A 57,671-nucleotide genomic window follows, 5' to 3' on the forward strand; every position below is an offset into this window, starting at 1 on the left:
AATGTCGGTSCGCCGATGGGTTACGAGCCGTTTGCAGCACCGAACGTGGGAGCGCCAATGGAATACCAGCAGCTCGGTGCGAACGTTGGGGCGCCGAATGTAGGAGCGTCCATGGAGAACCAGCAGCTTGGTGCAGCCAATATCGGTGCCCCAATGGGTTACGAGCCGTATGCAGCAGCGAACATGGGAGCGCCAATGGAATATCAGCAGCTCGGTGCGAACGTCGGTGCGCCGAATGTAGGAGCGTCCATGGAGAACCAGCAGCTTGGTGCGGCCAATGTCGGTGCGCCGATGGGTTACGAGCCGTTCGCAGCACCGAACATGGGAGCGCCAATGGAGTATCAGCAGCTCGGTGCAGCTAACGTGGGAGCACCGAACGTAGGCGCACCCATGGAGTACCAACAGCTTGGTGCGGAGAATGTCGGTGCGCCGATGGGTTACGCGCCGTTTGCAGCGCCGAACATGGGAGCGCCAATGCAGTATCAGCAGCTCGGCGCGGCTAACGTGGGAGCACCGAACGCAGGCGCACCCATGGAGTACCAACAGTTTGGTGCGGAGAATGTCGGTGTGCCGATGGGTTACGAGCCGTATGCAGCACCGAACATGGGAGCGCCAATGGAGTATCAGCATTACGGAGCACCAAACGTAGGAGCTCCCATCGGCTACCATCAGCCCGAGGGCGCATACCCCGGCTTGCCGATGGATTACCAACAGCCCGCAACCATGTACCCCGGGTTATCTGCTGAAAACATCTCGCCTGACGTGATGACAGCTGCTGCGGATAACGTTGCGAGTCTCGCACAGGTGAACGCGAGCAACGTTGGAGCTTACGAGCCGTTCTCGCATCTGTTCGAGCAGTATCCAACCCCCAGCTATGAAGTGTTTTCGGCTGAAAACGAGGCATGGAAAGGGCCGGAACTGCCACCGTTACCGCTAATGCCGAGTGAAAATCAGGCGGCATACAATGTGTACGCGACACCCCAGCCAGCGTATCCTTTTTACCAGCACAAGTCATGCGGCTGCGGCTGCGGTGGACCGACTCACGCGGACTACCAGCCGTATGTAGAGCACTACCCTTACGCGGTGAAGCCCTCTGATCCGATCGCAGCAGCCCCATGTTACCCGCAAGAGTATGACAAAGGTGCGGCAATGAACGCGTACCCGGGGCCGTTGTTCCCAGCGCACAGTTACGCGGTTTATCCTCCAGTGCCTGCTTATCCGCCTGTTGTGCTGCCGGCCTTAGACGTTCAGAAGGATTGCGGGTGCGATGACAAAAAAAGATCCGTTGAGCCGCAGCCGGATAAGATACAGGAAGAACCGACAGCCACGATTGCGGTTGAACAGCAGAAACCGGACAAACCGGAGAAAGTGAAAACCAAAGGCAGTAAAGCACGTTCAAACCCGGTTCAACAGGCAATTTTGAGATTGTCTAACAAACGCCGCCGCAGATCATCTCACACCGGCACGGTCTCCCCGCAGATTCCATGGATCAACGTATAAAAAGTGAATATGAACGGTGTTCAGGCTGGAAGCGATCGCTTCCGGCATTTTCTTTGTGACAAATTTCTTGCCGCATTGCAGCGGTGGATCCAGGTAGAGACAAAGCACACTAGCTTTCCAGTATAAACATTCTTACCCATGTCAAAAATAGTAAGGACTATCTAGAGACAGAAGGGGATAAGGATGATTCTTCTCAGCTTACTGAGCAAATTGAAACGGAAGCTGCGGTGGAAACGCCGATGGTTAATGTTGGGTGCCCTCTTACTGCTGACGGGAATGGGCTCAATAGCTGCCGCACTTATGCAGGCGGATCATGGCGGCACCGATGGCTCGGACTTCACGGGAAGGGATCAGCCGGTGTTCAAAGTACATGCCAATACGGGCTTGCAGCCGGAGGAAGAAGTGCGCGCTATGATACAACAGATCGACGGACAGCGTGAAGCGTTTGCCCAAAAAACATACGTATGTGGCGAAGAGCTGCAGCAGCTGGGGCCAATGACAGCCAATCAAATTTTGGAATACCACAGAGCACATCCTCATCTCACAGTCAAAATCGGAGATAGCGGGCAGGTACTGTTCGTAGAACGGATCGACGATTTATCGCCGCAGTGCAAGCAGAATGCTTATTTCGGCTTGGACGGCACTGGCCACTTGTCGCTGTTTGAAGGGTCACCTCAGGAGCAGCAGGTGATCCGTACCTTTTTTCAGCTGAACGTTGAGTATTTGGAGAGCAGTCTTCCTCATGAGACGGTAAAACAGCTGTACAGGGGCATACCGGTACACAATCTTGATGAGTTCAACAGTGTGCTGTCAACGTTCGCCGATTTTGCGGTGGAGGACACTGAGAAACTCGCTAAATAAACAATGGCGGCATGGAAAACATTTTTCCGATTCACCTCAGACAACTCGCTTGCATGGGCGGGCTTGTCTTTTTTTGTGCCTTTTTGCGTGTTCAGGGGGGGCGATTTCTGTTATAATGGGCTGGTGAACACATATGTTCGCTTTTTAATGAATGATAGGAGTTGGACCAGCTTTGCGTATTATGGGCATAGACCCCGGGATCGCGATCGTCGGTTTCGGGTTGATTGATAAACAGGGAAGCCGGTTAGTGCCTGTGCAATACGGCTGCATACAAACGGAGGCTCACACAGACAGTGCGAAGCGGTTACAAATGGTCTACGACGCCACCGTACAGCTCATCGACACTTACAAACCTGACGCTGTGGCGATCGAGAAACTGTTTTTTAATCGTAATGTGACTACTGCGATGACCGTCAGTCAAGCGAGGGGTATTCTGCTGCTAGCCGCTGTGCAAAAGGGACTTGAAATCGGAGAATACACTCCTTTACAAGTCAAACAGGCCATTGTGGGTTATGGCAAAGCGGAAAAAAAACAGGTGCAGGAGATGGCGCGAATGTTCTTACACTTATCGGCGGTGCCCAAGCCCGATGACGTAGCCGACGCCCTGGCAGTAGCGATATGCCATGCTCATTCCAGTACCATACAGCAAAAGATAAACGAGGTACATAAACGATGATAGATTTTCTTAGAGGCGTTATTGCGCACAGAGATATAGAGTTCGTAGTGCTGGATGTGCGTGGGGTCGGCTACCGGGTGTTTTGTGCGAATCCGTTCGGATTACAGCCGTCGGACGGCGAGGAGACCACACTCTTTATACATTATCATGTGCGGGAAGACGCGCACCTGCTGTTTGGCTTTGCAAGCCGGGAGGAGCAATCCTTGTTCCGTTTGCTGCTTGAAGTCAGCGGTATCGGTCCGAAAGTGGCGATCGGTGTTTTGGCCGGGGGTAGGCCTGAGGTGATTGCTGCCGCCATCCAGCAGGAAAACATTAATTTTCTGGTCAAGCTGCCCGGCATTGGGCGAAAGACGGCGCAGCGGATGATACTTGATTTGAAGGACAAGCTGGGCGGGATTGCGTCGGAAACGGCTGCTTTATTCGTCGTGCCTGGAGGCATGGCAGATACGGCCGCAGGCGGAGGAGCGGGTACGTGGAGTGAAGCCAAGGCCGCACTGCTGTCGCTAGGCTACACAGAGGCGGAGACAGACGCCGCTCGCCATGCGATAGAGCCCAAGTTAAACGGAGGCGAAACTGTTGAAGCTGTGATGAAATTGGCTCTGCAGGCGCTGTACCAGCAATCGATGCGATAGGAGGGGAGACCAGACAACATGGAAGACCGCATCATTTCGGCCCATCTCATGATGGAGGAGCAAACGATGGAGTTGAGTCTCCGACCGCGTTATTTTGCTGAGTACATTGGACAGTCGCTGGCGAAGGAAAACCTCAAGGTATACATAGAAGCAGCCAAAATGCGCAATGAGGCGCTGGATCACGTGCTGCTCTACGGTCCGCCAGGATTGGGCAAAACAACGCTATGCAACATCATCGCCAACGAATTAGGTGTGAATATGCGAACCACCTCGGGACCGGCGATAGAACGCCCCGGAGACCTCGCTGCGATTCTGACCAATTTGCAGGAAGGCGATGTGCTGTTTATCGACGAAATTCACCGGCTGCACCGCACGGTAGAGGAAGTTCTGTATCCGGCGATGGAAGATTTTGTGTTGGATATTATTATCGGCAAGGGCCCCAGCGCCCGCTCTGTCAGGCTGGATCTGCCCAAATTTACGCTGGTGGGCGCGACCACTCGCGTCGGCCTCCTGTCTGCGCCTCTGCGTGACCGGTTCGGTGTGATCAGCCGCTTGGAATACTACACGATCGATGAGCTGACGTATATCGTGAGCCGCACCGCAGATATTTTACAGGTACAGATTGTTGGGGAGGCCGCAACAGAGGTCGGCATGCGTTCCCGGGGAACTCCGCGAATTGCCAACCGCCTGTTGAAACGTGTTCGAGACTTCGCTCAGGTGAAGGGCGACGGCATCATTACACTCGACATCGCCAAAGCAGCGCTGGCCAGTATTCAGGTGGACCATCTGGGGCTCGATGAGATTGACCACAAGATGCTTCGTGCCATCATATTAAGCTTTCAGGGGGGGCCTGTCGGCTTGGACACGATCGCCGCCACCATCGGTGAAGAAAGCCAGACGATCGAAGACGTGTACGAACCATACCTGCTCCAAATCGGCTTTTTGCAGCGGACACCTAGGGGACGGATGGCGACGCCTGCAGCATACCAGCATTTGGGACTGCCGCTGCCCGCGAGCAAGTAGGTGTCAAGTGAGAGACCGAGGCTGCGCACTCACTGCAATCTCTAGGAGAGGGGAATCTGCAATGTGGAAACTCAGTGTTAGAAGAAATACGTTAAACTGTTGTCTACATAAGAAGCAAGAAAAAAACAAGAGTACGCGCTGCCGCAGCAAGATGCTGCTACTTGCTTGTCTTACCGCGGTGGGCATGAGTCTGCCGCTGGCGGCGACGGGACCCGCACATACCGCAACAGCAGCTGCCGTCGTGCCCAAGCTGGATGCTATCAGGGTGGCATTGTTTGTCGACTCCGGTAAGTACAAGGCACCGGCACCGGCGGTAACGCTGTCCTCGGAGCAAGGTTTACAGGTCAGCTTTCGCGGCCACGGCAGCTCCGGTACGGTCTTGTCTTTAGGCTCAAATCAAGCGCTAAAGTCATCCCTTGACAGCTATCGAATACGGCTGTGGGAACACACTGACGCTGGGCGGGTCAAAGATCTCGCACAAAAATTAAAAGCCGCCAAGTTAGATATCGTACTCACTCAGCGGACGAAACAGGGCGGAGTGAGTTACGAGGTCAGCGCAGGTCCTTACGCTGCGAAGCAGGCGGCGGCCGCCGCCTTGTCAGAGCTGTCCGCACTGCCCGCGGTGGCCGACGTAGCAAAGGACTACCGTTCTTCCGTGACAGGACCGCTCCATTGGCGGGCAGGAGCCTACGCAAGTGTGGAAGAAGCGGCAGCACAAGCCGCAATCATTGAGCGAGCAGGCTTCGAGGCCGATGTTGCCGCATTTGAAGCAGCGGGGGCGCCGGAATATGGGGTATTGGTAGCATCAGCCGCCGACCAAGCAGAGCTGGACGCTGTTAAGCAGCAGCTTACCGCAGCCATCCCCGGTCTAGCGCTGCAGCCGGTTCCGCGAGAACAGTCATATGCTCTGTTCCTGACAGAGCTGGTACAAGCTCAGGAAGGCGCTCCATCCAATGGAGGGGACGACACGAGACAACGGCTGATGCTTGGAGGTACCAATGCCAAGCTGCAAATGTCACCCGCATCATCCGGCACGATTAAGGTATTGGAGCGCTACGAGCGCAGTTACCGTGGGACATTGGAATTGTCGCAGCTCAATGGCGAAATGGCATTGATCAATGAACTCCCCCTGGAGGAGTATCTGGTGTCTGTAGTAAGTGCTGAGTTAAACGAGAACTGGCCGTTAGAGGCGCTGAAAGCACAGGCGGTAGCAGCCAGGACATACGCGCTCAAGCAGGGGCTGAAATACCAAATAGCCCATGTGACCGATACGACCCTGGATCAAGTGTATAAAGGCGTGGAGTTGGAATTTCCGTCTGCCGTGACCGCCGTGACTGCTACGCAGGGTGAGGTCTTGGCAGATCAAGCGGGCCTGATCACACCGCTGTTTTACTCGAATGCGGGCGGCATGACCGCAGAATCGACTGAAGTATGGGGTAACCGGGTCAGCTACTTTAAGAGCGCTGAGTCTCCGGACGAAGGAGCTCAGCAAGGCAAGGCCGTGTGGTACCGAATTGTACTGCCCAACGGAAGCACGGGCTACATCCATTCGACCTACGCCAAAGACACAGGCGACAAAAATAATGCGGGCTTCAGCGTGTACGAAGCCACAGATACCGGCGTAGCTGTCCGCTCCGCTCCGTATGTGGACAACGCAGCTAATCCGGCCTTGTTCAAAGTGAACATCGGTGACAGATTCGTTGTTTTTGATCAAGCCGTAGAATCCAATGCTTATTCATGGCTGCGCGGACCATACGAGGGAGATCAGCTTAAGGACAAGATCAATGCGGTGCTCGAACAACCGATTACAGGCAGCCTAGAGAGGTTGGAAGTATCGGCGAAAGGTGTGTCGGGGCGGGTGACAGAAGTGCAGGCAAACGGGCAGGTTTTAAAACCCGCCAGTCCGGACGCACTCCGCACGGTATTCAACAGCTTGCCGAGTACCCGGTTTGAAATTGAAGAAACAGGAAGTTATACTGTATTAGGAGCGGATGGCGTTGTCCGAAGTCAGACGCCTGCCTCGCCGAGAATTTCCATCGTCGATGGAAGCGGCCAAGCCAAGGATGCGGCTGGCGAGCAGCTTTTTATCATGGATGGCAATAGCAAGGTGAAGATGAAGGACGGAACCACACGGTTTATTTTCAAAGGAAGCGGCTTCGGTCATGGCTTGGGGATGTCCCAGTGGGGAGCCAGAGGCTTAGCCGAGCGTGGATACGACTATAAAAAAATATTGGAGACTTACTATCATGGAGTCTCGATAATCAAGGAATGACATACGTATGCAAGTAGATGAGTTTGATTATGAATTACCGGAGTCTCTTATCGCACAAACTCCGTTGAAGGACCGAACAGCCTCGAGGCTGTTGACCTTGAACAAAACAGACGGCACTGTGAAGCACCAATCGTTTTCAGAGTTAATCGATTATTTGCAAGCCGGGGATGTACTTGTGTTGAACGACACGCGGGTGCTGCCAGCCCGGCTTTTTGGCGTCAAACCCGACACGGGAGCAAAGGCAGAGGTTCTGCTGCTCAAGCAGCTCGAAGGGGACCGTTGGGAGGCCCTGGTGCGGCCGGGCAAACGGATGAAGACAGGCGCCGTGATTGTGTTTGGCGGTACAGGTGACACAGGCGCGGAGACACCTCTCCTAACAGCCACGGTGGAAGAGGAGGGCGAGCTAGGCGGACGTGTGCTTCGCTTCGAGTATAACGGCATTTTTCAGGAACTGTTGGACCGGCTCGGGCACATGCCCCTCCCTCCTTATATTAAGGAACAGCTGCCTGAGCGGGAACGTTATCAGACGGTGTATGCCAAGCACGAAGGTTCGGCCGCAGCGCCTACCGCCGGGCTCCATTTCACTAAGGAATATTTGGAAGAGATTGAACGCAAGGGGATCCGGCTTGCTTATGTCACGCTGCACGTTGGGCTAGGCACCTTCCGACCGGTGTCCGTAGATGAGGTGGAATCACATCATATGCACGAGGAGTACTACGAAGTGGGCGAGGAAGCCGCCAAGCTCATCAACGATGCTAAAGCCGGCGGTCATCGGGTGGTCGCAGTGGGGACGACTTCCGCAAGAACTCTCGAGACGGCGGCGCGGGAGTCGGAGGTGCCGGGCACGATTCAGCCGTGCAGCGGCTGGACGGGCATTTTCATTTACCCGGGGTACAGCTTTTTGATCGTTGACGCTCTCTTGACCAATTTCCATCTACCGAAGTCGACACTGCTTATGCTAATCAGCGCGCTGGCGGGCAAAGATCGCGTGTTGGCGGCATACCGGGAAGCGGTCGAGAGGAAATACAGATTTTTCAGCTTTGGAGACGCAATGTTTATATACTAGCCTATGCAGGAAAGAAGTGATATAACTTTGGCAGCAGCAGTAACATATGAGCACATAAAAACTTGCAAGCAGTCCGGTGCGCGCCTGGGTCGTGTGTATACACCTCACGGTGTGATTGAAACCCCTGCATTCATGCCGGTCGGCACGCAAGCAACCGTGAAAACCATGAGTCCGGAAGAATTGAAACAGATGGACGCACATATCATTTTAAGCAACACGTACCATTTGTTTCTCAGACCCGGACACGATATCGTGCGTCGGGCAGGCGGCCTGCACAAGTTTATGAACTGGGATCGTCCAATCTTGACTGACAGTGGTGGCTTTCAAGTCTTTTCCTTAAGCGAAATGCGTAAAATCACTGAAGAGGGCGTGGCCTTCCACTCCCATCTGAACGGGGACAAGCTGTTCATCTCGCCGGAGAAATCAATTGAGATTCAGAATGCGCTGGGCGCCGATATTATCATGGCGTTTGACGAGTGCCCGCCTTTTCCGGCTGAGCACAGCTATGCCAAACAATCGCTGGAGCGCACATCCCGGTGGGCTGAGCGATGTCTGCAAAGCCATGCCCGACCGGCGGAACAGGGCCTGTTCGGAATTATCCAAGGCGGGATGTATGAAGATTTGCGCAAACAGAGTATTGCGGAGTTGACTTCCCTGGATTTTCCGGGGTATGCTATTGGTGGACTGAGCGTAGGTGAACCTAAACCTTTGATGTATGAGGTGCTCGACTACACGGTACCGCTGATGCCGGCGAATAAACCTCGTTATCTGATGGGGGTCGGTTCTCCTGACGCGTTGGTGGAAGGTTCCATTCGCGGTGTCGATATGTTTGACTGCGTGCTTCCAACCCGCATTGCCCGCAATGGCACAGTAATGACCAGCACAGGCCGGCTTGTAGTCCGGAACGCCAAGTATGCCGAAGATTTCGGGCCGCTGGATCCGGAATGTTCCTGTTATACATGCCAGAATTATTCCCGTGCATACATCCGCCATCTAATTAAAGCCGACGAAACATTCGGTATTCGTCTGACCACGTATCATAACCTCCACTTCTTGCTGGAGCTGATGCGCTTGGTCCGCCAGGCCATCCAAGAGGACAGGCTTCTGGATTTCCGGGATGAGTTTTTTGAAAAATATGGTTTAAGTGAAGCCGGAAAAGGTTTCTGAACGTATAGTTTAGTGAAAGGGGGGATTTCCATGTGGTTGGTAGCAGGAGAAGCTGCGGCAGGCCCTGAAAGCTTTTTGTATACATACGGCCCGCTTGTTTTGATGTTTGTGGTCCTGTATTTCTTGTTGATTCGCCCACAGCAAAAGCGTCAAAAGACGCGCAATATGATGCTGGCTAATCTAAAAAAAGGGGACAAGGTTGTCACGATCGGCGGACTGCACGGCACGATTATGGAATTAGGTGACGACACGGTAGTATTACGCGTGAACGACGTATCCAAGCTCACGTTCGAACGTTCCGCGATAAACTCCGTGACTGCCGCTGCGGCAGCAGACGGCACGAAGTGAGATCAGGCATGCAGTTCTTGTATGGCCTCGGCCGTTGTAGACCGAACCGCGTTCGCTCACAGAGCGGACGCGCATACCTCAGTACGGTGCAACGTTGACGTGTATACAATAAGAAAAATGCGGGCCTCCACGAGGAGACTCGCATTTTTTCTTGCCGGATAACGGTGCGGCGACTAGATTTACTTTTTCAAGTTGACTCCAATCATACCTCCGAGTGCTCCCGCAACGAATGAGAGGCCGACCAAAAATACGGTGTCCGACGAAAATCCCGTATCATAAGAGAGAAAACCTACCATCCAGACGATCATCGAATACACCACACCCAACAGGCCTCCGTGATACCATCCTTTGCTGCCGGCTCTTTTGCCGGATATCATCCCTCCAACGAACATTGCGACGCCATGCACACTTAGCGTGTAACTGTGCAATGCATTTTCTTCCAAGTTGGTCGCCATCATGAGCATGGATGTCATCACAGTGCCAAGCAGCATGAAAATCACAGCATACAATAAGCCGGAAAATAAAGGGGATTGCCTCATGTCCGTAGTTCCTCCGATCATTATATTTTTGCAGTGGTTCTGCGGTGGACGTGCAGGTTCTTTTATCCCCATTGTATGGGCACGTACCACAAATTAGTACAGGTTGGTCGGTATGCGCCATGAATTTTTGCAGCCCTTCTGCTGCGCTCTGGTAACAATTTTTAGAAGGAGCTGCTGTATGAGTTCAACGCGCGAGGGTGACAATACCCCTGAACTACCAGTTTGAAGGAGGCCGGCCGCGGGTATGATTTCCCTATTTTTAAGGACCGTACTTGTGTATTTCGTGGCATTTTTAGCTATGCGGGTGATGGGCAAAAGGGAAATCGGCAAGCTGTCCGTGTTCGATCTCGTTATTTCCATCATGATCGCAGAGATTGCTGTTTTCGTTCTTGAGGACGTAGGTAAGCCGATTGCCGAGGGACTTTTGCCATTAATCACACTGGTTGCTATCCAACTTCTAATTTCCTATATTTCATTAAAGAATGAGAGACTGCGCCGGTGGTTTGAAGGGAAGCCCTCTTTTATCATAGAAAACGCCAAAATAAATCAGCAAGAGATGAAACGGCACCGGTACAATTTAGATGACTTATTACTTCAGCTCCGGCAAAACGATGTGACGGACGTGTCTAAAGTCGAGTTTGCCATCCTCGAACCTTCAGGCAAACTCACCGTGGTGGAAAAGCAGAGCAGCAACTCGCAGCCTGCCGGCGGCGAGCCGGCAATTCGCTATGAGGGTCTGCCGCTGCCTCTTATTATGGATGGCAAGGTCCAGGAGGACAGTCTTCAAAAGCTGGGGAAAACGAGGTTCTGGCTGAAAACTGAGCTGAACAAAAAAGGCGTTAGCGACTTCAAACAGGTGTTCTTTTGCTCATATGACGGCCGCGGGCATTGGTTTATTGACCGTAAAAGTAAAAGGTGACATTATTTCACAATTTTTCGTCCTAACCACATGATTCTCAGTAAATCGTTTCTATCAATTAACCCTAACAGCACGCAGAAGCAAAGATACAGCACGATGCCCGAACCACATGACACCACGAACCGTACAAAAGTGTTGAACAGCCACTCGTTATGCATGATCAAATAGCTGGCCCAGCCCGACACGCACATAGCCAGACCGACTTTGGCGAAGTCGCTGATTTGCATGCGGAAATGAAGCAGTTTGACCACACTGTGCCAATGGAGAACGGTAACTAGCACGATGTTGATATTAATCGCCATAATCGCACCGAGTATGCCGAACTCCGGTTTCCGGGCCAGCCAATAGATTAACGCCAGCTTGGCGATGGAGCCGATCAACGTGTTAAACAAGGCGCTTCCCGGCCGGTCGAGCGCCTGCAGCGTAGCCTGCAGCGGCGCTTGGAAATAAATAAACAGTGCGATAGGCGCCATCATTTTGAGCATGGAAGCGACTTGAGCTTGACCGTATAAGTAATGGCACAGCGGCTCCGCTAAAATCAGCATGATCATTGCAAAAGGCGCACCGGTAACCAGTGCGAGCTTAAGCGATTGATGCAGTCGGGTATGGATTGTTAGCATATCATTACGAGCCGCGGCCTCGGACAACGATGGTATCAGCGATACGGATAGCGAATAAGTCAGTGCGCTGGGAAGCAGCAGGACCGGGATCACCATGCCCTGCAGCGCCCCGTACTGCGCTGTGGCCAAAGCAGTTGCAATCCCGGCGGCGGCCAGACTTTGCACGATTAGAATCGACTCAAGGAAGTACGAGCAGGAGCCGACCAGCTTGCTTCCGGTGATGGGCAGAGCCAATCCCAGCAGTTCTTTTAAATTCGACCAGCGAAACCCGATTATTGGAGGCGAGGTTGCTTCAGTATTTTTTGGCCTTTTCTTTCGGTCATTTCGGTAATTCAGGTATAACACAAGCAGTGCGCCGGTCTCTCCCAACATAACACCGACCATCGCCCCTGCGGCCGCATATTCAATGCCGTAGGGCAGCATCAAGTAGGCCAGGACGAGCATCGTTACGATGCGTATCATCGTCTCTATCACCTGGGAGAGCGCCGTCGGAATCATATTTTGCCGGCCTTGGAAGTACCCCCGAAATACAGAGCCGACGCCGACCAGCAGTATGATTGGCGTCATACAAATAAACGTATAATAAACCCTTGAGTCGGTAAGCAGATGCGATGATATCCAGTTGGCCGCCAGCAAGCTGACCACGGTAAAAACGGTGCTCAATATAAAGCTGAACAGCATCGCCAAACGAAAAATTTTGCGTATTCTATCTTCATCGCCCTCTGCTTCCGCCGCCGCGACCAGCTTGGCCACCGCAATGGGAATGCCGCCGGTAATTATGGTCAAAATGACGATCATAAAAGGGTAGCCCATCTGATACAGTCCCACTCCTTCGGCGCCAATCACCCGAGGAAGTGTCATTCTGGGAATGAAGCCGAGAATACGGTTAATGATGCCAGCGGCGAGCAGGATGAGCGTGCCTTTAATAAACGATTGTTTCGTCACGTGGTTTCCTTCTTCCTCCCATTGTTTATTAAATGCATATGCGAGACATGTCCACGGACATGCACAATTTTTGTGTGTTCGTTTTTTAGCCGGAGGAGGAAATAGCTCACGTGCATCGAATATGTGTAACAGTAAAAGCTGCACGGCAGGAGGTTGACAGCAGATGGTAAACGAGGAAAGTCAGGAGCATAGTTCAGGCCCGAGCGATGCGGCTGAAACTGCCGAACACGTGGAAAAACAAGCCGGTGAAACGATGACTGATGCGGTGGCGGAGACGGGAGCCGCCTCGGAAGCGGCTATCGGTGAGTTATTGCCGGCTCCTGCAATGGATGCGGGTGATCAAGATGAGCTGAGCAGCGAGCCGAACTCAGAAGCCGCGGAGCACGACGAGCTGTCGGAGATGGAACTGAATGAGGTGATAGAGAACATCTGCAACAGCAAGGCTGACGAGTTTCGCATGTTGGGCTACGAGCACGTGACAGGCCGGGAAGTGTGGGAATGTGTCAGCGATAAATATATTAAGCAGGGAACACCGCCGCTCCACAGAATCGTCAACGACATATTATCGTTGAAGGTAACTCAGTTTATGAATTGGATGACGATGAGCATATATAAGAGCAACCCCTTCGAATAGCGGAGGGTTTTTTTGCGTGAATTGGCCGTGCCCACCATGCCATGCCATTAATCATCAAATTGACTGATTTTTCGCAGGTAGGTATAATAGGAACATTGAGTATGGAGGGAGACCGTCATGGACATCAAAAGGATCATTGCGCTCATTGTGATTGTGGCAGTAGTTTTCACAGGCATCGGCTTGACGAGTCCTGCACTGTTGTCAAACATAAAACTGGGCTTGGATTTAAAAGGCGGCTTTGAGATACTTTATGTGGCCGAGCCTCTTGAGCCGGGACAACCGATTACTAAGGAAGCATTATTAGAAACTGCGAGAAGTGTGGAAAACCGGGCCAATGCCGCGGGCGTGAGTGAACCGGAGGTTACTACTGAAGGCAGCGACCGCATTAGAGTTCGGATCGCGGGGGTACACAACGAAACGGAACTGCGGAACATTCTGAAGAAACCTGCAGAGCTGACATTCCGCGGTCCTGATGGTACGAAGGAAATGGTCGGCAGCGATTTCGTCCCGGGCGGAGCGGAAGTTGGTTTTAACGAAACCAACCAGCCGATCATCCATATTAAGGTTAAGGATGCCGAAAAATTCAAACGGGTAACGGAGAAGCTGTTGAAGCAACCTCTCGCCATCTATCTGGATGAAACTGAGCTGTCCGCTCCGGAAGTGCAGCAGGTGCTGACCGACGGTCAGGCGACAATCTCCGGCAGTTACACGTACGATGAAGCAGTCAAGCTGCGCGACACGATCAATCTCGGCGCTCTGCCGTTGAAGTTGACGGAAAAATATACTCAGTCCGTTGGGGCCTCTCTGGGTCAACTATCTTTGGATCAAACGGTGCGCGCGAGCATTATCGCCAGCATACTGATTCTCCTGTTTATGCTTGTGATGTATAGACTGCCAGGCGTCGTAGCCAGCATTTCTATCATTACGTATGTGTGGGTTCTACTTGGAGTGATGTATTTGATGAACGCAACCTTGACGCTGCCGGGTATCGCAGCATTCGTGCTTGGCGTCGGTATGGCAGTGGACGCCAATATTATCACTTATGAGCGAATCAAGGACGAGCTGCGCAGCGGTAAAAGCGTGCTCTCCTCGCTCCGCGCAGGGTCGCGAAATTCATTTCGTACGATCATTGACGCCAATTTGACAACGATTCTCGCCGGCTTGGTCCTGTTTTACCTGGGAACCGGTGCGATTCAAGGTTTCGCATTAACGCTGATCTTTAGCATCTTGGTTAGTATTTTGACCAATGTCCTTTTCTCAAGATGGCTGCTTGTCCTTCTGATTCGCAGCAACATAGCCAAAAAGCCGGCTTACTTTGGGGTAAAGGAGTCCGAAATTAATGCGCTATAATTTTTCGTTCGATATAGTAAAGCACAGAAAGAAGTTTTTCACTCTTTCGATCGTCATCACGCTGGTCGGGATTTTGACACTGGCCTTGTTTGGTCTGAATTACGGAGTTGATTTCAAAGCCGGCACGACGCTAGATATTACTACAGGCGGACAAGCCATAGACAAAGCAAAAGTTGAACAAATTGTGGGCGAAGTGGGCTTTGAAGATATACCGATTACGGTCGGCGGGGAGTTAAATGATCGGGTAACCATCCGGTTTGATAAGGTATTGACCGCGGAGCAAGTCAACTCGATCGAGGCCGCTTTCAAAACAGCATATGGTGATAACATATCCAAGGAAGAAAACACGGTAGACACCGAGTTGGCGAAAGAGTTAGCCATAAAAGCTTTTTACGCGGTGTTGGCAGCAAGTGTAGGGATTATCATCTATGTCAGCATCCGCTTTGAATGGCGTTTCGCCATCGCTGGTATCGTAGCTCTTCTGCATGACGCATTTATCGTTATCAGTTTGTTCTCTATTCTTCGGTTAGAAGTAAATTTAACGTTTATTGCTGCACTCTTGACTATCATCGGTTACTCTATCAATGATACGATTGTCATTTTTGACCGGATACGTGAGAATTTGCGTTTCGCCAGAATCAAAACCTTCGACGATTTGGCTGATTTAGTCAACAAAAGCATCTGGCAGACGATGACTCGATCTATCAATACAATGATAACGGTGCTGATCGCGGCATTGTGCTTGTATATTCTCGGCAGCACGGCTATTCAACTGTTTTCCTTGGCTATGATTTTCGGATTGCTTAGCGGTGCATACTCTTCCATCTTTATTGCAAGTACGATTTGGCTTCTTCTTAAGAACAAATCTTTAGGTTCTAAAAAGAGACCAACTGCAGTAACAGTAAAAGAATAATAACCGGCCGCGCGAAATCAATAGTTTCCCGCGGCCTTTCTATCAACTCATTTAGGGAGTGTCTAGATGACAGAGGAAGGCATACAAAAAGCCGAACTTGCCGCGTGGATGGGCGCTATCGGACACCTGGGCCTCGCACTTTTGAATGGGGCGGTGGGTTACATATCGGGAAGTAAAGCACTCGTTGCGGACGCAGTGCGCTCGACATCCATCGCCGCGTGCTCTTTCGCCGTATTGCTCGGCGCACGTAAGGGCAAGCCGTCGTCGTATGAAACAGCTGCAGAAGGCACCGGCAAGGCGGAAACCGGAACGGCAGTTTTGCTGTCCGCGCTGCTGGTTGTTTTCGGCATTGAGTTGGGCATTTCATGCATATATTCGTTTTTTACCGGATTCATTCAGCCGCCTGAAATCGGGGCACTGATTGCCGCTGTCATTGCGTTCGTGACCAAGGAAGCCATGTTTCGGTACGGCTGCCGGCTGGGAATACAGCGTGCACATCAGGGATCGATGGAGGCCGGCTGGGACTATCGGTTGCACTTGTACGTGTCGATCGCCGTATTGCTCGGGGCATTAGGGGCTATATTGGGTGATTACCTGGGAAATAATTATTTGTACTACCTAGATCCCGTTGCCGGATTGTTCGTAGCGGCGGTGCTGCTAAAAATGGGTTGGGACATTACAGCAAAGTCCGCCCGGGGCAGGTTAGGCAGTTACTTGCAAAAGGAAGATGCGGCCGAATTGCTTGAAGCGGCGCAAAAAGTTACCGGCGTGATTACGGTCGATGCCCTTAAAGCACGTGAGCAAGGCCACTATGTGATTGTGGACGTGTCGATCAGCGTTAATCCCCGCATTAGTGTACTGGAAGGGCATGATGTGGCGAAAACGTTGAGAAACACGTTGATGCACAAGTTTAGCCATGTTTCCGATGTGCACGTCCGTGTCAATCCGTATGATCCCGGCTACCCGTATAAAAATAACGTTGACCCCCACCAAGACACGTATCCTACTATCTTGCACTGACGGTCAGAAGGTTATGAGTAAGATAGAGCGGCTACAATAGAAAACAAGAGAACAATTCGGCTGATCGGACAGCTTTAGGAGGGAACGGCATGCTGCAACCACGTGCAAATTGGAACATATACGAGACGGATGCTGATCAGGCCGAGCAATTGGCCAAGGATCTCCAAATCGAACCGCTGCTGGCACGACTTCTTATTGTCCGGGGAATTAAAAGCAAAGAGAATGCTGCGGCCTTTTTGCATGGAGGAACGGATCGAACGCATGATCCGTTCCTTTTAGATGGTATGACGCGAGCTGTATATCGTGTCCGGCAAGCGCTCGAACGCGGTGAACATATCCGAGTATACGGCGACTACGACGCTGATGGCGTAAGCAGTACGGCGTTGATGGTCTTTTTGCTTAGGCAGTTGGGTGCGTCCTTCGATTATTACATACCTCATCGGGTGCGCGAAGGCTATGGCTTGAACAAGGGCGCCATAGAAGCCGCCCACACGCAAGGCGTGACGCTGCTGATTACGGTCGATACAGGCATCAGTTCTGTGGAAGAGATCTCTTATGCTTCCGAGCTCGGTATCGATGTCATCGTCACAGATCATCATGAACCACCGGCCGTTTTGCCGCAGGCCTACGCTCTGATCAACCCCAAAAAACCCGGTTGTACGTATCCGTTTAAGCAGCTGGCGGGAGTGGGTGTGGCTCTCAAGTTGGCAGAAGCGCTTTTAGGCAGATGGCCTGAAGAGTTGCTGGAGTTCGCTGCTCTTGGCACAGTGGCAGATTTAATGCCGCTTGTTGATGAGAACCGAATCATCGTAAAGAACGGCCTGGCCAGGCTGAAGTCGACAGCTAATCCAGGTTTTCGAGCTCTGTTCGGCGTTGCCGGCATCCAGCCCAAGGATGCGAACGCAATGCATATCGGGTTTGCCCTGGCCCCTCGCATTAACGCGAGCGGGCGATTACACAACGCAGATGATGCAGTCCGGCTCTTAATCACGGAAGACATGCTGGAAGCGAAGAATTTGGCGGATGAGCTGGATGAGATGAATAAGGCGAGACAGCTGCTGGTCGAAGACATCACCAAGCAGGCGATGGCCATGAAGGAGCAGCATGCCGCTGCGGGAGTAGGAGCTGCAGTGATTGTTGTGGCACAGGACGATTGGAACATAGGAGTAGTCGGCATTGTGGCATCGAAACTGGTGGATAGATTTTACCGGCCGGCGATTGTTCTAGGCATTGATAACGAAACGGGGCTAGCGAAAGGATCGGCTCGATCCATTGCCGGCTTTGACATACATAAAGCTCTTTATCACTGCGAAGATTTGTTAGAGCACTATGGAGGGCACCAGGCGGCGGCAGGTATGACCTTGACGAGGGAGAACGTGCCCGAGCTAACGCGGCGTTTGAATGCATTAGCTGAAGAGTGGCTTCTGCCAGAACATTTTGTGCCGCAGATGGACGCAGATATGGTATGCTCATTGGAGGAAGTCGAGTTGAAAACCATTGAGCAGTTGGAGCAGCTCGGTCCATTTGGCATGGGAAATCCGACACCGAAGTTCGTGCTGTCCGATGTTCGCTGTCAGGAGCTGCGGACAATGGGCAAAGAACGGCAGCATATGAAATTGTCACTACAGTGCGCCGTTGAGCAGACAGCAGTTACGTTGGATGCTGTAGGATTCAATAAAGCTGCAATTATACCGTGGATTTCGCCGACGGCGTCAGTTGATATATTGGGCGAGCTTACCATAAATGAGTGGAATGGTCTGCGCAAACCACAATTGATGATTCAGGACATCAGGATTTCACATGTGCAGCTTTTTGATTGGCGCGGCGCGGCCAAGCTCGACGAAAAGATCAACGAGGTGGCCGCACGGTTAGCCTCACACGATGGCACACAGCAAGCACAGCTGGCACTTCTGACGTTGAACGACCGCGACGAGGAACTCCGTTCGCGATTCGGAGGACAATTTGCCATCTGGGGCATCGAGCGGCCGGGCGGGGACGGTGTGGTTCCGCGCAACGAGTTGGCCAGTCAGCAAAGCCCGACTGCCATCACCGATATCGTGTTGTATGATTTGCCTGCGGATTTAGCGACGTTGGCCGCTGCGGCAAGAGCGATGGAAGGCGCACAGCGATTTTATGCAGTGTTTCAGGGCGAACTTGTTAATGTGGGAAATTTGCCGACACGGGACATGTTCAAGACCGTGTACGCTGCCGTCCACCGGCACAACGGGGGCTTGTCTTCCGGAGCGTTCACCGCGGCTTTGTCCAAGCGTTCCGGGCTGTCGGCCGACCTAATTCAGTTTATGTTAGACGTATTCATTGAGCTGGGTTTGATTCGCCGGACCAATTCGGGCTATGAGACCGAGCCTGTTAAGAGCACTGGCAAGAAGGAACTCAGTTCATCTGCCCTGTATCAGCAGCGCCAGAGTATGTTGGAAGTGGAGCAAGCGCTGCTTTATTCAACCACGGATCAATTGCACCAATGGATATTGAATTGTCGACAACCAATTAAACCGTTAATGGAGGATATTGTATGAGTTCAAGTTTCAAAGAATACATCCGGGTGATTGAGGACTTTCCTCAGCCAGGGATAAGCTTCAAAGATATTACCACTCTGCTGCAGAACGGTCCGGTGTACAAAGAGGTGATCCTTGAGCTGGCCCGGCAGTTTCGGGATCATGAGATAGATTGTATCGCAGGCCCAGAGGCAAGAGGCTTTGTGATCGGCGCCCCCTTGGCTGTCGAGCTTGGCGTCGGTTTCATTCCGATCCGCAAGAGCGGTAAACTCCCTGGCGAAACAATCGAGGCGGATTACGATCTGGAGTACGGCAATGATAAGCTGTCAATGCACAAGGATGCGATTAAGCCAGGTCAAAAAGTATTGATCGCCGATGATCTGTTGGCAACCGGTGGAACCATTGCTACCTCCATTAACCTGGTTGAGCAGTTGGGAGGCATCGTCGTTGGTGCGGCGTTCCTGATTGAACTCGTTGATTTAAAGGGACGGGAAAAACTTGGTACGATCGATATTGTTTCCCTTGTTAAATATGACTAGTAATTGGAAAGCTCTGGTGCCGCATGGTACCGGAGCTTTTTAGGTTTTTTCTGCTGTGCTTAAACCCTCCCGGTCACGGCGATACTTCATATCAACTGGCTGATGACCAACGACGCGTGCCGGGACCGCCGCGGGAGCCGGCTGGGAGTTTATCGGCTTTCCGATAGCCATCCGTTATACGCTGCAACTTGGGGCAGACAGGCCGACCTACCGGTCGGACTTTGGAATCAAGCGCGTTCATGGGGTTGCCCCGACAAAAATGTCGAAATAGAGCAAATAAGTTGACGTCAGGCCTATTTCAAAGGCATAATGGATAAAAATCGAATTAAGGGAATGGATAAACGAATGGGGATAGATCAGCTTCTTGACAAGGCGTCAAGCTTTATAAAAGAAAATGATCTGAAGCGTATAAGAGAAGCGTATGAGTTCGCCGAACAGGCACATGCAGGCCAGGTTCGCAAATCCGGCGAACCTTATATATTGCATCCGTTGGCAGTGGCTGAGATTCTGGTGAACATGCAGATGGATACGACTTCGATCATTGCTGCACTGCTGCACGATGTTGTCGAGGATACAACGGTTTCCCTGGAAACCGTGCATGAGAAATTTGGAAAAACCTGTGCCATGCTGGTAGATGGTTTGACCAAACTGGAAAAAATCAAGTTTAAAAGCAAAGTAGAGCACCAGAACGAAAACTACCGTAAAATGTTCGTTGCGATGGCCCAGGATATTCGTGTCATTTTAATCAAGCTGGCCGATCGTTTGCATAATATGCGCACTTTGAAGCATCAATCGGAAGATGCTCAACGGCGTATCGCGGATGAGACGCTGGAAATCTTCTGCCCTATCGCACACCGCTTGGGTATGTCCGCAATCAAGTGGGAGATGGAAGACATCGCTCTTAGGTATTTAAACCCACAGCAGTACTATCGGATCGTTAACTTGATGCAGAAGAAACGCACGGAGCGGGAGAAATACATCCAGGACGTGATCACGCATGTTCGCGAAAAGCTGGCGGAGATGGGGACGGAAGCAGATATCTCTGGACGGCCGAAGCATATATACAGCATTTATAAGAAAATGACCGCACGGAACAAGCAGTTCAACGAGATTTACGATCTGTTGGCGCTTCGCATCATCGTCGAGAACATCAAGGATTGCTATGCGACTTTGGGCATCATTCACACGCTGTGGAAGCCTATGCCGGGCCGGTTCAAGGACTACATCGCTATGCCGAAGCCGAACATGTATCAGTCTCTGCACACGACAGTCATTGGGCCTAAAGGAGAGCCGTTGGAGGTGCAAATCCGCACCTATGAGATGCACAAAACGTCCGAGTATGGTATAGCGGCGCACTGGGCTTACAAAGAGGGCAGCGCCGTGCCATCCGGCAATTTTGACGAGAAAATGAGCTGGTTCCGCGAGATTCTCGAGCTGCAGGAGGATGCGGAGAATGCCTCGGAGTTCGTGGAATCGTTGAAAATGGACTTTTTCTCCGATCTGGTATTTGTGTTCACACCAAAGGGTGAAGTGATTGAGCTGCCAGCAGGGTCGGTGCCGCTTGACTTCGCGTATCGAATCCATACGGAAGTCGGCAACCGTACCATTGGTGCGAAGGTGAATGGCAGAATCGTGCCGCTGGATCACCGCCTCAAAACGGGAGACATCGTAGAGATTCTCACGTCCAAGCACTCCTACGGTCCGAGCCAGGATTGGATTAAGCTCGCCCAATCTTCGCATGCGAGAAGCAAGATCCGCCAGTGGTTCAAAAAGGAAAAACGCGAGGAAAATGTCGAAAAAGGTAAGGATGCGATCGAGCGGGAACTGAAGCGGCTGGGCATTGAGCCCCATACTCTGATGAAGGACGACGAGTTGGCTGAAGCTGCCAAGAAGTTTAACTTTCATGAGGTGGAGGATATGTTTTCCGCGGTCGGCTTCGGGGGAATCACAGCCGCTCAGATTGTCACGAAGCTAACCGAGAAGATGCGCAAGGAGGCTGAAGAAGCTCAGATCCAAGCGATGCAGCTGACATCGGACGTGAAGGATGTGAAGACTCCGGTTGAGCGGAAGGGTCGTCCCACGCACGGTGTTCGCGTGAAAGGAGTGGACAACCTGCTCGTTCGTTTCGCGCGCTGCTGCAATCCGGTGCCAGGGGATGCGATAGTAGGGTATATCACCCGGGGCAGAGGCGTATCCGTTCATCGTTCCGATTGCACGAACATTCCTACCGGAGACTCGGGGGACGAGCTGGATCGCATGATTGAGGTGGAATGGGCTGACTCCGTTGAGGCGAACTATAATGTGGAAATTGAGATCACGGGGCATGACCGCCGTGCGCTGTTGAACGAAGTGCTTCAGGCCGTCTCTGAGAGCAAGACGATCATGTCTGCTGTGTCCGGCCGCTCCGACAAAAACAAGATGGCCGTCATTCATATGACGATTCTGATACGTAATATCGAGCATCTGCATTCGGTGGTCGAAAAAATCAAGCGCGTCAAGGATGTTTATTCGGTGCAGCGCATCATGCAGTCATAAGACACGCGGATACAACAGCGTGCCGGGTTGATGAAACATCCCGAAATTACAGAAACAGAGGGTAACAATACATGCGAGTTGTGGTGCAGCGGAGCAAAGAGGCACACGTAACGGTAGAAGGTACGACGACCGGGCATATCCAGCATGGGCTGGTACTGCTGGTTGGAGTGACTCATGAAGACACTGAACAGGATGCCAAATATGTGGCGGACAAGATTGCAGGTTTGCGCATTTTCGAGGACGAAACAGGCAAAATGAACTTATCCGTCGTTGAAACCGCAGGCCAAATTCTGTCGGTGTCCCAGTTCACTCTGTACGGCGACTGCCGCAAAGGCAAGCGACCCAACTTCATGGCTGCGGCCCGTCCGGAGCAAGCGAAGCCCTTGTACGAGCGGTTCAACGAACTGCTGCGGGAGCACGGGCTCCAAGTCGAAACAGGAATGTTCGGAGCCATGATGGAAGTGGCACTGGTCAATGACGGACCGGTAACGTTGATAATTGACAGCAGATAAACGCGTTACAGCCCTATGTCAACGGCTGCCTAAGTGGTACCATTGGTTAGATCGCTGCCGAATGGGCAACAATAAGCATTATCCTGCACACCAAGATAAGGAGCTTATTTGTTATGCAGCAATCCGGCAAAGAACAACTGGCTACCCTGCCGGAGCAGCAGCTGTTATCCTGCAGTGTGGCGGAATCGGTAGGCATGATCGCTGCGTCCCTGCAAGGCAATGAGCTTTCCGCCGATCCCGCCTCTGTGAGCGAACAGTTGCGACGGCAGCCGCGCAAAACGTTGCGCTAGAGACGCCGGGCCCCGTGACGGGCTGGGCCCTCGGCGAATTAGGACCGCCAGCAATGCTACAGGGCCCAGATAAATATGGCAAGGCCAACGACCTTCGGATGGAAGCGCACGCCGTAAGGTCTTTTTCGTTTTTTCGACGTTTTCTCCGTAAGGCGGCTATGGTACACTAAATTTAGTTTCCACAGCACTGGAGGTCGTATATGAAGAGACATATTGAACACAACGGCTTGAACGCGCATATGGCGATAAGTGTCGCATATGCAGAATGCTTTTGACCAGGTTCACGCGGTGTGAGGGAAAACGCTTCACTCCATCCGCGGCGACATGAGATGGGCAGACGACAGCAACCGATCAGCTCATGCCCAGCGTTGAATCAACTGTACATACAGAGCCGCAATCCCAATGTGGGACATGCGTCGGATTTTGTTTTGCCAAAACATACTATATACTGCAGGATGGAAAAAACAAAAGTTTATGGGGTGTAGCATGGGAAGAGCAGGTTATTCGACTGGAAATAAAAAGGGATGGCTGTTGGTAACTGCAGCGCTAGTATTGATAGCTGCCGCCGGCTGGGCGGTGTATGCTTATGCCGCAGATCAAGCGCAATCCAGCGGACCGGGACAAGTGCAAACATTGATGGAAGTGAAGTCAACCAAAGAAATAAAAGATAGTTACGACGTAATCGTAGTAGGAACAGACCCGGAAGGGATTGCAGCGGCGATTTCGGCAGCACGTAACGGTATGAAGACGCTGTTCGTGGAATCCCGTGACCGCAAAGCGCTGGGCGGGCTGCTCACGGAGGGCTGGTTGAACAGCCTAGACATGAACTACGAGCCTGCGTCCGGTTTGCTGCACAATGAAATTATGAATAAAGGTATTTTCACGGAATGGTATGCGAAAATAGAAGGGGATTCTTTCGATGTAACAACTGCAGCGAATGCTTTTTACGACATGGTTGCCAAAGAAAAGAACATTGATCTTCTCATGCACGCGAAGAATATTGAACCGCAGTTGGCTGATGCAGCCTCGACCGGCGCCGGCTCGAAAAAGATCACCGGGCTTGCGATCACCAAATCCGATGGCGGCAGGCAAATCGTTCAAGCGAAGGCAGTCATTGATGCAACGCAAGACGGTGATATTGCCGCAGCCACAGGCGTCCCCTACACCAGAGGCCGTGAAGATTTGGGCGATCCCAACAGCCGCATGGCGGTAACGGCGGTGTTCCGATTAAGTAACATCACGCCAGAACGGTGGGAGAAGTTCGCTAAGATAGTGGCTGCAGAAGATAAAGGGCGGGGCAGCTATGGGGTGAACGAGCGCAGCCTGTGGGGCTTAGTGAAGATGCAGCACTATCCCGCGGTGAACAGAGAGCGAGTAAAAATGCGCGGATTGAATGGCGGCCGTCTGAACGACAACACGATGTTGGTGAACGCGCTGCAAATATTCGACGTGGACCCGTTCGATCCAAAATCCCGCGAGGAAGCAATCCAAATTGCAAAGGATGAGCTGCCGCATATTCTCGCATATTTGAAACAGCAGTACCCGGATTTTGAGGGAGTAGAACTTGCCGGCGTCGCACCGGAGCTGTATGTTCGCGAGTCTCGTCACATTATAGGTGAGTATCGGCTGTCGATTATCGATTTGTTGGAAAACCGGGACCACTGGGACCGTATTGCTTTCGGCGGATATCCGGTGGACATTCAACGCGTAACCCCCGCTGACAATGGAGTTGTCGTGATGGATCCGGACAAATACGCCATTCCTTTCCGCAGCATAGTGCCTCTCAAGGTGGACGGGCTCCTAGTCGTGGGCAGAGCAGCAAGCTATGACACACTGCCTCACGGCAGCGCGCGCGTTGTGCCGGTTGGCATGGCTGAAGGAGAAGCGGCGGGCGCTGCGGTGAAGATCGCGAGCCAGCACAACATGACGTTCCGGCAGATGGCTGCCTCCAAGGAAACGATAGCTCAGCTGCAAGAGCAGCTCAACAAGCAGGGTATGGATTTGAAGCCATATAAATTGGACCCCAAACCTTACATGCAGCACAAATCATATCAAGGGTTGAAGACAGCGGTCAGCCTAGGGTTGGCCGCAGGGGCGTACAAGAACGAGTACGCATTGGACGACGCTTCAAATCAAAAGCGATTGGCTAATCAACTGGAAATCTTGCGTAAATTCAATCCTGCAATGCTCGCCGGTAGTCCATCAGCCGTCATCGCCAAGGTGAATCAGCCGGAAAAACAGCCGGTCTCCTTGGACACTGCGGCACAAATGGTCGCGGCACTATTGAAACTAAACACAGGCCAAGCGGCAGGCGATGCTGTGAATAAGTTGAAGTCAAACGGCTACCTGACACAAGCAACGGTGGACGGTATCGCTGATCAGAAAAAGTTGACCAACGGTGATACTTACATGCTGATTCATGACCTGTTTCGTCAATTGGCACCGGCTAAATAAACATGGCTTCAATTATCCTTCCATCCATTACATAAGAAGCGGGGAAAGTGCACAGCTGGCTGATGCGGCCCGCCAGACGTCACACTTGACTTTCACAGAAATCGATAGTACAATATAATTTATTGTAATGAATTACGGATCCGTCGATGGGAACAAGTACTTCGAGCTTTTGCGTAATCAGAGAGGGAAGCCCTGGGCTGCAAGCTTCCTTATGCGAACCGAACGAACAGACCTCCCGGAGGACAGGCGGGGAACCACCGGCTAGCGGCCGGTGCAGTAGCTGCTCTGCGTGACGCGGGCGTTAACCGCTTGAGTGTGCATCTAATGCTACGCCATGAGCGGTGACAAGCGGCGCGGAGCTAAGAGGCAAAAACGTGGGTGGTACCGCGGGAGAACGTATAATAATCTCTCGTCCCTGACAGATCGTCAGGGGCGGGGGATTTTTTTGTATGATCATCCCTTTGAACTGCTTTAGCAAACAGCGAAAGGAGTCGAAATAGATGAGTATTCAGAAGCCGAAAGGAACACAGGATTTACTGCCCGGCGAGGTTGAGAAATGGCAGTACATTGAAGCGAAGGCGCGGGAGCTGTGCGAAAGGTTTAATTACCGTGAAATCCGCACCCCGATCTTCGAACATACCGAGCTCTTTCAGCGTGGTGTCGGAGAAACAACGGATATCGTGGAGAAGGAAATGTACACCTTCCTGGACAAAGGCGACCGCAGTATCTCCCTTCGGCCGGAAGGAACCGCCGGTGTCGTTCGCGCTTATGTGGAAAACAAACTGTACGGAGAGCCTGATGTAAGCAAACTGTACTACATCGGCCCTATGTTCCGCTATGAACAGCCTCAGGCGGGGCGCTACCGCCAACTGCACCAATTCGGTGTGGAAGCGTTCGGCGCAGTCGATCCTAGCATCGATGCGGAAGTCATCGCACTTGGCTATACATTTTACACGGAGCTCGGATTGAAGGACGTAACCGTAGAAATCAATTCCGTTGGCAACCCTGCTTGCCGCGAGGTATACCGGGGGAAAATACAGGAGTTTTTTGCGCCCATCAAAGAGCAGCTGTGTAAGGATTGCCAGTCCCGCTTTGACCGCAATCCAATGCGTATACTGGACTGCAAGGTGGACCAGAAGTACGGCGAGGGCGCGCCGACGATACTGGAATATTTGGATGAGGAATGCACAGTGCATTTTCAAGCGGTACAGGATTATTTGGCTGCGATGCATATTCCATTCCGTATCAATCCACGTCTGGTTCGGGGGCTCGACTACTATACTCATACCGCCTTTGAGTACAAGGCGGCAGGTATCGGCGCGATCGACACGATCGGTGGCGGGGGCCGCTACAATGGACTAGTGGGCCAAATCGGCGGGCATGACCAGCCGGGCGTGGGCCTCGGTCTAGGCTTGGAGCGTACGCTGCTGATCCTGCAGGCCCAAGGTGTGGAGCTTCCGACCACGAAACCGCTCGACGTCTACTTGATCGGACTTGGTGCAGAGGCGGAGAAGGAAGTGACCAAACAGCTGCAGCAGCTGCGTCTGGCAGGCTTCAGGGCGGAGAAGGATTACCTCGGCCGCAAAATCAAAGCGCAAATGAAGTCCGCTGACCGTTTTCACGCGGCCTATGTCGCTATTCTAGGCGATGACGAGCTCACCAAAGGGGGAATTACCGTAAAGGCGATGGCCACCGGAGAGCAGCACACGGTACGTCTGGATGAGCTTGTTTCAGCATTGGCCCGGATGAAGGAGCAAAACAAATAAATACGGTTAATCAATATATGGAGGTAGATGAAATCATGATGTTAAAAACACACCATTGCGGGTCGCTGACAAAAGAAAATGTAGGAGAAACGGTTGTACTCAACGGTTGGGTACAAAGAAGACGCGATCTGGGCGGCGTATTGTTTATCGATTTGCGCGACCGCAGCGGCCTGGTACAAACGGTGTTCAACCCCGATTTTTCGGGCGACGCACTTACTGTGGCAGATCGTGCACGCAACGAATACGTGCTGGCTGTCAGTGGAAAAGTAGTTGAACGCGATCCCGCTACGGTAAACCCAAACTTGGAAACTGGCGAGATTGAAGTCCAGGTGACTCAGATCGAAATTATGAACCCGGCGAAAAACCCGCCTTTCTTCATTGAGGACGGCATCGAGATCGACGAATCGCTCCGTTTGAAATACCGCTACCTCGACCTGCGCCGGCCGGAGATGCAGCGTACGCTTGCAGTGCGCTCTAAGGCGGCCAAAGTATTCCGTGACTTCCTTGACGCGAACGGATTCCTTGAGGTGGAAACGCCGATTTTGACCAAAAGCACACCGGAAGGCGCGCGTGACTATCTCGTACCAAGCCGTGTGCATCCGGGTGAGTTCTTCGCACTGCCCCAATCGCCGCAAATTTTTAAACAGCTGTTGATGGTTAGTGGTGTAGAGCGCTATTACCAAATCGCACGCTGCTTCCGCGACGAAGATCTGCGGGCTGACCGACAACCGGAGTTCACGCAGGTGGATATCGAGACTTCTTTCTTGTCGCAGGATCAGCTGCTTGACCTGATGGAAGAGCTGATTGTAGAACTGTTTAAAGTGACCACGGGCCGAGAAATCCCACGTCCGTTCCAACGGATCAGCTACGCTGACGCAATGGGCAAATACGGTTCAGACAAGCCGGATCTGCGATTCGGACTGGAGCTGCAGGATGTGTCGGATATCGTGGCCAACTCAGGAGTAAAAGTGTTCGCGAGCGTTATCGAAAAAGGCGGACAGGTTAAAGCGCTCAATGCAAAAGGCTGCGGCAGCTGGAGTCGTAAGGAAATCGACGAGCTGGGTGTGTTCGCAGGACGCTATGGCGCGAAAGGCTTGGCATGGGTAGTGCTGAAAGACGGCGAAATGAAAGGTCCGATCGTGAAGTTCTTCACGGAACAGGAACTCGAGGCCCTGAAGGAGCGTCTTGGCGCGGAAGAGGGCGACCTGCTGTTGTTCTCCGCTGACACGAAAAAGGTAGTGGCCGATGTGCTTGGCAACCTGCGTTTGAAAATCGGGCGTGAGTTGGGGCTGATCGACGAGAATGAGTATAAATTTGCGTGGGTCGTAGACTTCCCGCTTCTCGGATATGACGAGGAACAGAAACGATATGTTGCCGAGCACCATCCGTTCACCCGTCCTAACGAAGAGGATGTGCATTACTTTGATACTGATCCTGGTAAAATTCGCGCACAAGCGTATGACCTCGTTCTTAATGGTTATGAAGTGGGCGGCGGCTCCATGCGGATTTACAAGCGCGAGGTGCAGGAACAAATGTTTAAGGCGCTTGGTTTCTCTATGGAAGAAGCACAGGAGAAGTTCGGCTTCCTGCTGGATGCTTTCGAATATGGCACACCTCCTCACGGCGGTATCGCATTCGGTTTCGACCGTCTGGTGATGCTGATCACACAGCGCAGCAACCTGCGTGAGACTATCGCATTCCCAAAAACGGCGAGCGCTACGGATCTGCTCACCGACGCACCAAGCCCAGTCGATGAGAAACAGTTGGAACAGTTGTCTATCCGTGTGGCGATCAAGCCACAAAATACGAAGTCATAAAAGAGTTCAAGCGAAGGAGGTCAGCGCCATGCTGCACCAATTTTCGAGAACAGAGCTTGCGATCGGCCCCGAGGGGCTGGATGTGATGCGTAACAGCTGCGTCGCCGTGCTCGGTGTCGGCGGTGTAGGCTCGATCGCGTCGGAAGCTTTAGCCCGTACGGGCGTAGGCCGCCTGGTTTTGATCGATAAGGATGTCGTAGATATCACCAACGTCAACCGGCAGATACAGGCGCTGACGACCACAGTCGGGCAGCCGAAAGTGGACTTGATGCGGGATCGTATTTTACAGATCAACCCAGACTGTGATGTCGCTGCACTACGTATGTTTTACACGGAGGAAACTTATGAGCAGGTGTTTGAATACCCTCTGGATTACGTTATTGACGCATCGGATACGATCAGCTATAAAATACATTTGATCAAGCAGTGCTTGGAGCGTAAGATACCGGTAATTTCCAGTATGGGCGCTGCGAATAAAATGGATCCCACAAAGTTTCAGGTCGCGGATATCTCCAAAACGACGATGGACCCGCTCGCCCGTGTCATTCGGCACAAGCTGCGCAAGGAAGGCATCAAGAAAGGCGTGAAGGTTGTTTTTTCCACGGAGCAGCCGCTCAAGCCGCGTGAAGATGTCACCCAGCGAATCGTACCGGACAATGCTCCGGAAATCCGCAAGGCGCAGCAGCCTCCTGCCAGCAACGCCTTCGTTCCGCCGGTTGCCGGCCTAATCATGGTTAGCGTCGTGGTCAAGGACCTGCTCGAGAAAGCAGACCTGCGTTGAGCCGGTAAAGAGAGGGGAACAGCCGCTTACAGGCGATGAAGGGATCAACGGGAAGCACAGCGAACTCGGCTGTGGGTAGCGCAGGATCACTGGAGCAAACCGAATTTGGCTGTGTCCAGGCACGATCAGCTGGTGAGGCCCATGTTGCTGAGGCTGGCATGGCGTCCAAAATGTGAAACCTCCAATTAACAACGTAAGCTAATGGCAAAGCCGATTGGCAGATGTTCACTACAGCATGCCTGACGAAGCTCACCGCTTCGTCAGGCATGCTTTTTTGCTAAAGACAGTGGGCAGCGCTGTTCGCTAAGCAATGCTGAATACGGCGTGTTTCTCACGTGCGCCAGTTCCCGCGCAGCACCAGCACAGCGCTCACGTTAGTGCCCTAAACGCACGCTCGCCATGGCATGGTCAAGCTTTGTTAACGCAGTCAATGTAATTTATAATAGACATAGCATTGTAGCTTCTCATACAGATGCGCTGCATCTGAAATTATCCCTAACCCTACTAATAACAACAGAGGTTGTGAATATAAGATGGACTTATTTTCATTGGCCGCCGAACAGAGCGGGCAGGGTAAACTGCTCGCCGATCGGATGCGGCCGGCTACACTGGATGAGTATATCGGACAAGAGCATATTGTCGGGCGAGGCAGACTTCTCCGCCGGGCGATCGAGGCTGATCAAGTCAGCTCCATCCTGCTTTATGGGCCTCCGGGCACGGGAAAGACAACGTTGGCAAACATTATTTCCCGTGCTACTCAAGGGGAATACGTGAAGCTCAACGCGGTTGACGCAACCGTCAAGGATGTCCGGGAAGTGATTGAGCAAGCGAAAAATAACAAAGAGCTGTATGGCCGCAAGACAATTTTATTTCTTGACGAGGTGCACCGGTTCAACACGTCGAGGCAGGATGCGCTGCTGCCAGCTGTGGAGCAAGGGATCATCGTGTTTATAGGAGCAACGACTGAGAACCCGTTCCACCACGTGAACGGGGCGCTCCTCTCGCGCTCAACGCTCTTCGAGCTGCACGCGCTCACGCACGAGCATTCGCTCACGGCCTTGCGCCGCGCGCTCACCGACCGCGACCGCGGCCTCGGGCAGCTGCCGCTGCAGGCCGCGGACGAAGCTCTCGCGCATATCGCACGCATGGCCGGCGGAGATATCCGCCGCGCGCTCAATGCGCTCGAGCTCGCCGCGCTTACCACCCCGCCCGATGCCGACGGGGTGGTGCGCGTCACGCTGGAGGTCGCCGAAGAGTCGATCCGGCGACCTACAGTGAAAGCCGACGAGTCGACGCAGTATGACGTCTTGTCGGCCTTTCACAAAAGCATTCGCGGCTCGAGCGACGCCGCGCTGCTTTGGTTCCTTTATGCCGTCGAGAAGCTCGGCATGGATCCAATGACCTTCCTGCGGCGGCTGATTGTCGCCTGCAGCGAAGATATCGGCCTGGCGAATCCCCAAGCCATGGTCCAATCGGTGACGGCGATGGATGCGTATCATAAGATTGGCTGGCCGGAGTCCAAGTACGTCATCGCCCAGGCCATTCTGTTCGCCGTCGAAAGCCCCAAATCCAACGCCATCCCAACAGCAATCGGAAACGTGATGGGGGCGCTCGACATGCTCGGTGCCGCCGAGGTACCGTTGCATTTGCGTGATGCGCACTATAAAGGCGCGGAAAAACTCGGGCATACCGGCTATTTGTATCCTCACAATTTTCCTGGGCATTATGTGGAGCAGAATTACCTTCCGGAGCGCTTGAAGGGAAAATATTTTTATGAAGCGACGGAGCAGGGCATGGAGGAGAAAATCGCGCAAAATCAAGCGCGCAGAAGGAAGCAGGGGCGGCAGGCCAAGGCTTAACGAGTCAAGTTGGTTCATTTTTCGTCTAATTTAGGCTTTTTTCGCCGTTTATCTCGAATGGTTCATGCTTTTTTGCCCCGGCAACCGTATTTTTATGCATAGACCTCAATTTGACTGTATAACTTATTAATATATAATTCATATATAATATACTAATTAGTCTGACTTTTTACCGAAGTCAACAAAATTGGAAACCTAAGGGAGGTGTACCCTATTCACTTCTACCTGAGGCGAATAGGAAATTAATTGGATAGTGACCCGTTACCGATGCTTTTGAATTTAAGTTTAGTGTTGTTTTTGGTGTTATTGAACGGTTTTTTCGTGGCAGCCGAGTTTGCCATGGTCAAAGTCCGCAACAGCCGTATCGACATGCTGGCGCAGGAAGGAAACCGTAACGCCAAATTCGCCAAAACGATCATGGGCAACATGAATGCTTACTTGTCAGCCTGCCAGTTGGGCATTACGTTAGCATCCTTGGGACTCGGTTGGCTTGGTGAACCCGCAATTGCTGAACTGCTTAAGCCGGTGCTGCAGCCGCTACAATTGCCTGAAGCGATCATCCATACAATCTCGTTTGTGATCGCCTTTAGTCTGATAACCACCTTTCACATCACGCTTGGCGAGCAGTTTCCTAAAACATACGCGATTCGTATGTCTGAAAAAGTTACTCTGCTGTCGTCGGGACCGTTAATACTTTTTTACAAAACGATGTATCCGTTTATTTGGTTCTTGAACGGCGCCTCCAACTGGCTGCTACGAAAGGCGGGGATCGAGCCCGCTGATGAACACATCGAGGCTCACACCGAAGAGGAAATTCGCGTGCTGATGAAAGAAAGCAACAAAAGCGGACTTATTGATAATACTGAATTGACATTGATGGACAATATATTTGATTTTACTGAAACGAACGCACGAGAAATTATGATTCCGAGAACAGATATGGTGTGCCTTTATTCCAATATGTCTTACGAAGAAAATCGTGTGATCGCTGTCACCGAAATGCATACCCGTTATCCCGTTTGCGATCCGGATAAGGATAACATCATCGGTTTCGTTCATATCAAAGACCTGTTAAAATCCGACCGCGGGGTAGACGATATCAATAGCATCATTCGTCCGATCACGAAAGTGCCCGAATCGATGCAAATTAGCGCATTGCTGAAGCTCATGCAAAAGAAGAAAACGCAAATGGCGCTGCTGATCGATGAATTCGGCGGTACGTCAGGCCTGGTCACTTTCGAAGACATCATCGAAGAGATAGTCGGCGAGGTGCAGGATGAGTTCGACGAAGAGCGCCCGCAGATAGAGAAGAAGGACGAGAATACGCATTCCATTGACGGTAGGATGTTGATTGAGGAGGTCAACAGCTATTTCGGGTTCGAGATTGAGTCCGATGACTACGATACGATCGGTGGGTGGGTTTACTCGCAGGTCGAAATACCGCCGAAGAAGCACCAGCGTATCAATTATGACGGCAAGTTCGAATTCATTATCATTGAGACGGATCAGCTGCGTATATCGCGCATTCTGGTGAAGAAGCTCGGCGAAAAAGTCGAGCTGCCTATGGTTGAGTCAATCAGCGTATAGCGTTCGAGCAAACAAAAAAAACCATCCATTCGCTGCAGCGAAGGATGGTTTTTTGCGTTGCAGTTAGTATTTGGCTGTGAGCGCATTGCATTGCGCGGCAAGTGTTGGGCGTATCTGATTGGCCCTTTACTCAGCTCACCGGCAGCTATTGGCTTATCTGATAACTGTGTCGATTGTCGCACCGCCAAGACAAACCTCGCCATCGTAAAATACGACAGATTGTCCTGGAGTGATCGCTTTTTGCGGCTCATCGAATGTAACTTGACAAGTGCCACTCGCTTCGTCAAACGTGACCGTGACCCCTTGATCAGGCTGTCGGTAACGGAACTTGGCAGTGCAGTGTAATGGTTCCTTCGGTAGATTTCCGCTAATCCAATTCACATCGGTTGCGGTCAAGCCCTTCGAATAAAGACGCGGATGCTTGTCCCCCTGAACCACGTAAAGTATGTTGTTCTTTAGATCCTTGTCTGCAACGAACCATGGCTCACCGTTGCCCGCGCCGCCAATGCCGAGGCCTTGGCGCTGCCCAAGCGTGTAATACATCAGGCCGTCGTGACGGCCTTTCAGTTCGCCGTCTACAGTCCTCATCTCACCCGGCTTTGCAGGCAGGTAGCCACTTAGAAATTCCTTGAAGTTACGCTCGCCTATAAAGCAGACGCCAGTACTGTCTTTCTTCTTCGCCGTGGCCAGGCCTGCGTTCTCCGCGATGGCGCGTACCTCGGGCTTTGGCAGATGGCCGATAGGGAACATGGCCTTCGACAGCTGATATTGATTCAGTGCGTGGAGGAAGTAAGTTTGATCCTTGTTGTTATCCACGCCGCGGCGCAGCCTGAACTTCCCGTCCACTTCGTCTACTTGCGCGTAATGCCCTGTGGCAATGTAATCCGCCCCGAGCTCCAACGCTTTATTCAGAAATTCACCGAATTTAATTTCGCGATTGCACATTACATCGGGATTAGGCGTACGCCCTTTGCGGTATTCGTCCAAAAAATACTGAAAAACCTTGTCCATGTATTGTTTCTCAAAATTTACCGTATAATAAGGAATGCCGAGTTGGTCGCATACTCTGCGCACATCTTCCGCATCATCTTCCGCTGTGCAATGGCCGAACTCGTCGGTGTCATCCCAGTTTTTCATGAACACACCGATGACCTCATACCCTTGCTGCTGCAGCAAGAGTGCAGACACGGAGGAATCAACCCCGCCGGACATACCTAGTACGACGCGTTTTGGTTTGCTCATGTTGATTACCTCTTTCTTTAGTGTACATGTAGTGTACATATCTCTTTATTATACTACGGTTTCCGCAATAATAAAATATTTTGATATTATGCCACTGCTTTTCTCCCAAGATACAATGTTTTATGATAACATAGAAACAATATACAAATGTATGAAATGTAAACGAGGTGCTTTTCTTGAAAATCTCTACCAAAGGCCGCTACGGATTAACCATCATGATGGAATTGGCAACCAGATACGGAGAAGGCCCCACCTCTCTAAAAAGTATCGCTGAAAAACATCAGCTCTCGGAGCATTATCTGGAACAGCTGGTTGCTCCCCTTCGTAATGCCGGATTGGTCAAAAGTATTCGCGGCGCTTACGGAGGATATATTCTATCGCAGCTGCCGGAGCAAATATCGGCCGGTGATGTGATTCGCGTTCTGGAAGGGCCAATCAGTCCGGTCGATTTTACGGAAGAAGACGATCCTGCCAAACGCGATTTGTGGATGCGAATTCGTGACAGTATAGCGGCGGTGCTGGATTCGACCACGCTCAAAGATTTAATCAGCTTTCAGGATCAAGGTCAACAGGACAGCTACATGTTCTACATTTAAATTAATGGGAGTCACTATGACAGACATCTACTTCGATCATGCTGCTACGACACCGGTCCATCCGGAAGTTCTGCAAGCTATGCTTCCCTATTTCACCACGGTTTACGGCAATGCCTCCAGCACGCATGGTTCCGGCAGACAAGCGCGTGCGGCTACCCTCCATGCTCGGGAAACGATATCACAGTTTATTGGTTGCACACCGAATGAGCTTATTTTCACCAGTGGGGGAACCGAGAGCGACAACATGGCGCTGTTTGGCGCCGCCGCAGCTGGATCCCACAAAGGCAAACACATCATCACTTCCCAAATTGAACATCATGCGGTTCTGCACGCGTGTGAGCAACTCGAGAAACGCGGGTATGAAGTGACTTATCTGCCTGTTGATAAAACCGGGCGGATCAAGCTGGAGCACGTGCAGCAAGCTATACGTCCCGACACGATATTGATTAGCACCATGTACGCCAACAACGAAGTAGGTACCATACAGCCGATTGACGATATTGGCCTAATGGCCAGAGACAAAGGCATCCTGTTTCATGTAGACGCTGTGCAAGCGCTCGGGCATGTTCCAATAGATTTAAGCCGGCTGCCGGTGGATTTAATGAGCTTTTCCGCGCATAAGATACAGGGTCCGAAGGGAATCGGGGCGTTGTATGCCGCCAAGCACGTTAAGCTTGAACCATTGCTGTATGGCGGCAATCAAGAACGCAAACGTCGGGCTGGAACAGAAAATACCGCTGCAATAGCGGGCTTCTCAAAGGCCGTGCAAATAATAGATCGCAACACGTATGAAACACGACAAAAATTGGAAAAACTACGTAGTGAAATGGCTGCGAAGCTGCAACAAGCGTTAGGGCGTGAGCAAGTGGTAATCAACGGTCATCCGGTCGAGCGGGTTCCTCATATACTGAATGTGAGCTTCCCGGGGATTTCTACCGAAACTATGCTAATGAATTTAGATCTCGAGGGCATCGCCGCGGCTAGCGGTTCCGCCTGTACCGCCGGGTCGCTCGAAGTCTCACATGTGCTGAAAGCGATGCGACTGGAGGATGAAATCACGAGATCAGCGATACGTTTTAGCTTTGGACCCAGCAATTCCCTGCAGGAAATTGACAAGGCCGTCGAAAAAATTGCAACCGTTGTGCAACGCATACGTAATTAGTGTTAAGCGTGAATTTTACGAATTAGCGCTGCCTTGTGGAGGACATTTCCGTTGAAAAAAGCTCGTAATGTGATCGGTTTGCCGGTGATTTGTGTGGAAACGGGCAAACAGGTCGGCACGTGCAAAGATCTCTTGCTGGATGAAGAATGGCACATTGAAGCTGTACTGCTGGAGTCTAGGCATTGGTTCACTCCGACGCACTGCATATTGTGGGAAAATGTCATTGCGCTCGGCGACGATGCCATCACGATTGAAAATGAGGATGCCATCTGCTACGTCGATGACAGCCGTGAATATACGTCGCTTCTAAATGGCGACCGCAAGGTCAAAGGCATGCCCGTGCTGACCGTGAACGGACAGCAATTAGGCGTGGTGGACGATGTTTATCTAGACCACGAAATGGGTAAAAATGTAATAGGATATGAGTTGACCGAGGGTTTCATTTCTGATTTAAAGGACGGGCGTAAATGGCTGCCTCTCCCGGAGACGGTGACGGTAGGAGAAGATGCAATAATCGTACCTGTTCATTGCCACGAATCATTAGAAGAGATCTTCATACAAAAAGAAGAATAGGGTGATATAATGCTACGCTGTCCAAATTGCAACTCTAAAGATATAGGCAAAATCGGCTCCCATCAATTCTACTGCTGGGGCTGCTTCATCGAGTTAACCGTGAATGGAGAGAAAATGTCAGTTTTCCAAGTGGAAGAAGACGGCACGTTGAGCTCTCTGGACGATTTATTCTTTGAAGAGGAAATTGCTCAGGAAGTTCATGCCAACTAACTGAGTTTCCATTCACTCACACTGCCGTCGCATCGGCTCCAACTGCCTGACAACCGGGTAGGCCGGACACGATGCGGCTTTTTGCGTTTTTCCAAATGTAATACCTGTGCCTGCGAGAGGCTTATACATTAAATATATTAGAATGCCTGCTGGGATATGCCCCCTCTGCGTTAAAACCGCCCGCAGGATTAAGATGGCAAACTTGTACATATACTGTATGAGAGCTTGAGCTTGGCCGGTGAACGGAAGGTTGGGCGGGAATCGCGCATGGGCAGGTGATACGTTTGGACTCGTTTTTCAAAAACCGTCTTTTTAATGTCCTCGTCTACATTTTGTTGGGTTTACTGATCATGTTCATGCTGCTGCAGATTAGTCCGATGTTGTCCGCCATTTATGACTTTTTGGTGGAGATATTGGCGCCTTTCATCATTGCAATGATTATTTCTTACATGCTGAATCCGGTGGTATCGCTGCTCAATTCAAGAAAGGTGCCAAGGACGGTAGCGGTGCTCTTGATTTACGCTGTGTTCATCTTGTCCACCACAGTGGTGCTGATGAACATGATTCCGATGCTGATGCGCCAGTTGGATGAACTGAATGAACATCTCCCCCAGCTGGCAATGAGGGCCCAAACGCTCGTTGATAATTTGAACAGCTTGTCATTTTTGCCGGACAGTGTGCGAATGGGCATTAATCAGTCGTTAGCCAAAATGGAAAATGGCATATCCTTGGCTATTTCCAAGTACATCGACGGCATAGGTACCACAATTAACATGATATTCGTGGCGTTTATCATCCCGTTCCTCGCATTTTATATACTGAAAGATTTCCAGTTGATCGAAAAAACCGCTCTGGCTATCGTCCCAAAGGTAAAACGCAAACAGGTGATTACGCTGCTCATCGATATAGATACGGCGCTCGGCAATTACATCCGCGGGCAGCTGCTGGTATGCGTAATTATCGGACTTTTGGCATACATCGGTTATTGGCTTATCGGCATGCCCTATGCTCTGCTTTTGGCGTGTTTGGTTGCCGTATTTAATATTATTCCCTATGTTGGGCCCTTCTTCGGCGCGGTGCCAGCGCTTATTATGGCATCGACTGTGTCATTGAATATGGTGCTGTTGGTAGCACTGGTGAATACGATATGCCAAATTTTAGAGGGGAACGTGATCTCGCCTCAGGTCGTCGGACGGTCACTGAAAATGCACCCGCTGCTCATTATTTTCGCTCTGCTCGTTGGAGGCGAATTAGGCGGGATTGTCGGGCTGATTTTGGCAGTCCCCTTTTTCGCAGTGATGAAAGTGATATTGCAGCATGTTTTTATGTACTATGTACATCGCAGAACTACTTGACAGCTGAACCACGCGCCTAGCGGCAGCTTTCCGCTAGGTTTTTTTGTTGTGCGCAGCTAATGCGGCAGCGGATAGATGTCAGTTTGTATTGACAGACAGAAACGGGCATGTTAATTTAGTATCTGGAATGATAATCATTATCAAATAAGAATTCGGGAGTGGTTGAAATGCAACATCGCAAGTTCTCATCTGTTATCATAAGTGCCGTCATGGGCTTGGCTCTGCTCAGTGGATGTGCGGGCGGACAATCGGCTCAGCCGTCCAACGGGGCGGGCACTGCGGAGAAAACACCTGAGCAACCGGCAGCGGCAAACAGCCAAGTAGTTAACGTGTACACAGCAAGACATTATGCCGCAGATGAGGCGTTGTACAACCAATTTACCGAAAAAACGGGGATTAAGGTCAACGTAGTTAAAGGTAAAGCGGAGGAACTGATAGAACGGATCAAACGTGAAGGGGAAAGCACCGAGGCCGATTTGTTCATTACGGTGGACGGCGGTGTTCTGAATAACGCTAAGCAAGCGGGTATTCTGCAGCCGGCACAATCGGCAGTTATTGATCAGAATGTTCCGAAGCAATACCGTGATACTGACAATCAATGGATAGGATTGGCTACACGTGCTCGTGTGATTGTATATGCTAAAGACCGCGTGAAACCAGAACAATTGTCGACCTACGAAGATCTGGCAAGCGACAAGTGGAAAGGCAAACTATTGGTGAACTCTTCCACAGTGATGTACAACCAATCTCTATTCGCATCCTTGATCGAGCTGAACGGTGAGCAGAAAGCTGAGGAATGGGCAAAAGGAGTCGCAGCCAACATGGCGCGCGCACCGAAAGGCGGCGACCGTGACCAAGCAAAGGCGATCGTAGCGGGCGAAGGCGATGTCGGTATCATGAACACCTATTATGTCGGACTGCTGCTGAACTCCAAAGATGCGGAAGAAGTGAAGGTAGGCAACAGCATCGGCGTGCACTTCCCGAATCAATCGACAACAGGCACTCATTTGAACATTAGTGGCGCAGGGCTTATCAAAGATAGTAAAAACAAAGAAAATGCGGTAAAATTGATAGAGTACTTGACCAGCGCTGAAGCACAAACGCAATTATCCAAGGCTAATTTCGAATATCCTGTCAACCCCGCAGCGACAAAGGCAGAGCTGCTAACACAGTGGGGTGAGTTCAAGCCTCAGCAAATTGACTTTGCCAAACTGGGAACCAATAATGCTAAAGCTATAGAAATATTCAATAAAGTGGGTTGGAAATAAGCATGAACTTGCAAACTGCAGCGCGTGACATTCGTCAGCACGCCAACAGTTGGATGTTAATAAGCGTAATTGGGGCAGCGGTATTAATGCTGCCCATTTTCTATGTATTCACGGTATTATTCCAAAAACCCAATCGAAATTGGGAGCAGATCAAGCAATTTTTACTGCAGGATTACATGTTGGACTCGCTGGTACTCGTGCTGTTCACCGGCTTTTTCACTGTAGTGATAGGGTTAGCGTTGGCGTGGTTGGTAGCCGCTTATGACTTTCCAATGAAGCGCTTTTTCCGCTGGGCGCTCATACTGCCGCTCGCGATCCCTCCATACATCGCTGCTTACACTTACGCGAACATGTTGAGCTACACGGGTATCGTGCAAAAAACGCTGCGGAATCAATTCGGTCTCTCCTTAAGTCAAAGCTATTTCAATGTGATGTCGATCCAGGGGGCTGTGTTTATTTTTACGATGTTTTTGTTCCCCTACGTGTATCTCATAGCCAGATCGTTTCTAGAACGTCAGAGTGCATCGTATGTCGAGAATGCCCGGCTGCTGGGGAGAGGTCCTGTATCGATTTTTTTTCGTGTGGTGCTGCCGATCTCACGTCCTGCTCTCATCGGAGGGGTTACGCTCGTCGTATTCGAGGTGTTAAGTGACTACGGCGTATCGAGCTACTTCGGGGTGCAGACCATTTCGACGGCGATATTTAAAATGTGGTTCGGCATGTATGATGTAGATTCGGCTATGAGGCTGGCAGCCTGGCTTATGATTGTAGTGATAGGGATATTCATCGCGGAGCGTCTGCTTAGGCGTCACCGGATGTTCAGCTCCTCGACCAGCAAGATGAGGCCGCTCGTTCCGCAGCGTTTGCAAGGAATTAGCGCAGGTGCGGCTGCTGCAGTTTGTTTTTTGATCTTTCTGTTTTCACTGTTGATCCCGCTTGTGCAGCTTGTGGTGTGGGCCACATGGACGTATGAAGCTGTGTTTGATCAAACCTTTATAGAGCTTACGCTTAACACGCTGCGGGTCGCACTGATGGCTACTGTGATTATTATGGTTTTGTCAGTCGTGGTGGCGAATGTTTGCCGGCGGCAGCGAAACGGTTTTGCCTCATTCTTGTCCAGAGGCGTAACAGCGGGCTACTCGGTCCCGGGTGCGATTATAGCGATAGGGGTTTTGGCGGTGTGCATCAATTTAGATAAAAGCCTCGCGCCGTTATACAATCAGATGGGGTTGGGGAAAGCTCCGTTAATCATAAGCATGTCACTCGCGATGGCGGTGTTCGGCTATGTGATTCGTTTCATGGCTACCGGGTATCACGCAGTGGAGGCAGGCTTTGAAAAGATTGGTTCGAAATACGTCGAGGCCTCCCGACTGCTGGGGATAGGGCCTACGAGAACCTTTTTTAAGGTCGATCTTCCTCTTATAAAAGGGGCTGTGCTGAGCGGCTTTATCCTAACGTTCGTGGAGATTATCAAAGAGCTGCCGATCACGCTTCTGCTCAGGCCTTTTAATTTTGAGACTTTGGCGACAAAGGCATATCAATATGCGGGCGATGAACAAATTTTGGAGGCCTCGGTGCCTTCGTTGATTATCGTTGGCATCAGCTTGATTTCGGTGTTGGCCTTTCATCAATTAGGAAAGAGGATGGAGTAATGTCTTTTGTCGATATTCGAAACTTGTCCTTTGCTTACTCACGCAAATCAAAAATCATCGAAAACTTCTCTTTTTCTATGGCTCAAGGAGAAATAGTAGGCATTCTGGGACCCAGCGGACGGGGTAAAAGCACGCTGCTGCGGCTCATCGCAGGGCTGGAATCGCCGACCGAGGGTTCCATCACCATTGCAGGCAAGACGGTGCTGGACTCCGCCACGTTTATTCCGCCGGAAACAAGAGGAGTGGGCATGGTTTTTCAGGATTACGCACTGTTTCCACATCTGAGCGTAGCGAAGAATGTTCAGTTCGGACTGCACAAGCTCTCTGCGGGCGATCGTGCTAAGCGCTCGGCCGAAATGTTGAACCTGGTCCAGATGGCGGACTTTGCTCAGAGGTATCCTCACGAATTGAGCGGAGGACAGCAGCAGAGAGTAGCGCTCGCCCGAGCGTTAGCCCCGCAGCCGGCATTGCTCCTAATGGACGAGCCTTTCAGCAACCTGGACGCAGGCTTGAAAGAACACATCCGCAGCGAACTCCGAAGCATTCTTCGAACGGCGAAGATGACCTGTATGTTTGTGACGCATGATGAGCGCGATGTGGAAGCCATTTGCGACCGGGTATTCACGATGGCTTGATTGAAACATCTCAGCGTCGTAACCCGCTGCCTGCGGAAGCCACGCGCCGGGCAGGCGAGCTCAAACAGCGGCTGTTTGACGCCTCCTGTGGCGCAGTTGACATTCTGCATGCCGTACGTTTATAATTTTTTACAAGATAATCCTACGGCATAAAGCCCGGCCTTCTCAATAACGGGCATGCATAATATGTGAAAAACGTCGATGAAATCCAGTACGCCATAGCCCATTTGCCAGAGAGTAGGTTCTAGATTCCTTCATGTGATGAATCTAGCTGTGAGAACCTTATGAATGAAGGATGGCGGAAAGCTAATTTCGGAGTGTGGACCAAATCCACCGGTTGGACTCGTTATCCGTCTAAGGAGATTGTACGGCAGCACGGTGCCTTACCGCGTAATTGTGGTGTTCGTACAGTAACCAGGGTGGTACCGCGATCAAATCGCCCCTGTATGCAGGGGCGTTTTTTTTATGCAGACGAAGAAGCCGATAAGCAAAAAAGTTAGCGAACATAGAGGAGGTTATATGATGAAAGCAAGTGAAATACGCTCCAAATGGCTGGAGTTTTTTGCAAGCAAAGGCCATAACATTGAACCAAGCGCACCGCTAGTGCCGCACAATGACCCGTCTTTGCTGTGGATTAATGCGGGGATGGCACCGTTGAAACCTTACTTCGACGGCCGGGTGATACCCGACAATCCGCGCATTGCGAACTCGCAGAAGTGCATTCGCACCAATGACATCGAGAACGTGGGCAAGACTCGCCGTCACCATACGTTTTTCGAGATGCTGGGGAATTTTTCGATCGGTGACTACTTCAAAGAGGAAGCCATCACGTGGGCGTGGGAGTTTTTGACGAGTCCCGAATGGATCGGCTTCGATGCGGAACGGCTGTCGGTCACTGTGTATCCGGAGGACACTGAAGCGTTTGAAATGTGGAATAAAAAGATCGGCCTGCCTGCCGAACGCATCTATAAGCTGGAGGAGAATTTCTGGGATATCGGCGAAGGCCCGTGCGGTCCGTGCACAGAGATCTTCTACGATAGGGGTGACGCGTACGGCGACCTGAGCGATCCCGAGTGTTGGCCGGGCGGGGAAAATGAGCGCTTTTTGGAAGTTTGGAACCTTGTGTTTTCTCAGTTCAACCATAACAAGGACGGCAGCTACACTCCGCTTCCCAACAAAAACATCGATACCGGCGCAGGGCTGGAACGGTTTGCTTCGATTTTGCAGAATGCCGATTCCAACTTCGACACGGATTTATTTCAGCCTATCATTCAAGCTACCTGTCAGCTGGCCGGCGTAACCTATCACGCGAATGAAGAACACGATGTGGCGCTGAAAGTTATCGCCGACCACATACGCACAGTTGCTTTCGCTGTGGCTGACGGGGTATTGCCTTCCAACGAAGGCCGGGGCTATGTTATCCGCAGATTGCTGCGCCGGGCTGTCCGTTACGGTAAAGTGATCGGCATGGATAAGCCGTTCCTGTACTCACTTACTCCGGTCGTAGGCGAAATTATGGGTGTCTATTACCCGGAAGTGGTAGACAAGCGTGAATTTATCGAGAAGGTGATCCGCACGGAAGAGGAACGATTCCATGAGACTCTGTCTGACGGGCTTTTGATTTTGGCTGACATGATTGAAAATGCGAGGAAGGCAGGCGCCACCGCTATTGGCGGCCCGGACGCGTTTAAGCTGTATGACACATACGGATTCCCGTTCGACTTGACGGAAGACTTCGCTTCGGAAAAAGGGATGACGGTTGACCGTGCGGGGTTTGATCAGGCTATGCAGGAGCAGCGTGACCGGGCCAGAGCAGCCCGCCAGGACGCGGAAAGCATGAAGGTACAGGGCGGACCGCTGGCCGATTTGACGGTTAAAAGCGAGTTTGTTGGTTATAATGATTTGGTAGCATCTGCCAAGGTGGAGGCTATCGTCCACGAGAATGAACTGGTGGACTTAGTGGGTGTCGGTGAGACATGCCAGGTGGTGTTGGACCGTACGCCATTTTACGCGGAGAGCGGAGGACAAGTGAGCGACCACGGTTACATCACCGGCGACAACGACCTCCGGCTTAGAGTCGAGGATGTAAGCAAAGCGCCTCACGGCCAGCATGTGCATACGGTTGTCGTCGAAGCCGGCGTGCTGCGTAACGGAGCCGCTGTCAAGGCCGCGGTGAGCGAAGAGCTTCGCGAGGATATCATTAAAAATCATACGGCTACTCATCTTCTCCATGAAGCGCTCAAAGAGGTGCTGGGTGAGCATGTTAACCAGGCGGGCTCATTGGTGGCTCCCGAAAGACTGCGCTTTGACTTCTCGCATTTTGGCAGTATCACTGCGGAAGAACTGCAGGACATCGAGCAGCGTGTGAACGAGCAGATATGGAAAAGCATCCCGGTGGGCATTTCATTGAAACCTATTGCGGAGGCCAAAGCGATGGGCGCGATGGCACTGTTCGGTGAGAAGTACGGTGACGTCGTCCGCGTGGTTCAAGTCGGCGATTACAGTCTCGAGCTGTGCGGAGGCTGCCATGTGAGCAACACGAGCCAAATCGGGCTGTTTAAGCTGGTGAGCGAATCCGGTATTGGTTCCGGAGTACGCAGGATTGAAGCTGTTACAGGCCGTAATGCGTATAATTATTTAGATCAGCAGCTGGAACTGCTCCGCGAGGCGGCAGGCATGCTGAAGTCGAACATCCAGGACGTACCGAAGCGCATCGAGGCTTTATTTGCTCAAACGAAGGAGCTGTCCCGTGAAAACGAATCTCTAAAAGCGAAGCTAGGTAAAATTGAGGCGGGCGCCTTGACCGATCAGCTCCAGGAGATTGCAGGCGTGCCTGTTCTTGCTGCACAGGTTAGCGCAGGAGACATGGAATCGCTCCGCAGTATTGTCGACGAGATGAAAGTGAAGCTGGATTCGGCAATTATAGTGCTCGGCGCAGCGGTCGATGACAAAGTAAACCTGGTCGCTGCGGTGACGCCGGACTTGGTAGCCAAAGGTTATCATGCCGGCAAGCTGATTAAAGCAACGGCGGTTGTTGTCGGAGGCAGCGGCGGAGGCCGGCCGGACATGGCACAAGCGGGCGGCAAGGACGCCTCGAAGCTCAAGGACGCATTAAACAATGTGGCACAGTGGGTCAAAGAGCAGGCTGGCGTGTAAATAAATTTAGCCAGACAAACAGGAATTTTTCGACAAATCGCGAATATAACAACAGAGCCATTTGTACAATAAGATTAACAACACTACGATGCAAAGGGGGGTGCTGGCATGAGTTCGATGGACAAAACCATGAAATTCAACGTGAAAGCGGAAGAGATCGAAACATCGCCCAAGGATGTCATGTTGACGGTATACGACGCTCTCCAAGAGAAGGGCTATAATCCGATCAATCAGATTGTAGGATATTTGCTGTCTGGAGACCCCGCATATATTCCCCGTCATAATAATGCCAGAAGCATAATCCGTAAACGGGAACGCGATGAGCTGATTGAAGAGTTGGTCCGTTTTTATTTGCAGCAGCATAAATCATAATAGTACATCCAGCGCAAGTGAAATTTGACAAAGGCTGTACTTTGGGAGTTTAATGAACGATGAACCGGTTAATGGGCTTGGATTATGGGGATAAGACGATCGGCATCTCGGTTAGTGACGAATTGGGCTGGACCGCTCAAGGGGTCGAAGTGATCAGGCGGACCACCTCGGAGCGCGATGTCAGCCGGATTCGTGAGCTGATACAGCAGTATGATGTTAAGGAGCTGGTCGTCGGACTGCCCAAGAATATGAATAACACGATAGGCCCGCGTGGAGAAATTTGTATCGCATTCGCCCAGTCCTTGCAGGAAACACTAGGCATGCCTGTCCATTTATGGGACGAACGATTGACGACGGCATCGGCGCAGCGCACATTGATCGCAGCTGACGTCAGTCGTAAAAAACGCAAGCAGGTCATCGACAAGATGGCTGCTGCACTCATTTTGCAAGGCTATATGGATTCCAATTCGAAAGGGTGATTGACATGTCTAAAGAGGAACAATTGCAAGAAGAGCCGGAAATCATTTTTATTCCGGACGAGGAAGGCAATGAAGAAGAGTTCGAAGTGATCATGAAATTCGAGGTCGACGGATCGGACAAGAAGTACATGATGGTCGTTCCTGTCGACGCCGAAGAGGAATCCGATGAAGTGTATGCGTTTCGTTACGAAGAGGACGGAGACGACCTGCAGTTGTTCACGATCGAGGACGAGGAAGAGTGGAACATCGTGGAGGAAACCTTTAACACCTTGATGGATGAATTTAACGAGGAAGAAGAAAACTCTCAATAGAGAACACACGGGAGGAACTCCATTTTGTACGAACTCAAGGATCTGATAGAGACCGACCGGTTGCGCCGCGAGTACGGAGATGATATTATCTTATATGATGAAAATGAAAACTCCGTAGTATACAAGCTGCTGTCCGAGTTTCAGCTGGGAGAACGGTCATACGCCGTGCTTGAGCAGGAACGGGACGGTGAACCGGAAATTTACCGGGTGATCGCGGGTGCGAACGGCGAGCTTGAGTTGGAGACTATCGAAGACGATGACGAATGGGAGAACGTTTCGGAGCTCTATGACGAGCTAACTTTTCCCGCCAACGATGCATAAGCAGACGGCCACTGGTGTACACGAGCTGAGCGGAGACAACTCCGCTCTTTTTCATTGTTACCGGCCCCCGTCGCTAAGACGTGGGAATGTGGTCGCTGGAAAGAAGGTGACTGTCATAAAAAGATTATTTGTTATTGCTGCAATTATTGTCATAGTTTCTGCCGCTGGTGTAGCTCTGTATGTGAGGCAATCTCTGCAGCCGCCCCCGGCCGCGTCAGAAGCGGTTCAGGTGTCTGTGCCGGCAGGAAGCGGCTCCGCAAACATAGCTCAAATACTGCAGCAGCAGGGTCTGATCCGAGACGCGCGTGTGTTTGCATACTATTTGAAGTTGACAAACGAAGGCCATAAATTCCAGGCTGGGGAGTACCAGATGACGCCCGGCATGCCGCTCGACGAAATCATCGATATGCTGAATAAAGGCTTGGTCGTGAAGCAGCAGGGAATTCAGCTCACGGTGCCCGAAGGTTTTACCGTCGCGCAAATTGCGGACAAGGTCGGCCAACAGTTTGGGAAGGATCCTGCAGCATTTATTCAGGCCGCCCAACAATATCAGGGCTTCACGGCAAAGGTTTTCAAAGAGATTCCTGCTAACGATCAGCTGAGAAGTAGACTCGAAGGTTATTTGTTTCCTGAGACGTACGAGTGGAAGCAAGATATCACCATGGAACAAGTGATTGACCAGATGATGCTGGAATTGGACAAGAAGCTGGCCATGCTCCCGGAGAGCTGGCGAGAGGACATGGCTGCGCGCGGGCAAAACTTCCATCAAATGATGACTATTGCCTCGCTGATTGAGAGAGAGGTTGCGATAGAGGAAGAGAGGCCGCTCGTCAGCAGCGTTATACATAACCGGCTGGAAAAAGGCATGCCTCTACAAATTGACGCCACAGTGCAGTATATGTTCGATAAGCAAAAGGAGCGGCTGTTCGAGAAGGATCTGCAGCTTGAGAGCCCGTACAATACGTACCTGAATACCGGACTCCCGCCGGGACCGATTGCCAGCCCAAGCCTCTCCTCGATCAAAGCCGCGATATATCCGGCAGAAAGCAATTATTTCTTTTATGTTACTAAAAAAGATGGCACAAAGGGGCATTTATTCGGGGAAACGTTCGAACAGCACCGGCAAAATAATGCTGCAAGCAAAAAGAACGGCAATATACAAGAAACACCTGATAGTGAAGGGAGCTAGACTTGAATGAATAAACCCGAGCTGTATATTTCAGCCGGTTCGGTGGCGGAAGCTCAGCGTTACATCGAAGCGGGTGTGGATGCGGTGGCGGTCGGAGAGCATCGTTATGGTATGCGGCTGCCTGGTCAAGTTATGGTGGATGATCTGCGGACTTTCATTCCGCGGGCGCATGCGTGCGGCGCGAAAGTGTATGTAGTGGTGAACAAAATCTTGGACAATGATTTGCTGCCTGTTCTGCCAGATTATTTGCGTGAGATTCACCAACTAGGCGCAGATGCGGTGGTGTTCGGGGACCCGGCAGTGCTCGTTGCGATCCGACAAGCCGCCCCGGGCATGCCGCTGCATTGGAATGCCGAGATGACGTCCACCAACTACGAGACTGCACGCTATTGGGCTTCGCAAGGGGCTGTGAGAGTTGTTCTGGCGCGGGAACTCAACATGGACGAGACCATCGAGATCAAACAAAATCTACCCGACATGGAAGTGCAGGTTCAAGTGCATGGGATCACCAACATTTATCACTCCAAACGTGATTTGGTTTCCAACTATGAAGCCCACCAGAGCCGCGGCGGACTGCAAGCAGGTAAAGGCCTGGAAGACGGCTTGTTTTTAATAGAGCAGGAACGCAAAGATGAGCGGTATCCAGTATATGAGGACGTGAATGGAACGCATATCATGAGCTCAGACGATGTCTGTATGTTAGAAAATCTGCATGAGCTGATGGAGGGCCGTATTGACAGTTTGCGAATTGAGCCGCTCTTGAAATCGGTAGAATACAACGAGACTGTAATCAAAGCGTATCGGGCAGCGATTGATGCGTACACTGCGGATCCCGCCAATTACGAATTCCAGGAGCAATGGCTGGAGGCAATACGCGAGATCCAGGACCCGCGGCGTGAGCTTTCTTTCGGCTTCTTTTACAAGGAGCAGGTATATTAAAACAGGTAATGCAAAATCCAACCGGGCTAGTTGAAATCATCAAAGAGTTTGAAAACAAGGGGTGCAAACACATGACATTGGTGAAGGAGCAAATGCTAGGCAAGCGCGTCCGTTTAGAAAAGCCGGAATTGCTTGCGCCCGCAGGCAGCTTGGAGAAGCTGAAATTCGCTGTGCACTACGGAGCTGATGCTGTGTACATCGGCGGGCAGCAATATGGTCTTCGCTCCAATGCCGACAACTTCACATTCGAAGAGATGCGCGAAGGCGTGGAATTCGCACAGCGGTATGGGGCGAAAGTGTTTGTCGCGACCAATATTTTCGCCCACAACGAAGATATCGCGGGCATTGAAGAGTACCTGCGCGGGATCCAAGATGCGGGTGTGGCGGCTATCATTGTGGCCGATCCGGTTATCATCGAGACGTGCAAAAGAGTGGCGCCTAAGCTGGAAATCCATCTCAGCACCCAGCAGTCTACGATGAACTGGCAGGCCGTGCAGTTTTGGAAGGATGAGGGTGTCGATAGAGTCGTGTTGGCGCGTGAAGCGAGCATGGATGAGATCATGGAGATAAAGAATAAAGTCGACGTCGAGATTGAAGTCTTTGTGCACGGAGCGATGTGCAGCTCGTATTCCGGCCGCTGTGTATTGTCCAATCATTTTACGGATAGGGATTCCAACCGCGGCGGATGTTCGCAATCGTGCCGTTGGAAGTATGATTTGTTCACAACACGAGAGGATCAGACACAAGTGGGCATAAAAGAACTGCCGTTATTCGAGGCTAATGACGATGCTTTCTCCATGAGCTCCAAAGATTTGTGTATGATTGAGCATATCCCTGAACTGGTCAGGTCGGGTGTGGACAGTTTCAAAGTAGAGGGAAGAATGAAGAGCGTGCACTACGTGGCGACAGTGATCAATGCGTACCGTCAGGCCATCGATGCTTATTTTGCGGATCCGGAGAACTATGAGCTTAAGGCGGAGTGGCTGTACGAGATCAATAAGGCGGCAAATCGCCCTTTAAACACGGGCTTTTTCTATGATCGTCCCGATCATGAAGATCATATATTTGAGCCGGAGGATAAGGCTGCGCCGTATGATTTTGTTGGTGTCGTGATGGCCTACGATGCGGCCACCCAAACGGCTGCGATTCAGCAGCGAAATCATTTTAAACCGGGCCAGGAAATCGAATTTTTCGGACCGCAGGGCACTATCTTCAAGCAGACGGTTCCGGCGATACAGGATGAATTGGGACAACAGCTGGATGCTGCCCGGCATCCGATGCAGACGATCCTCTTGAAGGTGGAGCATCCGGTGAAGCCGTATGATATCATGCGTAAAAAGATGGGAAAATAATAAAATTTTCATAAAGTATGCAGGGAGAGCCGCTCATAGAAGCGGCTTTTTTAATTGTTATAGGCCGTTAGACCCATGGACAAACTAAGTAAAAAAGCATATCATCCTACGTGTCGATTAGCATATATTGACATAAAATGATGCTCAATGTGTGAGGCGGTGGAACTATTTTTGAAATATGAAAGCGGTTAACCATACACAACATGGCAAATACTGTCGAAGTACGTGTGAGGGTGAACTCCAATTCGTTGTACTATCTTAGACTAGGGCGGTGGTTCCGGTGCGGGGAATAATGTCTGTGCTGAAGCAATGGACAGCCAGGATCGGTAAAGTAGTAACGCAGCAGGTATCCGGCGGCGGCCTTAAGAGTATCGGCACTGCGGCGCTCAGATTTCTTGTTCGATCAGCGAGCAGAGCGGCGGGGGCAGTGAAAGGCACTCGCCTGGAAAATCCGGTGAAATCAGTGGGCATGAAGTTGTTCTTGATTTTTCTTGTCAGCATCCTGTTTTTCGTGCTCACGGTTGGTTTCACGTCTTATAGTATTTCCAAAGGGGTCATTCAAGCTAAGGTGGCCGAGGCTTCGGAGCAGACCATTATCCAAGCGGGTAAGAAGCTTGACCTGATGTATGGCAATTTGGAGGATTTGACCATACAGATTTTGTTGGATGAACAGTTGAAGACAGCGCTGGCAGAGATGCCGGCGGCTAATAAGTCATCCTTCGATTACTTGCAGCTGCGCAAAACTGTAGAAGACCGGCTGAATACATATTCCTACGCGAATAGCAATGTGCGGTCCTTGCAGATGTTCCTGCCTTCCGGGGACCCGGTAGCGTCAGCGGGCACTACTCCCACGAAGGAAAACCTTACCCAAGAGGATTGGTTTAAGAAAATTGTGGAAAGCAATGGGCGGGCCACCTGGCTCGAAACAAGAACCAGCGGGTTCTCTGACGCCGGCAGCCCTAGCGGAACATTTGCTGTGGGCCGATTGATGAAGAGCACCGGCAGCAACAGTCCACAGGCAGTATTACTGCTGGAGATGAAGGTCGAGCTGTTGGCCGCACAGGTGTCCGAGCTGCAATTGGGCGAAGGCGGCGACACGTTAATCATCACCCAAGATATGAACGTGATCTACTCCCAAGAAGAAGCCGAACTGGCGCAAAAAACAAATCCCGATGTGACAGCCGACTCTCTTCAACCGAACCGAAACAGCACCATGAACGGCAAAGAAGATATGCAGCTTGTGTACTATAAATCATTGAAATCAGGCTGGTATACCGTTGGAGTCATGCCGGTGGATGAGTTGGTGAGAGATGCGAAAGTCATTTCGAACATCACTTGGATTATGGCGCTGATCGCCGCTGTGATTGCTGCAGTCATCGGGCTTATGATAGCTCGAATGGTCGGGCGTCCAGTTATTGTGCTTCGCAACCTGATGCAGGAGGGTGAGCAAGGGAATCTCACAGTACGCATGGCCGTACATTCCAAAGACGAGATTGGCCAATTGGGCGGCAGTTTCAATCAGATGATGGAAAAAATCACGCTGTTGGTGCAGCAAACCAACCAATCCGCACAAGCGGTGCTCGAGACGTCAACGGAGCTTGCGGACGCATCCAAGAAGACGGCTCTATCGGCCAGAGAGATCGCAGTGGCAACCGAAGAGATTGCGGGGGGCGCGTCCAGCTTGGCGGTGGAATCAGAAAGAGGGAACGAGCTTACACATGACATCTCGGTGCAAATGAAAACGGTGATAGAAGCCCATATGGTAATGGGTACATCGGCCGCGCAAGTGCAGAAATCCAGTGAGCAGGGTATTCAATACATGTCACAGTTAATCGACAAAACGAATAAGACTGAGTCCATGACACGGAGCATGGTGGACAAAGTAGATCATCTGAAGGAAAGCACGCGTTCAATTCGCAAGATACTGGAAGTATTGAGCAGCGTGTCGAAGCAGACCAATATTTTGTCTCTCAACGCTACCATCGAAGCGGCCCGTGCCGGTGCAGCGGGCAGAGGTTTTATGGTCGTAGCCGATGAAATTCGCAAGCTGGCAGACCAGTCACGGCAGTCGATTGATGTGGTCGGCCAAATCACCGACACCATCCAACGAGAGATAGATGAAACCGTCACGGTGTTATCCGACGCCTATCCGGTATTTCAGGAGCAAATCATGTCCGTGAAAGAAACGGACTTGATTTTTAAGCAGGTTCAGGGCAACATGGGAGATTTTATCGGCCAGCTGTCGGAGGTAACGGAATCAATCAGCAATCTGGATGCAGCACAGCTGGTGCTGTCAGAGGCGATGGCTCACGTCAGCGCTGTGGCGGAGCAATCTTCCGCTACCTCGCAAGAAGTGGCATCATTGAGCTCTGAGCAGCTGAACGTGAGTTCGAGCCTGGTTAGCCTGTCCGATAAGCTGGAGCGGCTATCGGATTCTCTGAAGGAGTCTCTGAGCAGGTTCGATGTCTAGGCGGCAGGCGGCAATTGCATGACAGGTGCTTGTTTTGTTTGAGCCGTGGGCAAGTCGATCATACTGGTACTATTATCCGGTATAACATGCTGCAGTTTACGACAACAACGCAGGGGGTCGACACCATGATTAAGCACCGAATTTTTTACATTTTGCTCGGCATTGCAGCTTTGCTATTGACTCTTAATGTCCGCTTGTTCTGGATCCAGGTTGCCGCCACCCGCAGTTGGAGCGCGCGCGACATTGATCTGGTCGAGAACAGCGTTATTCAACGCGCAAAAGCATTCATGCTCGACACCGGCCGCGGTGACTTTTATGACCGACAGGGTCAGCCTCTCACCGGAGGGGAGATCCCTGCTCTCACAGTCTTTCCGGTGCAGGAGCGGCCGGCGGCATCCCAGGATGAGGTTGATCACCGTATAGTGCGGATTTTACATACGACCGAAGATAAGTGGAAGGAATTCAGAAAAGGACTGACAGCACCTGCGGTGTGGGCTGAAGACGGGATGACGGTAGAACTGGATGCGCAGCAGATTGCCGCGATAAGAGCGTTGCAGATTCCCCAATTCGAGGTAACACGTGTGAAAGAGCGGTATGCAGCTCCACAGCCGGCCAGCCAGCTCATTGGCTATGTAGGCCAGGATCCAGCACGCATCGTCCGGCAGTATATGTCTGAGTTCCAGCAAGGACAGATGCAGTTGACCAGCGCGATCGGCGGGGCAGGCTTGGAAAAGACGTTTGAGCCCTGGCTCCATGGGATCGGAGCAACCAGGGTGGCTTTGTTTACCGACGGCTTCAAGCGGCCTCTGCCCGGCTTGGCCACCCGGGTCGTGTCACCCGGCAATGAATATTATCCGCTAAAGATCATGACGACGCTAGACCTAAGTGTACAGCGGCGCGTCGAACAAGCGATGGCCGCGCTGCAGGTGAAGGAAGGCGCGGTCGTTGTATTGGATACAGCAAATGCAGACGCGGTCGCCATCGCGAGCCGGCCGGCTTTTCATCCCGCGCGCGTGGATCTGGAGAGTGGGGCGTGGAGCAACCGGGCACTCAAAGCGGTCCCTCCGGGATCGATTTTTAAGACCGTGACGGCCGCTGCGGCGCTGGATGAGAAGCTGGCAGATCCGGAAGAACTGTTTGACTGCAACGGTACGCTTGGGAAATATGGTTTGACATGCTGGAAGAAAGAAGGACATGGCCGCATTAGCCTCCGGGACGGCTACGCGCAATCATGCAACATTGTGTTTGCACAAATAGCTGAACGATTACAGGGCTCGTCGATGCAAGCATACGCCAATCAGCTGGGTCTAGGCGTTCCTGTCGGCTGGAAAGGAGATTTTATGCAGCAGCGTGATTTTCGGGCATGGGATGCTGAGGAACGCGGTCAGATATTCGCACCAACAACAGCCATCGAAGATGGCGGGGTCAAGGCACAGTCCGCGATCGGGCAGCGGGACGTGTTGGTCACGCCGCTGCAGGCCGCCAACATGGTGGTCACGCTGTTGCACCAAGGAGAAGTGCTGTCACCCCGCATCGTCCACGAGGTGCGCTTCAACAACGGCCGTTTGATGCAATCTTTGGATGAGAGGCGTGTGAGCGGACTTCCCGGAGCCGTCTCGGAACGTACCGCGGATATCATGTTGGATTGGATGCAGGATGTCGTCCAACATGGTACGGGAAAGGTGCTGCAGTCCGCTGAGTGGTCCCTCGCCGCTAAATCGGGTACTGCTCAGGTGACGGACAAGCACGGACGTCCTGTTGTCCACCAATGGTTTATCGGGTACGGACCTGTCGAAGAGCCAAAGTTTGCCGTGGCCGTTCTCGTGCAGAATATGCCTGAATCGGCGCCTAACAAGGCGGCTGTCCTCTTTCGCGAGGTGATGAATATTCTCGCCGACGGTTCATAGCTGCGAAATAGAAGCGGACCGTGAAGACATGGCGCCGGATTCCGCCAGATCCGACCGCGCTAAGGTAGTGGAATTCGCCGCTCGGCCGCAGGTTTTCTCCAACAAAGTTGCGATGGGTGTGTCCGAATATAACACACACATTTCTGTACGGTTCCAGAATCGCGCGGAACTCTTTGGCACGGATCAACCGGTACATGCCGCCCGTCGGTTCTCGGCGTACGGAGCGGTTGATGGATGACCACAAACGCGGGCTTACCTTCCTCATGCGATGGCATAATTCCGCGAGCCAATTGAGCTGCTCATCGGAGTACCACGCGCCTCCCCCACCTCCGCTTTTTCCTCCAGCAGCGCTCCGCCCTGTATCCGCACCTTACGCACCCGCCGCACGGTTAATTCTACGTTGTACGTCCGGACTGTCTCGCCTTTTTTTAAATGCTGTGCTATAAGTTGTCGAATATATTTCAATAGCAAACCTATGTTCTGGTACTATCATAAGTTAGTACTTACTGCGTATACAGCCCTTGAATATACTTTAATTGAGGGAACTCAGCAAAGAGGTGAGGCGCTGTGAGCAGAAAATGGGTGGAAAAAGAGGGATTGCACTGGGTAGAGCGCGGAATTATCAGTTCCGAGCAGTATAATCAAATTTTAAGCTTGTACGAGGATAAGAAGCATGCGTTCGGGATGCTCCCGCTGATGGGGAGCATTCTGGTGGGACTAGGTGTGCTTAGTTTTGTCGCCGCCAACTGGCAGGACATACATGAGCTGTTCCGGCTTGGAATGATAGTTGCATTGATGGTAGCGTTGTACGCAGGCGGGGAGCTGTTCAGCAGACACGGCAGCCAAAGGTTGGGCATAGCGCTCATGGCGTTAGGACTAATTAGCTTTGGCGGAGGCATCGTCCTGGTGGGGCAAATGTTCCACCTGATCGCGTATGACATTGCCTCTTTCATCGTGTGGGGAACGGTGGGCACGTTATTGACTTATTTTTACAGGCGCCGTTTTTTGTACTTGATCAGTATCTTGATTTTCACAGGAGCCCAATGGTACAGCGTGAATGGGATGCATCATTTCAGTGCTGTGGCGTTCGGCGTGATGCTTACCGGACTGGGTGTCTATTTGTGGAAGCATCAGGACGTCCTCCTGGCGTGGTGCTTCAGTGTAAGCTGCATTATTCAGGCAATCATGCTCACAGTAAGTCAGGATTGGAAATTTTTGTGGTGGTTTGTGTCCGCTATGGCCTTGTATGCGCTGGGAGACTGGTGGAAAAATCGCGGCACCGGTTATGCGCTGCAGGCCGTCCCGCTGATTGGAGCTTTCATTTTCAACATTGCCGCCGTTATTTTTTATGATGTAACGCGCGAGGGTGATTTCCGGCACATACTGCCTGAACCATCGTATTTCTTACTCGCGATGACGGTGTTGTTTGGCATCTCTGTCGCAGGGAAAATCAAAAGAAAGCGGGGAATCACCGCTTTTGAATGGATCTTGGCAGTTCCGTTTGCCTTCTTACCCGCAGGGGCAGACGTATTGTACCTGCTGACGCTGTTTTTCTTCTCCTTATATGTATTGTGGACAGGATATGCCGAGGAGTGGCGTTGCAAAATTAACTTCGGCATGGTGCTGTTTATTGTGGCGAGCATGGTAGCTTACGGCAAATTAACTTGGGCATTTATGAATAAATCGTTGTTCTTCATCATTGGCGGTTTGCTGCTGTTTGCGCTCAGCTGGTTCCTGGGCCGTAAGAAAAAGCAGTTTTTCGATCAAGCGGAAGGAGGGCGCCGGCATGATTAAGACAGCTCAGGGAAGATCTCTCCGAACTACATTGCTGATGCCGTTGGTTGTTCTGCAAGTGTTGTTTTTAGCCGGTATGGCGGGCTCGTATTATGCTGTGGGCTGGTACGGTACAGAAATCAAGCTAGAGACGGTTCCGGTCGATCCACGTGACCTATTGTACGGTGATTATGTCACATTGAGATACAAAATCAGCGAGCTCTCGCCAGCCTTGTGGCATGGTAAAGGAGAAGCACCGAAGCGGGGAAGCGCGGTGTATGTTGCACTGAAGCCCGTGGATGGATTGTATGAGGCGGCAGGGGTGTACGAGGCGGCACCAAGACTCGAAGCCGGCCAAGTGGCAGTGAAAGGCAGGGTACAGGCGGCCTGGGATGGAGGAATCCAAGTAAAATACGGGCTCGAACGATATTATGTGCCGGAAGGCACGGGGGTCGAGCTGGAACGAACAGCAGGCGATATGATCGCTGTCGTGAAAGTGGCTGCCTGGGGGCAACCGAGACTGATCGGCTTGGAGTAACATGGGTAATATAAAGCGAAAAGAGACTCAGATTGCAGATGATGAGTGAGGAGGGAAAGTTCATGGCTTCTGATAAAGTAGAGGAGCAGTTGGCGCAGAGGCTCACGGAGGGCGAGATGAATGCCGAGGACGCGGAGGAAGCGGCGCGCCGGAGATTGCCAGTGAAAACTGAGATACGGATTCAGGCGGAAATCGATCCCGTAGTTGAGGAAACGAGAAGATACCGTAAGATGGCGTCAGAAGTGGACGACCGATATGCACAGTATGACCGGTTCGTTGACCGGCCGAGGAAGGCGAGCGAGCAAGAATAGAGCCGAGCTGGGAAGTTGTTGGATGGCGCGATATCACCCAAAGGATAACTATTAGCAGTACTCGAGTCTGGCATAGCAGATCCTTTTTTTATCGTTCGCTGGCGGTGCGATGGTTGTGGCGTGGCGGGAGAGCCAGCTGCGGGTGGATGTGCGTCGCACCCAGTGATAAACATTGCATGTTCCGCTTTCTCCCTTTACAATGAGCTTACTTAAGAGACTCACTAATCGTACGAGACTAGGAGCAACGGTAAGGGAGCAGCAGAATGACAATGGGAAGTAATCAATGGACATTACCGGCAGAAACACTCATATGGGACCGCACCGAGCAAATCGAGCCCTCGGACGTATTGGTGCCGTTTGCCCTGGATGAGCTGCTCTGCAGACAAGCAGGCCGCGGCGGTGCGCCGATGGTACATATTTGGCGCCATCCGCGGGCATTCGTCATGGGACTGAGAGACAGCAGGCTTCCGCATGTGCGTGAAGCCAAACGCTGGCTCGAATCGCTAGGATACTCCGTCGCCGTAAGGAATTCCGGCGGTGCTGCCGTTCCGCTGGATTTGGGTGTGGTCAACATCTCTTTGATTTTGCCTAAGCGGCAGGGTCAAATCGATTTTCGTCATGACTTTGAACTGATGTACCGGCTGATCCGAGACGCGCTGAGGGCACTGTCACCGAATGTGGCCAAAGGGGAGATCAAGGGCTCCTATTGTCCTGGGGACTAC

General features: G+C 51.6%; 50 protein-coding genes (1 of these 50 running past the window's edge). 47 read left to right on the forward strand and 3 right to left on the reverse strand.

The window, feature by feature from the left end:
* The 9 genes from CBW46_RS21955 to yajC all read left to right on the forward strand — a co-directional run.
* On the forward strand, nt 1-1,500 hold a 1,500-nt coding region (locus tag CBW46_RS21955), incomplete at its 5' end, for a hypothetical protein (protein ID WP_243633387.1).
* A 183-nt stretch (nt 1,501-1,683) separates the two neighbouring features.
* The gene (locus CBW46_RS18045; RefSeq protein ID WP_089201369.1) at nt 1,684-2,361 is read left to right on the forward strand and encodes a BofC C-terminal domain-containing protein; all 678 of its coding nucleotides are present in this window, start codon (nt 1,684-1,686) and stop codon (nt 2,359-2,361) included.
* A 172-nt stretch (nt 2,362-2,533) separates the two neighbouring features.
* Complete coding sequence (gene ruvC, locus CBW46_RS18050) at nt 2,534-3,037, forward strand: crossover junction endodeoxyribonuclease RuvC (protein WP_089201370.1); 504 nt, start codon at nt 2,534-2,536, stop codon at nt 3,035-3,037.
* A complete protein-coding gene (gene ruvA / locus CBW46_RS18055) occupies nt 3,034-3,669 on the forward strand; it encodes a Holliday junction branch migration protein RuvA (RefSeq protein ID WP_089201371.1) in 636 nt (211 codons plus the stop codon). Before ruvC ends, ruvA begins: the two co-directional genes overlap by 4 nt.
* Before the next feature lie 18 nt (nt 3,670-3,687).
* The gene (gene ruvB, locus CBW46_RS18060) at nt 3,688-4,692 is read left to right on the forward strand and encodes a Holliday junction branch migration DNA helicase RuvB (protein ID WP_089201372.1); all 1,005 of its coding nucleotides are present in this window, start codon (nt 3,688-3,690) and stop codon (nt 4,690-4,692) included.
* Between the two features lie 61 nt (nt 4,693-4,753).
* On the forward strand, nt 4,754-6,964 hold the full coding sequence (locus CBW46_RS18065) for a SpoIID/LytB domain-containing protein (protein ID WP_117434375.1): 2,211 nt from the start codon (nt 4,754-4,756) through the stop codon (nt 6,962-6,964).
* Between the two features lie 7 nt (nt 6,965-6,971).
* Complete coding sequence (gene queA / locus CBW46_RS18070; protein WP_089201373.1) at nt 6,972-8,030, forward strand: tRNA preQ1(34) S-adenosylmethionine ribosyltransferase-isomerase QueA; 1,059 nt, start codon at nt 6,972-6,974, stop codon at nt 8,028-8,030.
* Nucleotides 8,031-8,057: 27 nt separating this feature from the next.
* The gene (tgt, locus tag CBW46_RS18075; protein WP_089201448.1) at nt 8,058-9,197 is read left to right on the forward strand and encodes a tRNA guanosine(34) transglycosylase Tgt; all 1,140 of its coding nucleotides are present in this window, start codon (nt 8,058-8,060) and stop codon (nt 9,195-9,197) included.
* Between the two features lie 30 nt (nt 9,198-9,227).
* Nucleotides 9,228-9,545 carry a preprotein translocase subunit YajC gene (gene yajC, locus CBW46_RS18080; RefSeq protein WP_089201374.1) on the forward strand — a complete coding sequence of 106 codons (318 nt, stop codon included), beginning with the start codon at nt 9,228-9,230 and terminating at the stop codon, nt 9,543-9,545.
* Between the two features lie 179 nt (nt 9,546-9,724).
* Here yajC and CBW46_RS18085 read toward each other — a convergent pair whose 3' ends face one another.
* Nucleotides 9,725-10,084: a TIGR04086 family membrane protein gene (locus CBW46_RS18085; RefSeq protein WP_089201375.1), complete on the reverse strand. Its 360-nt coding sequence runs from the start codon at nt 10,082-10,084 to the stop codon at nt 9,725-9,727.
* Between the two features lie 244 nt (nt 10,085-10,328).
* On the opposite strand from CBW46_RS18085, the gene CBW46_RS18090 reads away from it, so the two are divergent.
* The gene (locus CBW46_RS18090; RefSeq protein WP_089201376.1) at nt 10,329-11,003 is read left to right on the forward strand and encodes a DUF421 domain-containing protein; all 675 of its coding nucleotides are present in this window, start codon (nt 10,329-10,331) and stop codon (nt 11,001-11,003) included.
* Nucleotides 11,004-11,005: 2 nt separating this feature from the next.
* Here the strand turns inward: CBW46_RS18090 and spoVB are convergent, their stop codons facing one another.
* Entirely contained in the window at nt 11,006-12,568 is a 1,563-nt protein-coding gene (gene spoVB / locus CBW46_RS18095; RefSeq protein ID WP_089201377.1) for a stage V sporulation protein B, read from the reverse strand.
* Between the two features lie 163 nt (nt 12,569-12,731).
* Between spoVB and CBW46_RS22195 the strand changes: the two genes are divergently transcribed.
* The 15 genes from CBW46_RS22195 (at nt 12,732) to CBW46_RS18165 (ending at nt 33,138) form a co-directional block, all read left to right on the forward strand.
* Nucleotides 12,732-13,202 (forward strand): post-transcriptional regulator, encoded by a 471-nt coding sequence (locus CBW46_RS22195; RefSeq protein WP_089201378.1) that lies wholly within the window; start codon nt 12,732-12,734, stop codon nt 13,200-13,202.
* A 117-nt stretch (nt 13,203-13,319) separates the two neighbouring features.
* Entirely contained in the window at nt 13,320-14,552 is a 1,233-nt protein-coding gene (gene secD, locus CBW46_RS18105; RefSeq protein WP_089201379.1) for a protein translocase subunit SecD, read from the forward strand.
* Nucleotides 14,542-15,465 (forward strand): protein translocase subunit SecF, encoded by a 924-nt coding sequence (gene secF, locus CBW46_RS18110; protein WP_089201380.1) that lies wholly within the window; start codon nt 14,542-14,544, stop codon nt 15,463-15,465. The genes secD and secF overlap by 11 nt, the downstream gene beginning before the upstream one ends.
* A 66-nt stretch (nt 15,466-15,531) precedes the next feature.
* Nucleotides 15,532-16,485: a cation diffusion facilitator family transporter gene (locus CBW46_RS18115; protein WP_089201381.1), complete on the forward strand. Its 954-nt coding sequence runs from the start codon at nt 15,532-15,534 to the stop codon at nt 16,483-16,485.
* Between the two features lie 89 nt (nt 16,486-16,574).
* Nucleotides 16,575-19,019: a single-stranded-DNA-specific exonuclease RecJ gene (recJ, locus tag CBW46_RS18120; RefSeq protein WP_089201382.1), complete on the forward strand. Its 2,445-nt coding sequence runs from the start codon at nt 16,575-16,577 to the stop codon at nt 19,017-19,019.
* Entirely contained in the window at nt 19,016-19,537 is a 522-nt protein-coding gene (locus CBW46_RS18125; protein WP_089201383.1) for an adenine phosphoribosyltransferase, read from the forward strand. Before recJ ends, CBW46_RS18125 begins: the two co-directional genes overlap by 4 nt.
* Nucleotides 19,538-19,882: 345 nt before the next feature.
* Nucleotides 19,883-22,072: a RelA/SpoT family protein gene (locus tag CBW46_RS18130; RefSeq protein WP_089201384.1), complete on the forward strand. Its 2,190-nt coding sequence runs from the start codon at nt 19,883-19,885 to the stop codon at nt 22,070-22,072.
* Between the two features lie 71 nt (nt 22,073-22,143).
* Nucleotides 22,144-22,584 (forward strand): D-aminoacyl-tRNA deacylase, encoded by a 441-nt coding sequence (gene dtd / locus CBW46_RS18135; RefSeq protein ID WP_089201385.1) that lies wholly within the window; start codon nt 22,144-22,146, stop codon nt 22,582-22,584.
* 113 nt (nt 22,585-22,697) lie between these two features.
* The gene (locus CBW46_RS21435) at nt 22,698-22,874 is read left to right on the forward strand and encodes a hypothetical protein (RefSeq protein ID WP_165842371.1); all 177 of its coding nucleotides are present in this window, start codon (nt 22,698-22,700) and stop codon (nt 22,872-22,874) included.
* 486 nt (nt 22,875-23,360) lie between these two features.
* Nucleotides 23,361-25,328 (forward strand): FAD-dependent oxidoreductase, encoded by a 1,968-nt coding sequence (locus CBW46_RS18140; protein WP_089201386.1) that lies wholly within the window; start codon nt 23,361-23,363, stop codon nt 25,326-25,328.
* A 500-nt stretch (nt 25,329-25,828) separates the two neighbouring features.
* The gene (hisS, locus tag CBW46_RS18145; RefSeq protein ID WP_089201387.1) at nt 25,829-27,094 is read left to right on the forward strand and encodes a histidine--tRNA ligase; all 1,266 of its coding nucleotides are present in this window, start codon (nt 25,829-25,831) and stop codon (nt 27,092-27,094) included.
* Between the two features lie 38 nt (nt 27,095-27,132).
* Nucleotides 27,133-28,911: an aspartate--tRNA ligase gene (aspS, locus tag CBW46_RS18150; protein ID WP_089201449.1), complete on the forward strand. Its 1,779-nt coding sequence runs from the start codon at nt 27,133-27,135 to the stop codon at nt 28,909-28,911.
* A 28-nt stretch (nt 28,912-28,939) separates the two neighbouring features.
* Nucleotides 28,940-29,692, forward strand: coding sequence for a tRNA threonylcarbamoyladenosine dehydratase (locus tag CBW46_RS18155; RefSeq protein ID WP_089201388.1), 753 nt, complete (start codon nt 28,940-28,942; stop codon nt 29,690-29,692).
* 533 nt (nt 29,693-30,225) lie between these two features.
* Nucleotides 30,226-31,551: a replication-associated recombination protein A gene (locus CBW46_RS18160; RefSeq protein WP_089201389.1), complete on the forward strand. Its 1,326-nt coding sequence runs from the start codon at nt 30,226-30,228 to the stop codon at nt 31,549-31,551.
* Between the two features lie 267 nt (nt 31,552-31,818).
* Entirely contained in the window at nt 31,819-33,138 is a 1,320-nt protein-coding gene (locus CBW46_RS18165; RefSeq protein WP_089201390.1) for a hemolysin family protein, read from the forward strand.
* A gap of 153 nt (nt 33,139-33,291) precedes the next feature.
* On the opposite strand, the gene mnmA is transcribed toward CBW46_RS18165, so the two are convergent.
* On the reverse strand, nt 33,292-34,419 hold the full coding sequence (gene mnmA / locus CBW46_RS18170) for a tRNA 2-thiouridine(34) synthase MnmA (protein ID WP_279386473.1): 1,128 nt from the start codon (nt 34,417-34,419) through the stop codon (nt 33,292-33,294).
* Between the two features lie 137 nt (nt 34,420-34,556).
* Here mnmA and cymR point away from each other — a divergent pair, with 137 nt between their 5' ends.
* The 22 genes from cymR to CBW46_RS18290 all read left to right on the forward strand — a co-directional run.
* On the forward strand, nt 34,557-34,976 hold the full coding sequence (cymR, locus tag CBW46_RS18175; protein WP_089201392.1) for a cysteine metabolism transcriptional regulator CymR: 420 nt from the start codon (nt 34,557-34,559) through the stop codon (nt 34,974-34,976).
* A gap of 16 nt (nt 34,977-34,992) precedes the next feature.
* Nucleotides 34,993-36,138 (forward strand): cysteine desulfurase family protein, encoded by a 1,146-nt coding sequence (locus CBW46_RS18180; protein ID WP_089201393.1) that lies wholly within the window; start codon nt 34,993-34,995, stop codon nt 36,136-36,138.
* 51 nt (nt 36,139-36,189) lie between these two features.
* Complete coding sequence (locus CBW46_RS18185; protein ID WP_089201394.1) at nt 36,190-36,711, forward strand: PRC-barrel domain-containing protein; 522 nt, start codon at nt 36,190-36,192, stop codon at nt 36,709-36,711.
* Between the two features lie 9 nt (nt 36,712-36,720).
* Entirely contained in the window at nt 36,721-36,921 is a 201-nt protein-coding gene (locus CBW46_RS18190; RefSeq protein ID WP_089201395.1) for a hypothetical protein, read from the forward strand.
* A gap of 284 nt (nt 36,922-37,205) precedes the next feature.
* Complete coding sequence (locus CBW46_RS18195) at nt 37,206-38,276, forward strand: AI-2E family transporter (protein WP_089201396.1); 1,071 nt, start codon at nt 37,206-37,208, stop codon at nt 38,274-38,276.
* A 167-nt stretch (nt 38,277-38,443) separates the two neighbouring features.
* Entirely contained in the window at nt 38,444-39,544 is a 1,101-nt protein-coding gene (locus CBW46_RS18200) for a Fe(3+) ABC transporter substrate-binding protein (protein WP_089201397.1), read from the forward strand.
* A gap of 2 nt (nt 39,545-39,546) precedes the next feature.
* Nucleotides 39,547-41,196, forward strand: a complete 1,650-nt coding sequence (locus CBW46_RS18205; protein ID WP_243633388.1) for an ABC transporter permease — start codon at nt 39,547-39,549, stop codon at nt 41,194-41,196.
* Complete coding sequence (locus CBW46_RS18210; RefSeq protein ID WP_089201398.1) at nt 41,196-41,831, forward strand: ABC transporter ATP-binding protein; 636 nt, start codon at nt 41,196-41,198, stop codon at nt 41,829-41,831. The genes CBW46_RS18205 and CBW46_RS18210 overlap by 1 nt, the downstream gene beginning before the upstream one ends.
* Before the next feature lie 522 nt (nt 41,832-42,353).
* On the forward strand, nt 42,354-44,987 hold the full coding sequence (alaS, locus tag CBW46_RS18215; RefSeq protein WP_089201399.1) for an alanine--tRNA ligase: 2,634 nt from the start codon (nt 42,354-42,356) through the stop codon (nt 44,985-44,987).
* Between the two features lie 108 nt (nt 44,988-45,095).
* On the forward strand, nt 45,096-45,359 hold the full coding sequence (locus CBW46_RS18220) for an IreB family regulatory phosphoprotein (RefSeq protein ID WP_089201400.1): 264 nt from the start codon (nt 45,096-45,098) through the stop codon (nt 45,357-45,359).
* Between the two features lie 59 nt (nt 45,360-45,418).
* Nucleotides 45,419-45,838: a Holliday junction resolvase RuvX gene (gene ruvX, locus CBW46_RS18225; RefSeq protein WP_089201401.1), complete on the forward strand. Its 420-nt coding sequence runs from the start codon at nt 45,419-45,421 to the stop codon at nt 45,836-45,838.
* A 5-nt stretch (nt 45,839-45,843) separates the two neighbouring features.
* Nucleotides 45,844-46,149: a DUF1292 domain-containing protein gene (locus CBW46_RS18230; RefSeq protein ID WP_089201402.1), complete on the forward strand. Its 306-nt coding sequence runs from the start codon at nt 45,844-45,846 to the stop codon at nt 46,147-46,149.
* Between the two features lie 24 nt (nt 46,150-46,173).
* Nucleotides 46,174-46,470: a DUF1292 domain-containing protein gene (locus tag CBW46_RS18235; RefSeq protein WP_089201403.1), complete on the forward strand. Its 297-nt coding sequence runs from the start codon at nt 46,174-46,176 to the stop codon at nt 46,468-46,470.
* A 106-nt stretch (nt 46,471-46,576) separates the two neighbouring features.
* A complete protein-coding gene (gene mltG / locus CBW46_RS18240) occupies nt 46,577-47,659 on the forward strand; it encodes an endolytic transglycosylase MltG (RefSeq protein ID WP_279386474.1) in 1,083 nt (360 codons plus the stop codon).
* Nucleotides 47,660-47,665: 6 nt separating this feature from the next.
* Nucleotides 47,666-48,598 (forward strand): peptidase U32 family protein, encoded by a 933-nt coding sequence (locus CBW46_RS18245; RefSeq protein WP_089201405.1) that lies wholly within the window; start codon nt 47,666-47,668, stop codon nt 48,596-48,598.
* Between the two features lie 71 nt (nt 48,599-48,669).
* Nucleotides 48,670-49,950: a peptidase U32 family protein gene (locus CBW46_RS18250; protein WP_089201451.1), complete on the forward strand. Its 1,281-nt coding sequence runs from the start codon at nt 48,670-48,672 to the stop codon at nt 49,948-49,950.
* Nucleotides 49,951-50,242: 292 nt separating this feature from the next.
* Nucleotides 50,243-52,420 (forward strand): methyl-accepting chemotaxis protein, encoded by a 2,178-nt coding sequence (locus CBW46_RS18255; protein ID WP_089201406.1) that lies wholly within the window; start codon nt 50,243-50,245, stop codon nt 52,418-52,420.
* Nucleotides 52,421-52,545: 125 nt separating this feature from the next.
* Nucleotides 52,546-54,327 carry a peptidoglycan D,D-transpeptidase FtsI family protein gene (locus CBW46_RS18260; protein WP_089201407.1) on the forward strand — a complete coding sequence of 594 codons (1,782 nt, stop codon included), beginning with the start codon at nt 52,546-52,548 and terminating at the stop codon, nt 54,325-54,327.
* Nucleotides 54,328-54,894: 567 nt separating this feature from the next.
* The gene (locus CBW46_RS18275; RefSeq protein WP_089201410.1) at nt 54,895-56,121 is read left to right on the forward strand and encodes a DUF2157 domain-containing protein; all 1,227 of its coding nucleotides are present in this window, start codon (nt 54,895-54,897) and stop codon (nt 56,119-56,121) included.
* Nucleotides 56,114-56,638: a GDYXXLXY domain-containing protein gene (locus CBW46_RS18280; RefSeq protein ID WP_089201411.1), complete on the forward strand. Its 525-nt coding sequence runs from the start codon at nt 56,114-56,116 to the stop codon at nt 56,636-56,638. Before CBW46_RS18275 ends, CBW46_RS18280 begins: the two co-directional genes overlap by 8 nt.
* Before the next feature lie 62 nt (nt 56,639-56,700).
* Nucleotides 56,701-56,949 carry a hypothetical protein gene (locus CBW46_RS18285; protein ID WP_089201412.1) on the forward strand — a complete coding sequence of 83 codons (249 nt, stop codon included), beginning with the start codon at nt 56,701-56,703 and terminating at the stop codon, nt 56,947-56,949.
* Nucleotides 56,950-57,218: 269 nt separating this feature from the next.
* Nucleotides 57,219-57,671, forward strand: partial view of a lipoate--protein ligase family protein gene (locus CBW46_RS18290; protein WP_207802328.1) — the 5' portion only. It continues 381 nt past the right edge of the window; the window shows 453 of its 834 coding nt (coding positions 1-453); its start codon is at nt 57,219-57,221; its stop codon lies off the right edge, out of view.

The organism is Paenibacillus xerothermodurans (assembly GCF_002220865.2).
In the GTDB taxonomy this organism is placed as follows: Bacteria; Bacillota; Bacilli; order Paenibacillales; family NBRC-103111; genus Paenibacillus_S; species Paenibacillus_S xerothermodurans.

Coding starts and splice junctions, on each gene's coding strand:
- CBW46_RS18230 (WP_089201402.1), top strand. CDS start 45,844: ATGTCTAAAGAGGAACAATTGCAAGAAGAGCCGGAAATCATTTTTATT.
- CBW46_RS18250 (WP_089201451.1), top strand. CDS start 48,670: ATGACATTGGTGAAGGAGCAAATGCTAGGCAAGCGCGTCCGTTTAGAA.
- CBW46_RS18130 (WP_089201384.1), top strand. CDS start 19,883: ATGGGGATAGATCAGCTTCTTGACAAGGCGTCAAGCTTTATAAAAGAA.
- CBW46_RS18245 (WP_089201405.1), top strand. CDS start 47,666: ATGAATAAACCCGAGCTGTATATTTCAGCCGGTTCGGTGGCGGAAGCT.
- CBW46_RS18255 (WP_089201406.1), top strand. CDS start 50,243: ATGTCTGTGCTGAAGCAATGGACAGCCAGGATCGGTAAAGTAGTAACG.
- CBW46_RS18210 (WP_089201398.1), top strand. CDS start 41,196: ATGTCTTTTGTCGATATTCGAAACTTGTCCTTTGCTTACTCACGCAAA.
- aspS (WP_089201449.1), top strand. CDS start 27,133: ATGTTAAAAACACACCATTGCGGGTCGCTGACAAAAGAAAATGTAGGA.
- CBW46_RS18065 (WP_117434375.1), top strand. CDS start 4,754: ATGTGGAAACTCAGTGTTAGAAGAAATACGTTAAACTGTTGTCTACAT.
- mnmA (WP_279386473.1), bottom strand. CDS start 34,419: ATGTACACTACATGTACACTAAAGAAAGAGGTAATCAACATGAGCAAA.
- CBW46_RS18140 (WP_089201386.1), top strand. CDS start 23,361: ATGGGAAGAGCAGGTTATTCGACTGGAAATAAAAAGGGATGGCTGTTG.
- recJ (WP_089201382.1), top strand. CDS start 16,575: ATGCTGCAACCACGTGCAAATTGGAACATATACGAGACGGATGCTGAT.
- CBW46_RS18125 (WP_089201383.1), top strand. CDS start 19,016: ATGAGTTCAAGTTTCAAAGAATACATCCGGGTGATTGAGGACTTTCCT.
- CBW46_RS18160 (WP_089201389.1), top strand. CDS start 30,226: ATGGACTTATTTTCATTGGCCGCCGAACAGAGCGGGCAGGGTAAACTG.
- CBW46_RS18115 (WP_089201381.1), top strand. CDS start 15,532: ATGACAGAGGAAGGCATACAAAAAGCCGAACTTGCCGCGTGGATGGGC.
- CBW46_RS18165 (WP_089201390.1), top strand. CDS start 31,819: ATGCTTTTGAATTTAAGTTTAGTGTTGTTTTTGGTGTTATTGAACGGT.
- CBW46_RS18220 (WP_089201400.1), top strand. CDS start 45,096: ATGAGTTCGATGGACAAAACCATGAAATTCAACGTGAAAGCGGAAGAG.
- CBW46_RS18090 (WP_089201376.1), top strand. CDS start 10,329: ATGATTTCCCTATTTTTAAGGACCGTACTTGTGTATTTCGTGGCATTT.
- CBW46_RS18155 (WP_089201388.1), top strand. CDS start 28,940: ATGCTGCACCAATTTTCGAGAACAGAGCTTGCGATCGGCCCCGAGGGG.
- CBW46_RS18180 (WP_089201393.1), top strand. CDS start 34,993: ATGACAGACATCTACTTCGATCATGCTGCTACGACACCGGTCCATCCG.
- secD (WP_089201379.1), top strand. CDS start 13,320: ATGGACATCAAAAGGATCATTGCGCTCATTGTGATTGTGGCAGTAGTT.
- ruvB (WP_089201372.1), top strand. CDS start 3,688: ATGGAAGACCGCATCATTTCGGCCCATCTCATGATGGAGGAGCAAACG.
- CBW46_RS22195 (WP_089201378.1), top strand. CDS start 12,732: ATGGTAAACGAGGAAAGTCAGGAGCATAGTTCAGGCCCGAGCGATGCG.
- secF (WP_089201380.1), top strand. CDS start 14,542: ATGCGCTATAATTTTTCGTTCGATATAGTAAAGCACAGAAAGAAGTTT.
- queA (WP_089201373.1), top strand. CDS start 6,972: ATGCAAGTAGATGAGTTTGATTATGAATTACCGGAGTCTCTTATCGCA.
- alaS (WP_089201399.1), top strand. CDS start 42,354: ATGAAAGCAAGTGAAATACGCTCCAAATGGCTGGAGTTTTTTGCAAGC.
- CBW46_RS18280 (WP_089201411.1), top strand. CDS start 56,114: ATGATTAAGACAGCTCAGGGAAGATCTCTCCGAACTACATTGCTGATG.
- hisS (WP_089201387.1), top strand. CDS start 25,829: ATGAGTATTCAGAAGCCGAAAGGAACACAGGATTTACTGCCCGGCGAG.
- CBW46_RS18205 (WP_243633388.1), top strand. CDS start 39,547: ATGAACTTGCAAACTGCAGCGCGTGACATTCGTCAGCACGCCAACAGT.
- ruvX (WP_089201401.1), top strand. CDS start 45,419: ATGAACCGGTTAATGGGCTTGGATTATGGGGATAAGACGATCGGCATC.
- ruvA (WP_089201371.1), top strand. CDS start 3,034: ATGATAGATTTTCTTAGAGGCGTTATTGCGCACAGAGATATAGAGTTC.
- CBW46_RS21435 (WP_165842371.1), top strand. CDS start 22,698: ATGCAGCAATCCGGCAAAGAACAACTGGCTACCCTGCCGGAGCAGCAG.
- dtd (WP_089201385.1), top strand. CDS start 22,144: ATGCGAGTTGTGGTGCAGCGGAGCAAAGAGGCACACGTAACGGTAGAA.
- CBW46_RS18190 (WP_089201395.1), top strand. CDS start 36,721: ATGCTACGCTGTCCAAATTGCAACTCTAAAGATATAGGCAAAATCGGC.
- CBW46_RS18200 (WP_089201397.1), top strand. CDS start 38,444: ATGCAACATCGCAAGTTCTCATCTGTTATCATAAGTGCCGTCATGGGC.
- yajC (WP_089201374.1), top strand. CDS start 9,228: ATGTGGTTGGTAGCAGGAGAAGCTGCGGCAGGCCCTGAAAGCTTTTTG.
- CBW46_RS18045 (WP_089201369.1), top strand. CDS start 1,684: ATGATTCTTCTCAGCTTACTGAGCAAATTGAAACGGAAGCTGCGGTGG.
- CBW46_RS18285 (WP_089201412.1), top strand. CDS start 56,701: ATGGCTTCTGATAAAGTAGAGGAGCAGTTGGCGCAGAGGCTCACGGAG.
- CBW46_RS18085 (WP_089201375.1), bottom strand. CDS start 10,084: ATGAGGCAATCCCCTTTATTTTCCGGCTTATTGTATGCTGTGATTTTC.
- CBW46_RS18260 (WP_089201407.1), top strand. CDS start 52,546: ATGATTAAGCACCGAATTTTTTACATTTTGCTCGGCATTGCAGCTTTG.